The following is a 54,089-nucleotide window of genomic DNA, read 5'->3' as shown; positions in this document are numbered from 1 at the left end:
CTCGGCGAGCTTGGGAGGCCCTTGCTGTCAGTCACGACTAAAGCAAACACGTAGGAGCCGGCCGCTAGGCCACTGACCGTAGGGGAGGCCACGGTCTTGCTGCTAAAGGTGGCCGTGGTGGGTCCACTGGACTGACTCCAGCTGTAACCTGTAATAGTCGCCCCGCTGGCCGCCGTGCCCGAACCCGAGAGCGTAACACTGCTGGTGGGCAGCGTGATGGTCTGGTTGGCACCCGCACTGGCTACGGGCGGAGTGCTGGTGGAGGTTGCACTCAGCACTTCGATGGCTGACACCTTCGGGTTGTCCACCCCACCGGCGTTGAGCGAAGAGAAGGCCAGGTTCAGGGTGCCGTCGGTGACGCTCACCGAGAACGTCTCGGTGGTGGCCGTCAGCGCCCCCACTTTCTTGACGATGTCGTAGGCCGTGAGCACTTTCTGGCCCTCGGCACTCACATCAAACACGCGCTGCCCGGCGGCGGTCCAGTAAAGCTCGGCAAAGTGCAGCACCACGGTGTAGCTGCCGCTGGCCACCGGCAGCGCGTAGCTGAACGTGCCGGTGGTGCCGTAGCGCTCACTCTGGTAGAGGGCATCGTCGGTGGTAGCAGCGATGGGGGAGGTGACGGAGAAGGTGTTGCCCGGGCTGGGGCTGAAGCTCTGATCCGCCGAGAAGCTGCCCAGACTCGTGCTCAGCGCCGCTGTGCTGCCCGCGTTAAGTCGGTAGGCCACGCCCCCGCCACCCGTGGGCACCGGATTCACCGTGACGGTCACCGAACTAGGCGAACTGCTCAAGCCCTTGCTGTCAGTTACGACTAAAGCAAACACGTAGCTCCCGGCCGCTAGGCCACTGACGGTCGGGTTGGCCACCGTCTTAGTGGAGAAGGTGGCCGTGCTGGGTCCGCTGCTCTGACTCCAGCTGTAGCCCGTGATGGTGGCCCCACTAGCCGCCGTACCCGAGCCCGCCAAGGTCACCGTGCTGGTGGGCAGCGTAATCGTCTGATTGGCACCCGCACTGGCTACCGGTGGTGAACTGGTGGTAGAGGAGGAGAGCACCTCAATGGCCGAAACCTTCGGCGCATCCACTCCACCTGCATTTAAAACCGTGAATAGCAAGCTCAGCTGTCCATCCGTAACCGTGGTGGTGAACGTTTCGGTGGTGGCCGTAAAGCCGCCCACTTTCTTGAAGATGTCATAGGCCGTGAGCACCTTCGTGTTCTCGGCCAGCACGTCAAACACGCGCTGCCCGGTACCAGTCCAGTAGAGCTCGGCGAAGTGCAGCACCACGGTGTAAGTACCGTTGGCCAGGGGCAAGTCATAGCTGAACGCACCGTTGGTGCCGTAGCGCTCGGTTTGATAAAGCGCATCATCGGTGGTGCCGGCGATGGCCGTGGTCACGGAGAAGGCGTTGCCGGGGCTGGGGCTGAAGCCCTGGTCGGCCGAGAAGCTGCCCAGACTCGTGCTCAGCGCCGCCGTGCTGCCCGCGTTAATGCGATACATCGCTGTAGGTGTTGCCGGAGTAGTTGACACCGTAAGCACGAAGCTATCGGTGGCCTGCCCGCCTTTGCCATCCGAGGCAACTACCTTAATTGTGTAGTTGGGGAGGCTCGAAGTGGGTGGGGTGCCGTTAAAGGTGCGATTCGTACCAAGGAAGCTGAGCCAGGTAGGCAGAGCGGTGCCGTCTTGTAAGGTGGCAGTATACGTTAAGGGGTCGTTGTTGGCATCTGTAAATGTAGAGGCCGGGAAGGCATACGTAAAGGCTGCACCTATTGTAGCGGTTTGGTCCGGGATAGGAGTAGCAACGGTTGGAGCCGTATTAACCTGGTCCGTTGTTACATAGATGAAGTCCCAGGTGGCTGTAAAGGGGCTAGCACCCCGCGACGTGGCAATTAAGCCCACCGCATAGGCTTTGGTGCCCTGCAAAGCTGCCAGAAGCGCCCCGCTGACCTGTATCGGTGAGCCTAGGTTTGTGATGGTCCCAGCATTTGATGAATACTTTGGCTGTATAACGCCGGTTGTGGGATTGACAGCAAAAAAGAAATCGAGGGTAGACCCCGGAATTCCCCCTGGCAATGCATACTGGGTACTTACGGGCACGCCGCCATTCTCATACACCACCTCTAGGCCACCTTGTCCCCCGTTGGCCGTGAGCGCAATTTTCAGGTAATTATTTTGGTCACCGTTGCTGATGTAAATGCCCTGCGACTGAAAGTTCTGGGGCACTTGGTTGTTAAAGAAGGGGCCTAGCAGGCGGCCCTGTACAGTGAAGGGGGCCGTAGTGGTTTTCACCCCAAACTGGAAGGCATTTTCCTGCGTGTTCAGGCTCCCCAGCGCATCGCCTGGGGTAACATTGACCACCGAAAAGGCGCCCACGGCCCCGCCAGCGATTAAATTTTCCTCAAAATACAAGTCGGAATAAACGCTGTCACCATTGCTCATTACTCCCGTGAAGCCCAAGCCGAATAAGCCAGTGCCGGGGTAGTTATTGAACAGATCGTATTTTATCGGCAGCGCGGTGTTGATGCCATTGGAAGCATCCAGCGGGAAGTAATCGGTGGTGTCCGCAATACCGTCATTGTCGTCGTCGATGTCATTTAAATCTGATACAAAGTCGTGGTCCGCATCGGGTGGGAGGCTGGCGGCAGAGCACGGCTGCGTGGCGTTGTCGATTTCGTCTGCATTGGTGTAGCCATCCTGGTCATCATCGTTCGTATCGTATAAGCCACTGCACTTGAGAAAGTCCTGCGGCTCAAACACGGTAATGGCATTTGCGCCATAAGTAGCGGCCCATACGGTACCCGGGAAGACATCGTTATCGCCCTGAGCAACGATATCCAGCGGGGTAGAGCCGAACCCCGAGGCGAAAGGGAGGTCCTGGTTGAGCTTGGTGGCCGGGTCCATCGGGTTGGTCACGTTGGTGCCATCGGCTGTAAGCGTGATTTTTACCACATTCCCATCATACCCGCAGGCAAGCAATGTCCCTTGCAGAGCGCCCCCAAAGTTGGAGGCGGTGTACTCCGCTGTGCCGTTGGTAGAAGCCGTAAAGGTTAGCAGGGACTTGCTCTGGGCGCTGCCCGGCATTTGAAAATCTCCCTCAATAGGATTAGCCGTGGCTACCGGGGGCCAGTCGGCGGGCAGGGGCTTAGTGGCAGTTTTGCTGGTGCGAAAGGTACCGGTAGTTCCATCGTGCGTGTAAAGGCCCGCTCCGTTGGGGTTGGCCCGGGTGGGAGTGGGGTGCCCGCCATAATAGCTGCCCGCGGTGTACGAGCCCAGAGTGCCGATGTAGTGGAAGTTGTCCAGGTTGTTGACGGTGCCTTCCGTGGCAGAAGGGCTGGTGGAGCCGGGCTCGCCCGACACATAATTGTTGTTGACGTTGGTAGTCCCCTCGTTTTGCGGATAGCCGCCCCAGCCCTGGTTGGCGCCGTTATCGATGGTGTACATCTTGCGCCCTTTGGTCAGCACCAGATCATACGGGTTCCGGTAGCCCGGCGAGAAAATCTGTACCGGCCCCCCGGCAACAATCTTAGCCTGGTTTAAGCCATCATTGCCCCCGAATGGATCAAAGGGGTCCGTGCCATCCGCATTGTTTGCCCGGTCGGGGTCATCCAGGGTCGGCAAGTCATATTTATAGGCAGAGTTGCCAGTGCCCTTGGTGGTCAGGGCATTGATGGCCGTCAGGTTGACGGATAAAATGGCGGCGGAGAGCGAATACTCCGGGGTATAAGCAAAATTGGTAGAAGGAGCGCCCGCATTGGTGTGCCCGCCCTGCGCCACGTAAAGCGTGTTGGTCTGGTCATCCAACTGCATGCCGTTGGAGGAGTGGTTTTCCTCCGAGCGCGGCAGCCCCCGCACCAGGTCCATCTTGGTCCAGGCACTACCATCCCAGCTTAGCTGCGAGATAATGCCCGAATTGGTATCAAGATTTAAATCTCCGCTGGGGCCGCCAATGCGGCTGTCGCTGGAGGTAACATAAATGACAGGCCTAGACGCGGTGCCCTTCACCAGAATGCCCGTTACCTGCCGCGTCGTGACAGAGGTGTTCAGGCTGCCATTGTCGTTGTGGTTGGGTATCTGGTTGATGAGGCTAATGGTCTGCGTGGCCGTTACGCTGTAGCTGTTGGTCGAATTTCGGACGATGGTGAGAACCTTGATGAGTCCATCCTGCTGCGACACATACAACTTGCCATCTGGCCCAAACTGCAGCGAGGTAGGATTAGAGAGCGAAACACCCGTTAGGCCACTCTGAGCGAAGTTATACTGGGCATTTGCCAGCATAACGGTATTCAAATTTTCGGGTGGCAGCTTCGCCTTTTTCTTCTTCCTTGCCGCTACTTGCTTGGCAGACAGCTTTTGCGCAGCAGCGTTTTGTGGAGGAAGCTCGCCAAGTAAAAAACTGAATAGGGCTAACCAAATAAAAGCTTTCCCACTAAGGTAGTGCTGATGTTTCATGGTCAAATAATTGCTTAGGCGACAGACTACCTCCTTGATAAGGGGCAAAGGCCGTTTATCAAGTGTAGTGCTCGTTTTTGAATACTTGTCCACATCGCTAAATCGCTCCACGGAGGCGCAGCTATCCAAAAGGGCTGGGTGGTTAACCGGCTATAAGTCAGCCTGGTCTTACCAGACTGGCCTTGCATAACAACTGCCTGGGGAGCTTCACTCGTTTAGATGAAGGCAGCCGATAAAACCAGTATAGGAGTGATTTACTACCTGAGTCTATTTCCCTCATGTCAGGTAAATAGATCCCCCCAATCTGAAGTGCTTATAGCGCAAACTCTCCCCCCCTATAAAATGCTGAATATCAGCATGCATTGGGCTGTTTACATGCTAACAGCAAAATGGTGCGAGCCACGATACGGGCATCTAAAGCCAGGGACCAATTCTCTATGTACCATAGATCTGAACTCACCCGCTTTTCCATTGCGGACAGTTCTTTAGTTTCTCCACGAAACCCATTTATCTGGGCCCAACCGGTGATACCAGGGGGAATGGTGTGACGCAGCATAAAGTTGTGGATAGCTTGGGAGTAAACTTCAGTTTGTCTTATCATATGCGGCCTAGGGCCCACAATAGACATCTCCCCGTATAGCACATTAATGAATTGTGGAAGCTCATCTAGGCTATTGCGGCGTAGGAAGGCTCCGAAACGCGTAATTCGTTGATCACCTGGACTCGCTTGCAAAAAGTCTGATTCAGAGTTCAGACGCATACTGCGGAATTTCAGGCAATAAAAAGGCTGGCCTTTTCGTCCCGTTCTTAATTGTTTAAACAGAATGGGTCCTGGGGAGTCGACATAAATCAGTAAGGCCAATATTGGTCCCAACCAGCTTAAGACCAGCAAGACAACCAACGATGCTACTGTTAAGTCAAATATCCTTTTAACATCTGTATCCACCTTAACTCGAGAATAAGTGGCAATAGGTGAAGGTGTAGATGAAGGAACAGAGTGATTTATAAAGGTCCTGACCATAACCTTATCCTTAATAGGTTTATTAGGGTTGATGGAGTACATGCCGACAGATGCTTATCCAGTAACAGATAAGTTAGTTTTCTCATAGGCAATGAGTTTTACCAGATTTTGCGGTATGTCATCTCCACACGAAACCGAGCCCCCGAACAGGCAGCCTCCATCCCAGCTTGTATCCGTAGGCTTAAAATAGCTAGCCTACTGCCTTTTCCAGGTTGTATAAACCTAGGCAGGCAACTTTGCTCTTCCTGCACCGCGATCCTTTCACTTCGATGAAGATATAAAAGATTATCATTCAATCCGATACAAGTACTAGAATTTATTGAAATAATTCTAAGAACCAACCGAATTGGAGTAGTCTAGAGTGGTTTCCAACTCCAACTTGCAACGGATAGGCTGCGCCATAACCACGCTAATAGCTGGTACTGTCGGTACTGTAAGCCCTGCCGTATTTCCTTGCATGCTATATCCGAGGAGTTGGCGACATCTGCAGCCATAATCGATCAGCTTATCTTCTAAGGATAAAAATTATAATAACCGCCCTTCTACCGTGTTTTGGAGCTAATAGCCTTTCACATCAAGCGCTACTTTGCAGGAAATAATGTCAAGTTTTCAGGCAGGTAAATCCGAGGACTCCCGCAAGGCTTCCACGTAATTTATCATTGGTAATAGAAGTTATTCTGCCTGTCGACTAGCTATTGGCCTTTATTATATTTGTATTGCACTGGAAGTTACCAGAATCGTTTGGATGATATATTAGGCGCAACACGCTATTAAGAAGGCAATTATTCGGAGCCGAAGTTGGAAGTCCGAAACAGCTCTGAAATTTTTAGCGTGCTCATCGGTTCATGTCAATTAGTTGCACCCACCATGCACAGGCAGTGGCAAAAAGTTTCCCTACTGTAAGGCATCACATTGGAATACCTAACGGTGCATGAGGGCCTTGGCAAGGCCCTCGATCTATGAAGGTGTTATAAACTAGGGCATGTTCAAAAGCAGCTAGGAACATGCTTCCCAAAAAATCCAGACCTTAATAAAGCCTAAAAGCAAGCTTAATAAACATTGCCAAGGCAGCATAGATTATTATGAAATATTAAACATTTATATTATTATCATTTAATAAATTCTTTCTCTCCTTGTATTCTTTTTTTAACTTATTAATATCTGCTGCAACAGATTCCAGGTTGGCGAGGATATTTTCTGAAGATATAGTAAGCGGCTTAAGCTTAACCGTCCATGAAATAAACTGATTTATTTCTTTTTTGGTATAATTAATTAATAAAGAAGCATTTTCCAGAAATTCCTCTTCAGGTTCCATAAGCGGCGTTTACGTTGCTCTTAAGGTAGTGGTTTAATGCAAAAGAACTTGGGTTTTTAATAAATTACTTAAGAAAGCATCAGGCCCCATCATGGGACCCCGCGGGGTCTCTTGATGGGGCCTGATGGATAAGGCGCAAAGGGTTAGCCTTAACGCTGGAGCACAGCGACAGATGCTCACAGCTGGATAACTTGCGCCTGCAGTTGTCTTTCCTACTTCATAGGATTGGCCTCAAATAGGCTCCCTCCCGCTCGATCTTACTCTAGGCGTTAACCAGCTAACTGCCATACTGTATCAGGAAATTGCTTGGCAATAATCCTCACTCTGCGGTTGTAGTCGCCCCACCAGGGCCTCCAGCAGATGGTAGAAGAACTGAATTTCGCGATTCGATCGGCGTACGGCAAGTTTTTCAAACGCCGGGCCGAGGTATTTCCGCAGCACTTCAGAAAGCCGGTATTGCCACTTCAATCGCCCTCCCGGATCCTACCTACTCACCCCGTATAAACATACTCCCAATCGGTGGTGAGCTGTTCGAGTTCTGCCTCCACCTGCGCCATCGTCAATTGGCCCTGGGCGTATTGGTTGAGCAAGAACTGCTCGAAGGAGCCCGCAGTAGGCGCAGTGCCAGATAGGTTGCGCCGGGTGCGGGCGACGCGTTGGGGACGAGAAAACGAAGCACCGAGGGAAAGAACCTGAGGCATGGTAATCAAAGAAAAAATTCATGAAATCGCAGCTAACTACTAAATGCTCAAACCGTTAGCCACATTTTTATCTTTCTACCCCGAGAGGTAGTAGGGCACCTACTGGTTCGCCACGGTTCAGGTTTGTGTAGAATTTCTGCTTTCGTACTCCAGAGTTTAAATGAGTTGTTTGCGCGGAGCAGCAACCTCCCGTCCAGGCACAACTCCTTAACTTTCAGCACGAATCATAGCCTCCTAGGCGGCCCTTTAAAAGCAGTCCATTGCGAAAGAGATTGGCAAGCTATTGGGGCTCTAACGTACCGGGTGCAGTCAGCAGAAAGGGCGCACATGGGCGCAGGAACACTCACTACCCCAACTGAGGCCGTTGTTGAGTTTTACCCGTAAAGCACTGCAATTCACCAGCCCGGAGTATGTAATGGGCAGCGAGAAAATCCCGGCCCTGAATGCTTCTGCCTCCCGCAGCAAGAACGGTATGGTGTTCATCTCGCTGGTCAATTTGGATACCAAGAAGAGCCAGAAGCTGGAAACCGCCTTGGCCGGCGTGAGCTGGAAGTCGGTGTCGGGTCTCACCCTGACCTCTCCGAAATTCAACGCTTACAATAAGTTCGACAAACCCAACACCGTGAAGCTGGCCAGCTTCAGCGGCGCCAAAAAGCGCGGCGACAAGCTCGCGGTGGAACTGTCGCCCCAGTCCGTAGTCGTGCTGGAGCTTAAAGAGCAGGAATAATTATCCCTGTTTCATGAGCCCAGGGAAGCAGAAGCAGCGTCTTTTGTCAAACAAACTCGCCCACCAGTGTAGGGAATAAGGACGCCCTGGCCTTTCCTGCAGGGCGTGATGTGCATAAGTTGGATTTGTGCGGCAAACACTTTACTTGCAGGAGATTAAACCCCTGCCCTTATGGAAGTCGAAGTTCTCAAATACCCTGCGGTACGCAATTACATCGCCGGACAATTTGTAGCGGACGCCAGCTCGCGCACCCTGGATGTAATGAGCCCCGTCAATGGGGCGGTGATTTCGACCGTGCCCTTAAGCGGGCGGGAAGCGTTGGATCAGGCTGTCGAGGCTGCGCAGGCGGCTTTCCCGGCCTGGTCGGCTATACCGGTCAAGGAAAGGGTGCAGATTTTCTACCGCTACAAGGCCCTGTTGGAGAAGAATCTGGGGGAGCTAACAGCCCTGGTCCGGGAGGAGAATGGCAAGACCACCGACGAGGCGCGGGCAGAGGTTGAAAAGGCCATCGAGCTGACGGAATTCGCCTGCTCCCTGCCCCAGCTGGTGGCGGGGGAGCTGCTGGAGGTAAGCGTGGGGGTGGAGTGCCGCGTGGACCGCAAGCCCCTGGGCGTGGTGGCCTCTATTGCCCCCTTCAACTTCCCCAACATGGTCCCGCACTGGACCATTCCCAATGCCATTGCCCTGGGCAACTGTATGATTTTAAAGCCTTCGGAGCAGGTACCAATCAGCGCCGGCCGCATAGCGGAGCTGCTGAAGGAAGCCGGGCTGCCCGATGGGGTACTCAACATTGTGCACGGCGACAAGGAGATTGTAGAGGCCATCTGCGACCACCCCGATATCAAGGCGGTGTCGTTTGTGGGCTCGACCAAGATTGCCAAGGTGGTGTACCAGCGCGCCACGGCCAACCTGAAGCGCTGCGTGGCGCTGGGTGGGGCCAAGAACCACCTGCTCGTCCTGCCCGATGCGCACGTGGACATGACGGCCTCCAATGTGGCCGCTTCCATGTCGGGGTGCGCGGGGCAGCGCTGCATGGCGGGCTCCGCTATGGTGGCGGTGGGCGCCGTGGAGCCCATCATCGCCCGGCTGGTAGAAGAGGCCCGCAAGATTGTGCCGGGCCAGAACCTAGGTTCGGTTATCAGCCGCCAGGCCAAGGAGCGCATCGAGCGCTACATCACGGAAGCGGAAGCAGCCGGCGCGAAAGTGCTGCTCGATGGCCGAAATGCCGTAGTAATAGGGCAGGAGGAGGGCTACTACGTCGGCCCTACTGTCATCGACCACGTCACGCCCGATATGGCCATTGCCCGCGAAGAAGTGTTCGGCCCCGTGCTGGCCATCATCCGGGCCGAAACCCTCGACGAAGCTCTGGGCATTGAAAACAGCTCTAACTATGGCAACGCCGCCTCGGTGTTTACGCAGAGTGGTGGCCTGGCGCGCTACGTAATGGAGAATGCCTCGGCCGGCATGATTGGCGTCAACATCGGGGTACCCGTGCCGCGGGAGCCCTTCTCCTTCGGCGGCTGGAATGAGTCGAAATTTGGGGCCTGCGACATCACCGGCAAAAGCTCCATTGAGTTCTGGACCCAGCTCAAGAAAGTCACCACCAAGTGGAACCCCGAGTCGCGCATCAACTGGATGAGCTAAGCTCCAGTTTCTGCCTTTCTAATTCCTCCCAACTTCTCCTTTCTCGGCCATGGAAACGCTCACCTCCGATAAGCAGCAAATCCTGCAGGACAACCTCGATTACACGCTTTTCTCCTGGTCAAAGCAGGCGGGGCTGAACCCCATCAGTGCCGAGCGGGCGGAGGGGGTGTATGTGTACGACCGGGATGGGAAGCGCTACCTGGATTTCTCTTCTCAGCTGATGAACGTGAACATCGGGCACGGCAATCAGAAGGTGACGGAGGCGGTGGCCGCGCAGATGCAGGAGCTGAGCTACGTGTACCCCGGCATGATTACCAAGGCCCGCGGCGACTTAGGAAAAAAACTGGCCGAAATCACCTCGCCCAACCTCACCAAGGCCTTTTTCACGCTGGGCGGCGCCGAGTCGATTGAGAATGCCATTAAGCTGGCCCGCGTGTACACCGGCCGCCACAAAATAGTCTCCCTCTACCTTTCCTTTCACGGGGCTTCCTACGGCGCCATCAGTGCCGGGGGCGACCCGCGCAAGCTGGCCGTGGACAGCCAGGCCATGCCGGGCGTGGTGCACGTGGAGAACCCCTACTTCTACCGCTGCCCCTGGTACAGTACTACTCCCGAAGAATGCGCCGAGCGGGCCGCCGCCCACATGGAGCGCGTCATTCAGTACGAAGGCCCCGGCAACGTGGCCGCCATTCTGCTGGAAGGGGAGTCGGGCACTTCGGGCTGCATCAAGTACCCGCCCACCTACTGGCAGCGGGTGCGCGCCATCTGCGACAAATACGGCATCCTGCTCATTGCCGATGAGGTGATGAGCGGGTTCGGGCGCACGGGCAAATGGTTTGGCTCCGATCACCACGGCGTGAAAGTGGATATGATGGCCATGGCCAAGGGCATCACGGCGGGCTACCTGCCGCTGGGCGCCGTGATGGTGGATGAGCAGATTGCGCACTCCTTCGACGACAAGCCCCTGCCGCTGGGCCTCACTTACTCGGCCCACCCGGTTTCCTGCGCCGCCGCCGTAGCGGTGCTGGATATCTACGAAGAGGAAAACCTGATTGAAAACGCCGCCGAGATGGGGCGCTACATCGAGGCCCGCGTGGCGGAAATGGCCGCCCGCCACCCCTCCATCGGGGACTTCCGCAACACGGGCCTACTGGGCTGCCTGGAGCTGGTGAAAAACCGGGAAACCAAGGAGCCCATGGCCCCCTGGAATGCCGCCCCCCACCAGATGGACGTGATGAACCAGGTGGCCGCCAAAATCCGGGAGCTGGGCATGTACACGTTCGTGCGCTGGAATTACATCTTCATCGCGCCGCCCCTTACCATCACCAAAGAAGAAGTAGATGAAGGGCTGGACATCATCTCCCAGGCCATCCGCATCGCCGACGAGCACGTGCACTAAGTTCGGCTCCGCTAAGCCACTCTCTTTCCTGCTGTTTCCCCTGATTAGCTCCCGCTCCAGCGGGAGGCAAGGCGTTGTTTGTGCTAGGCAAAAAGCCGACAATGTCCTGGTTTTGAAATTGTAAGGAAAAACTCCTATATTTTTCTTCTCTAATCCCTTCTTCTTTTCTCTCCCTGCATGTCGTCTCTGCTGATTAAAAATGGCCGCGTCGTCACGGCTGATTCCGACGCGGTGTGCGACGTGCTGATCGACGGCGAAACCATCGTCGCCATTGGCCGGAATCTGCCCGTGCAAGCGGACCGGGTAATCGATGCCACTGGCAAGCTGGTGCTGCCCGGCGGCATCGATCCGCACGTGCACCTGGACATGCCCTTCATGGGCACCTTCAGCAGCGACACCCACGAAACCGGCACCCGCGCCGCCCTGCACGGCGGCACCACTACCGTGATTGACTTCGTGCTGCAGAAGCAGGGCCACTCCCTGCGCGAAGCTCTCACGGAGTGGCAGGGCCGCGCCACCGGCACCGCCGTCGGTGACTACTCCTTCCACATGGCTGTCACGGATTTCAATGAGCACAGCCAGGCGGAAATTGCGGACATGGTGGCCGAAGGCATTACCTCCTTCAAGGCGTTCATGGCCTACAAGGGCGCCCTCATGATTGACGATGCGCAGATGGTTGGCCTTATGCAGGAAGTCAAGAAGCACGGCGCCCTGGTAACCGTGCACGCCACCAACGGCGACATGATTGATACGCTGGTAGCCCAGCACCGCAGCCAGGGCAAGCTTTCCCCCCTCTACCACTATCTCTCTCAGCCCGAAGTGACCGAAGCCGAAGCCTCGGGCCGCTTCACCGACATTGCCAACTACACCGGCGTCAATGCCTACATCGTGCACCTGACCTGCGAGGGGGCGCTGAACCAGGTGCGCGAAGCCACCCGCCGCAACCAGCGGGTGTTCGTGGAAACCTGCATTCAGTACCTGCTGCTGGATGCTTCGCTGTATCAGGAGGAGTTTGAGGGGGCCAAGTGGGTGATGTCGCCGCCGCTGCGGGAGAAAAAGGACCAGGAAACGCTCTGGGCGGGCATCAACCAGGGCCTGGTGCAGGTGGTAGGCACCGATCATTGCCCCTTTATGTGGGAGCAGAAGCAGCTGGGCCGCCACGACTTCTCCAAGATTCCGAATGGGCACCCGGCCATTGAGCACCGTATGGAGCTGCTGTTTTCCGAAGGCGTGAGCAAGGGCCGCATCAGCCTCCAGAAGTTTGTAGAGGTGACAGCCACCAACGCCGCCAAAATCTTCGGCATGTTTCCCCGAAAAGGCACTATCAGTATTGGCGCCGATGCCGACCTGGTCATCCTCGACCCCAACCGCAAACATTCCATTTCCGCCGACACGCACCACATGAACGTCGACTACTCGGCCTACGAAGGCTGGGAACTCACCGGCAAGATTGAAACCGTGCTGCTACGGGGCCAGGTGGCCGTCCACGACGGACAGGCGCTGGTGGGTAAAGGCTACGGCCAGTTTATTAAGCGCGGCGTCACCGTTTTCTAACTACGCTAGGCCACTTCCCCCACTACAGCACTGGCCTAGGCCACTTTCCTATTTCCTCAACCCCTGAACCCTACGCTCATGCCCCGAATCGTCAAGTCCGGTCTTATCCAGATGAGTTTGCCCATGACCGAAGGCCAAGGCTCCATTGAGGAAATCAAGGAAGCCATGGTGCAGAAGCACCTTCCGCTGATTGAGGAAGCGGGGCGCCAGGGCGTGCAGATTTTGTGTCTGCAGGAGATTTTCAACACCCCTTACTTCTGCCCGGGCCAGGACAAGGCCTGGTACGCCTCGGCCGAATCGGTGCCGGGGCCCACGACGGAGCGCATGGCCGAGTACGCCAAAAAGTACCAGATGGTGATGATTGTGCCGGTGTACGAGCGGGAATCGGCGGGCATTCTCTACAACACCGCCGCCGTGATTGACGCCGATGGCACTTACCTGGGCAAGTACCGCAAAAATCACATTCCCCACACCTCCGGCTTCTGGGAGAAGTTCTTCTTTAAGCCCGGCAACCTGGGCTACCCGGTGTTCCAGACCAAGTACGCGAAGGTGGGCGTGTACATCTGCTACGACCGGCATTTTCCGGATGGGGCCCGGGTGCTGGGACTTAACGGGGCCGAAATCGTGTATAACCCGTCGGCAACGGTGGCGGGCCTTTCCCAGTACCTCTGGAAGCTGGAGCAGCCGGCACACGCCGCCGCCAATGGCTACTTCATGGGCTGCATCAATAGGGTGGGCGAGGAGAAGCCCTGGAACCTGGGCAAGTTCTACGGAACATCATATTTCGTGGACCCCCGTGGGCAGATCTTCGCGCAGGCCTCCGAGGATAAGGATGAATTGCTAGTAGCCGAGTTCGATCTGGACTTAATTGAGGAGGTGCGCGCCACCTGGCAGTTCTACCGCGACCGGCGCCCCGAAACCTACGAGAAGCTGGTGGAGCTGTAGGCGCCAGGCCACTCATCATCAGGTAGTGCATTCTAACCATTCGATTGTATGGCTGAGTTTCCCATTCCTGCTACTGAGCAGGACTTCCACGCCAATTTCGCTCAGCTCAAACCCCGGATGAACAACACCGAGGCGCTGTACGAAAGCTCGCGGTGCCTGTTCTGCTTTGATGCGCCCTGTATCAAGGCCTGTCCCACGGGCATTGATATTCCGCAGTTTATCCGGCAGATCAATTCCGGCAACGTGACGGGGGCGGCCAAAACCATCTACGAGGCCAACTACTTCGGCAATGCCTGCGGCAAGGTATGCCCCACGGAGGTGCTCTGCGAAGGAGCGTGCGTGTACAACCTGCAGGACGTGAAGCCCATCGAAATCGGACGCCTGCAAAGCTTTGCTACCCGCCAAGTAATGGATAGCAACCAGCATCTCTTCAAGCCAGGCAAGCCCAACGGCCGGAAGGTGGCCATCATCGGGGCCGGGCCGGCGGGCATTTCTTGCGCCTGTGAGCTGCGGGCCCTCGGCTTCGAGGCAGACGTGTTTGAGGCCAAAGCCCAGCCTTCGGGCCTGACCGTGTACGGCGTGGCGCCCTACAAAATCACAAACGAGGAGGTGCTGGCCGAAATGGACTATCTGCAGGCCCAGTTTGGCTACCGCGTGCACTACCATTCGCCCATCACCACCCGTCAGGAGCTGCAGGCCCTGGAGGAAGCCTACGACGCCATTTTCCTGGGCATCGGCCTGGGCGGCACCAACAGCCTGCACTTGCCGGGCGAGGACCGTCAGAACTGCGTGGGCGCGGTGGAGTTCATCGAGCAGCTCCGTCAGCACCACCACCGCGTAGCCGTGGGCCGCAAGGTGATTGTGCTGGGCGGCGGCAACACGGCCATGGATGCGGCTTCGGAATCGGCGCGGTTGGGCGCGGAGGACGTGCTCCTGGCCTACCGGCGCGGCAAAGACGAGATGGGAGCCTACGACTTTGAGTATGACTTGGCCAACAGCGTGGGCGTGAAAGGGCTGTTCAACGTGGCCCCAATTGAGATTGTGGGCAACGGCCGGGTGGAAGGCGTCAGGTTCGTGCGCACCCAGACCCTCGATGGGCAGGTGCAGGTGGTGGCAGGAACCGAATTCGTGGAATCCTGCGATATGGTCATTAAAGCCACCGGCCAGGCCAAGCAGGTTTCATTCTTGCGCCACATACCGGGCCTGGAGCTCGATAGAAACGGCCGCATAGTGGCTGATGCCTACTCCGGGCAAACCACCAACCCCCAATACTTTGCCTCCGGCGACGCGCGCAACGGTGGGGCCGAAGTGGTAAATGCTGCCGCCGAAGCCAAAGTAGCCGCCCGCGGCATCCACGCCTACCTGCTAGGCCAGTAGCCCGCTGCACCGCGGGCCCGATACAACACATGGAAGCGGACCTAGGCCGGTTCCCTCAATTGACTTTCTAATGCCAGACCTCTCGATAAACTTTGCTGGGATTAAGTCGCCGAACCCGTTCTGGCTGGCCTCCGCGCCGCCCACCAACTCCGGCTACCAGGTGATGAAGGCCTTTGATGCCGGTTGGGGCGGTGCCGTCTGGAAAACCCTGGGTGTGCCCGTCGTGAACGTATCGAGCCGCTACGGGGGCGTCAACTACCGCGACAAGCGCCTGATCGGCTTCAACAACATTGAGCTGATTTCTGACCGCCCCCTAATTGACAACCTGCGCGAGATTGAGGAAGTGAAAAAGCACTTTCCCCGCCACGCCGTCATTGCCTCCCTGATGGTGCAGAGCCGGGAGGAGTGGCACCAGATTGTGCGCGACGTCACAAATGCCGGCGCCGATGGCATCGAGCTCAACTTCGGCTGCCCCCACGGCATGTGCGAGCGGGGCATGGGCTCGGCCGTAGGCCAGGAGCCCGACGTGCTGCGCCTGATTGTGGAATGGGTGATGGAAGTAGCCCGGATTCCGGTAATCGTAAAGCTCACGCCCAACATCTCCGACATCACGGAACCCGCCCGGGCCGCCCGCCTGGGTGGGGCCGATGCCATTTCGCTCATCAACACCATCCAGAGCATCGTCGGCGTTGACCTGGATCTGTTTGCGCCCTACCCCATTGTGGATGGCCAGGGCACCAACGGCGGCTACTGCGGCCCGGCCGTGAAGCCCATTGCCCTGAACATGGTGAAAAACTGCGCCCAGGATCCGCACGTGGCACTACCCATCTCCGGGATTGGGGGCATTGAAAACTGGCGCGATGCCGTGGAGCACATCCTGCTGGGGGCCTCCTCGGTGCAGGTGTGCACGGCCGCCATGCACTTCGGCTTCGGCATCATCCGCGAAATGACGGCCGGCCTGGAGCAGTACATGACGGAAAAAGGCTTTGCCACTATCTACGACATGGTGGGCAAGGCCCTGCCCAATGTAAAGCACTGGGAGGATCTGAATCTGAAGTACAAGGTAACGGCCAAGATTCATGAGGAGAAGTGCATCGGGTGCCAGCTCTGCTACACGGCCTGCGAAGACGGGGCCCACCAGGCAATTGCCCTGCGTGAGGGCACCCGGGTACCTGAAATCATCGAGGAAAACTGCGTGGGCTGCAACCTCTGCTCCCTGGTCTGCCCCGTGGAGCAGTGCATCACGATGGAGCGCACCGACGATGGGACCGAGCACCTGACCTGGAAGGAGCGCACCCTGGCTGGCTCCGTCCCGACGACCTTCAACGATGAGCAGGCGGGTGGCCTACACCACTGGGTGCCCGAGCCCACGGCGGCCCTGGGCAAGGAAAAGCACAAGACCCTGCCCGGCAAGGCGCGACAGCTGGGCCCACCTTCCCCGGTTGGCACGGAACCGGCGAGCAAGGAGTAGCCTCATCTAACACTACATCCACACTACTATATCATTATCAATACCAGCTACTTGTGCATTCTTAACTTAAGCTGTACTTCCCATGGATTCGCCTCAGCCCTCCACCGCCCGCCCGCCCGAGGCCGGGCTGACCAGTGCAGATCTGGCCCCCGTCGCCATGGCGGACCGGACCTGGAACACCTGGAACTATGCCGCCCTCTGGATCAGCATGAGTTTGTGCATACCCACCTACATGCTGGCCAGCTCCCTTATTGAGGGCGGCATGAACTGGTGGCAGGCCATCCTGACCATTTTCCTGGGCAACAGCATTGTGCTGGTGCCCATGGTGCTGAACGGGCGGGCCGGCGCGAAGTATGGCATTCCGTTTCCGGTGCTGGCGCGGGCCAGCTTTGGGGTGCGCGGAGCCAATATTCCGGCCATGCTGCGCGCCATCATTGCCTGCGGCTGGTTCGGTATTCAAACCTGGATTGGCGGGCAGGCGCTCTACCAGCTGGTAAAGCTCTGGCTGCCCGCCATCGGTACGCTGCCCGCCGTGTTTCCGGCCTCCTGGGCGCTGCCTACGGGGCCGGCGGTGCTGTTTCTGCTGTTTTGGCTCCTGAACATGTACGTGGTGCATCTGGGCGTCGACAGCATCCGGAAGCTTTTGGTGTTCAAGGCATTTTTCCTGCCCATTGCGGCGCTAGGCCTCTTGTACTGGGCTATTTCGGCGGGGCATGGCCTGGGGCCCATCCTGGCACAGCCTGCCAAATTCACGACTTCGGCTGCCTTTTGGGCGTTCTTCTTTCCTTCCCTGACGGGCATGGTCGGCTTTTGGGCGACGCTGTCGCTGAACATTCCGGATTTCACTCGCTACGCCCAAAGCCAGCGAGCCCAGGTCGTGGGGCAGGCCCTGGGGCTGCCGCTGCCCATGACGCTGTTTGCGTTTGTCGGGGTGGTCGTGACCTCGGCCACCTTTATTATCTACGGCAAAACCATCTGGGACCCGGTGGAGCTGGCGGGCCGCTTCGATAGCAAGGTGCTGGTAACCGTGGCCATGCTGGCCGTGGCCCTCTCCACTCTGGCCACCAACATTGCGGCCAACATCGTGAGCCCGGCCAACGATTTCGCGAACCTAGCTCCCGAGAAAATAGACTTTAGAATTGGGGGCTACATCACGGGCGTGCTAGGCCTGCTCATCTGCCCCTGGAAACTGATAGCCGACCCCTCGGGCTATATCTTCACCTGGCTGGTGGGCTATTCGGCGCTGCTGGGGCCCATCGGGGGCATCATGATTGCCGATTACTACTTTATCCGCCGGCAGCAGCTGTCGCTGCCTGATCTGTACCAGTACGGGGGGAGCTACGCCTATAACCGGGGCTACAATACCAGGTCCCTGCTGGCTCTGGGGGTGGGCATCCTGCCCAACATTCCCGGCTTTTTGAGTACAATCGGGCTGCTGCCCCGGGAGCTTGTCTGGGGCTGGCTGCTCGACGTGTACAACTACGCCTGGTTTGTCGGCTTCTTTCTGTCCGCGGGCGCCTACTTGTGGGGGATGTCCCCAGTGAACAGCCGCCTGGCGTCAGCTGCAACCCACCACCGCGGCGGTATCCCGGTTTCACCCACCACGCCCGGCTAACCTAGGCCGGCACCAGGCTGGCCCCGGCCGGGGCGACGCTTTTCGGTGCGCGAGCGGAGCTCGCTGGCCCGGACAACGGCCGGGGCCGGCAACGGCAGCCGGCTAGGTTAGCAGCTGGGGCTTTTCCTGGTAAACCTTCCAGAGAAACTCGCCGAAGAGGGTGTTGGCCCAGGCAAACCAGCTGCGGGTAAACTGGGCGGCATCGTCCTTGTGAAAGGACTCGTGCATGTAGCCTGTGCCGGCGTGGGTGGCGCGCAGGCTCTGCACGCAGGCCCGGATTTCGGCCTCACTTGCGCTGGTGAGCCCGCGCATGGTGATGGCAATGGGCCAGATCATGTCCTGGCCCACGTGGGGGCCGCCGATGCCTTCCGCAGCCCGCCCTTTAAAGAAGAAGGGGTTGTTTTCGGACAGCACAAACCGCCGCGTGTTCTGGTAGATAGGGTCGGTGGCCGCTACGGCCCCCAGGTAAGGCAGGGCCAGCAGGCTGGGCACGTTGGCGTCGTCCATGAGCACCTGGCTGCCGAAGCCATCCACTTCGTAGGCGTATAGGCGGCCGTGCTGGGGGTGGTCGATGACCGCGTACCGGCGCAGGGCGGCTTCCACCTCGTCGGCCAGGGCGGAGAGCTCCCGGGCCGTGGCAGTGTCCTTGGCCAGCCGGGTCATCATCTCGCTGGCCTGGCGCAGGCTGACTACGGCGAAAAAGTTGCTGGGCACCAGAAAGGAGTAGAGCGTAGCGTCGTCGCTGGGCCGAAAGGCCGAGCAGATCAGGCCTACGGGCCGCACGGGGTAGCCGTAGCCGCTCATGGGCTGGGTGTCGGTGGCCGTGGCCGTTTCGCGCTGAAACTTGTAGGAGCCCCGGTCCGCCTTGCGCTGCTGCTCCCGGAAGGTCAGCAGTACTTTCCGAATGGACTGCTGCCAGGCCGCGTCAAAGGGCTGGGCGTCGTTGGTGCTTTTCCAGTAGTGGTAGGCCAGGCGGATGGGGTAGCAGAGCGAGTCAATTTCCCACTTGCGCTCGTGCACGCCGGGCTGCATGGCGGTCAGGTCCGACTTCCACTCCCCCACCTTGGCATCGTCGCCGTAGAAAGCATTGGCGTAGGGGTCCTTGAGAATGCAGCGCGTTTGGCGGTTGATAACGCCGGCTACGAGCTGGCGCAGCTCCGCATCCTTGGGGATAAACTGCAGGTAGGGCCAGACCTGGGCCGAGGAGTCGCGCAGCCACATGGCGTCAATGTCGCCGGTGATAATGTACGTATCGGGGCGCCCCTCCCGCAGGGTGTAGGTCACGGTGGTGTCCAGGGTGCTCGGGAAGCAGTTCTCAAACAGCCACCCCAGCTCCGCGTCGGGCACTTTCCGCTGAAACTCCTTGATGGCCGCCTCCACGGTGCGGCTGCGAAACCGCCGCTGGGATGCGGCTGGGCGCACCACCGGGAAGGCGGGCGCCCCGGCGGCCAGCAGGGAGGTGGGTTTCAGCAGCGCGCCCCCGGAAAGCAGCGAGAGGCCCTGAAGGAAGTGTCGACGGTTCATAGGTAAAGAGTTGGTAGTAAACAGTATAGGGAGTTTACCTGGCCTGGCAGCCTAGCTTACAGCACCGACCGGGGCCGGTCGGCGGGGGCCACCCCCCAGGTGGGGCTGGGCGTGGCCCCCATTGTAAATACCAGCCTGCCGCCCTGCAGCAGCTGCTGGTGGGTGATGTAGGATTTGGAGTAGGCCTTGCCGTTCAGGGTAACGGCCTGAATGTACCTGTTGGTCGCGCTGTTGTTTTGGGCTTCCAGGGTCAGCGTTTTGCCGGCGGCCAGCTGAATGGTGGCGTGCTGCACGGCCGGGCTGCCAAACACGTAGGCCCCGTTGGCCGGGTTGAGGGGGTAGAACCCCAGGGTGGAAAACACGTGCCACGCCGACATCTGGCCCACGTCTTCGTTGCCGATGATGCCGTCGGGCTTGGCCGTGTAGAAGTTATCGGTGATGAAGCGCACTTTGTCGGCCGTTTTCCAGGGCTGGCCAACGTAGTTGTAGAGGTAGGGAATGTGATGGCCGGGCTCGTTGCCGTGGGCGTACATGCCGATCAGGCCCGAAATATCGGGGGAGGCCTCTTCGCCCATATTGCCCTTCACCGTAAACAGCGAATCCAGCTTGCGGCTGAAGCGCTGCTCTCCGCCCAGCAGCCCAATCAGGCCTTCCACATCCTGGGGTACCAGCCAGGTGTACTGCCAGGCATTGCCCTCGGTGAAGTCGCTTTTCATGTGCACCGACTTGAACGGGTCAAAGGGCGTGCGCCACGCCTTGGTGGAGAGGCGCCCGCGCATAAAGCCGGCTTTTTTGTCGAAGTACTGCTGGTAGTTTTTGGCCCGCTGGCTGAAGTAGGCGTAGTCGGCGGTCTTGCCCATTTTGCGGGCCATCTGGGCAATGCACCAGTCGTCAATGGCGTACTCCAGCCCTTTGGACACACTTTCCACTTCACTGTCGGCCGGAATAAAGCCCTGCTCTTTCACCGCTTTGAGCCCGAACTCGTCGCGCAGGGCCGTGGCGCGCACGGCCTCGTAGGCCAGGTTGGCGTCGAAGCCCGTGAAGCCTTTCAGGTAGGCGTCGGCCACGACCGGCACGGCGCTGTATCCCACCATGCAGTTGGTTTCGTTGCCCATCAGATGCCATACGGGCAGCTTGCCCTGCTGCTGGTAGATGGCCAGCATGGAGCTGACCATGTCGTTGACGCGCTCGGGCTGCAGCAGGGTGAACAGCGGGTGCGCCGCCCGGTAGGTGTCCCAGAGGGAAAACGTGGTCAGGTTGGTGAAGCCCGGGTTTTGGTGCACCTGCTGGTCGGTGCCCCGGTAGTCGCCGTTGTGGTCGTTGAATACCGAGGGCGCAATCATGGTGTGGTAGAGGGCCGTGTAAAAGGTTTTCCGGCGGGTGTCCTCGGCCTGAATCCGCACTTTCTGCAGCTCCTTGTTCCAGGCCCCATCAGCCTGGGCTACCACCCTGGCGAAGTCCCAGTGGGGGATTTCCGCCCGGATGTTGGCCAGGGCCCCGGCAGTGCTTACCGGGGAGATGCCCACTTTCAGCTTCACCTTTTCGCCCGCCTGGGTCGGGAAGGAAAGCACGCCCTTGATGCGGTTGCCGGTGGCGGCGGGCGTGGTGTGGCCCAGCGTGTCGAGCACCTGCACACTGGTAAAACTGCGGATGGGCTTGGAAACGACGGCGGCAAAGTACAGGCGCTGATCCGCGGCCCAGCCCTTGGAGTTGCGGTACCCCACGAGGGTGCTGTCGTTGAGCTGCTCGATGTGGGTGTCCGTGGCCAGGTCCCAGCCAATGCCCTGCTGCAGGTCGAAAATCAGGTGGGAAGCTTCGGACTGGGGGAACGTGTACTGGTGGAAGCCCACCCGCTCGGTGGCGGTCAGCTCGGCCCTGATATCGTAGCGCTGCAGGCGCACGGCGTAGTAGCCGGGCCGGGCCTGCTCTTCCTGGTGGGAAAACAGCGAAACCAGGCCCCGCTCCGGGTTTTTTGGCCGTCCTTCGGTTACGCGCACCGCTCCCGTGGTGGGCATCACCGTCACGTCGCCCAGGTCGCCGATGCCGGTACCGCTCAGGTGGGTGTGGGCAAACCCCACGATGGTGGAGTCCGAGTAATGATACCCGGAGCACCAGTCCCAGCCCTCGGTGATGTTGACCGGCCCGAGCTGCACGGCTCCGAAGGGCACGTTGGCCCCCAGAAAAACGTGGCCGTGAAAGCCCGTGCCGATGAAGGGGTCGACGTACTGGGTAAGGCTGATCTGCCGGCTCGCCGTTGCCGGCCGGCGGCTGCCCGGCTGGGGGCGGCAGGCCACTACCGAAGCCAGGCAGGCCCAAAAGCCGGCGGACAGGAGAAGTTGACTGTAAGTACGCTGCATAGATTAGCGGGCTTGGCGGCAAAAGAAATCGGGCCTTGAGCGAATAAAAACAGGGGAGTGGCCGGGATAAGGAAGCAGCCGGCGGCCGGCGTCAGCCAGCAACCCGAACTGTCGGCTACTGCACCATCACTTCATCCACGAACAGCCAGGTATCGGGCGTGGCTGCCCCGGGCGGCTGGGCATTTGTGGCCGTAATGCGGACAAACCGGGCCTTGGTTTTCGGTAGCGCAGCCGGCACTTCGCGAATAGCCGGCTTGCCCGGGGAGAACCCGGAGACAGGGGCGGCATACACGGTCTGGTATTTGACGCCATCCTTTGACACGGCGATTGCCACGTTGGTCGGCAGCCGGATGCCCGAGCCGGCCGCCTGTAGAAAGCTGGCTTTCACGGTCCTAAGGGCGGTGACCTGCCCCAGGTCGAGGGTGGCTTCCAGGTCGGTACCGTAAAAGCCCAGCCACTGCCCGTCGGCGTGGTTGGTGGAGCCCCGTTGCCCATCCACCAAGGTTATGGCTCCGGCCCCCCGGTAGCTTCTGTTGGGCTCGGTGGTGAGCGTCACGGGGGCGGCAAAAGCCTGGTGCACCGTCAGCTCCCGGGTCGTGACTTCCCCCTGTAGCTGGTGGCCTTCAAAGGCCGCGGCTTTGATAACAGCCGAATGGGACACGGCAAACGGCTGGGTGTACTCCGCAGAGGCCGGGGTGGGCGCGGTGCCGTCGAGGGAGTAGCGGATCCGGGGGCCTGCAGCGTCCATCTGCAGGGCTACCAGGGTAGCATGTCGGGCGGAGTCGAAGGTCAGCCGCTGGCGCACGTTAAAGGCACTCCGGGAGTAGGAGGCGCCCCAGGACTCATAACGCCGGTACTGCTGCTGCATCCGCTGCTGAAAGCTGGGCCAGCTTTTCTGCCGGGTGGGAGTCCAGAGCACCTCAGCCAGTGCCGACAGGCGGGGCAGCAGCATATACTCGGCCTGCTGCTCGGTGGCAATGTACTCGGTCCAGAGGTTGGCCTGACCCCCTAGAACGTACTGCTGCTCGGCCGCCGTCAGCTCTGTGGGGGTGGGCTCGAAGGCGTACACCTTGGACAGGGGCAGGAAGCCGCCAAACGACAGGGGCTCCAGGCTGGCTTCGCCCTGGGCATGGTCGAAGTAGGCGTGGGAGCCGGGGGCCATCACCACCTGATGGTGCTGCCGGGCCGCCGTGGTGCCGCCCTCCATCCCGCGCCAGGACATGACGGCGGCGTTGGGCGCCAGGCCGCCTTCCAAAATCTCATCCCACCCGATCATGGTCTTGCCGCGGGAGTTCACAAACTTCTCCATGCGCTGCACGAAGTAGCTTTGCAGCTCGTGCTCGTCCTTTAGATTTTCCGCCTTCATCCGGGCCTGACACTTCGGGCAGGTGCGCCAGCGCGTTTTGGGCGCTTCATCCCCGCCCAGGTGCACCATGCGGCCCGGAAACAGCGGCATAACTTCGGTTAGCACGTCCTGCAGGAAAGAAAACGTCTGCTCGTTGCCGGCGCAGAAGATGTCGTCAAACACTCCCCAAAGCCGCTCCACCTTGAAAGGGCCGCCCGTGCAGGACAGCTCGGGGTAGGCCGCCAGGGCGGCGACGGCGTGGCCGGGCATCTCAATTTCCGGCACCACCGTAATGTAGCGGTCCTGGGCGTAGCGGACCACCTCCCGGATCTGCTCCTGGGTGTAGAAGCCCCCGTAGCGGAGGTTATCGAACTGGTGGGGCTGATCGGAGTAGTGCCCAATGAGGGTGCCCTCGCGCCAGCCGCCCACGGAAGTCAGCCGGGGATATTTTTTGATTTCTATGCGCCAGCCCTGGTCGTCGGTGAGGTGCCAGTGAAAGGTATTCAGCTTGTGCAGGGCCAGGTAGTCAATGTACTGCTTGACAAATGAAACCGGAAAGAAGTGGCGGCTCACATCCAGGTGCATGCCCCGCCAGGCGTACCGGGGCTGGTCCACCACCTCCACTGCCGGCAAGCTCACCGCCCCCCCGGCGGCGCGCTGCGGGGGTAGCAGCTGGCGGATGGTTTGCAGGCCCAGAAACACGCCGTGAGGGTCTCGGGCGGCCAGCACAACTTGACTTGGCTGTACACTTAGCGTGTAGCCCTCGGCGCCCAGGCTGTCCAGGGCCGGGCGCAAGGACAGGTATATATCTCCTGAACCGGGCTTACCCGGCCTGCTCTTTCCGACCACCACCACGGGAGGCTGCACGCCCGCGCTGGCCTGCAGATCCTGGCTTAGCACCTGCCCGATGCGGCGCAGCTCCTGGCTGTTTGCGTCGACGTAAATGCTGGTGGCCGCCGTGATGGCAAAGCTTCCACGGCCGGGGGTGAGGTGGGCCGGCATTGGAATAAGCGCAGTTGACGGGGAAGGGTCGGCCGCTTGCTGGGCGAAAGCCGGAGCAGCCCCAAACAGGCCTAGCAGAAAGGACAACGACAGCCAAGGATTCTTTCTCACGGGAAGACGCAGGATTAGGTAGTCCGATAGAGCGGGAGCGGGCCGGCAAGCCGGGGTTGCTCCGGGCTTGTTGGGAAGGCGCAAGCCCGTGCTCGGCAATATCAGGCATAAAAGGATAGTTCACAGGGGAGGGCCGCTAGCTTTCGCGGGTGCTCCGGCCCTAACTTAACAGGCCAGCCGGCGCAGGGCGACGACCAGCTGCTGCACGATTGCGGCATCGGTTTCCCAGCGCGGGCAATCAAACTCGGATGCTTTCGCGGGTGGCCCACCCGCTAGCTCCCGTTTCGCGCTGGCGTGAAACTCCCGGGCGCCGGTATGCCGGGCCACCTGCTGAATCGTGGTGGGCGTCAGCCCCGAGCCCGGCATAATGCTCAGGCGCCCTTCCGCCTGCTTGATCAGGGCGGCCAGCTGGGGCTGCCCCGCCACGGCGGTGGGCTGCCCCCCGGAAGTCAGCAGGCGCTGGCAGCCCAGGCGGATGATATCTTCCAGGGCCTGCCCTTGATCGGGGCACGCATCGAAGGCACGGTGAAACGTGACCGCCAGCGGCCCGGCCGCGTCCATCAGCCGCTCGCAGGCGGCCCGGTCTACGCGGCCGGCCTGGTCCAGGGCTCCGAGCACGACGCCGGCGCACCCCAGCGCCCGGCAGTGCCGGATGTCAGCGGCCATGACGGCCTGCTCCTGGGCATCGTAGCAGAAGGGCCCGGGCCGCGGCCGGATCAGCACGAACACGGGAATAGTCAGCTGGGAGAGCACCTGCTCGATGGTGCCCAGCGAGGGGGTAGTGCCGCCCTGCTCCAGCTGCTGGCACAGCTCAACCCGGTCGGCGCCCCCGGCCTGGGCCGCCAGGGCTGAGTGCACGGAGTTAGCGCAGATTTCCAGGGTGCGCGCCCTCATTTCAGCCAATAGTCGCTTTGGATAAGCTGCTGCTGGTTTTCGGCGGTGCACACGGCGTAGCTGAAGCCCTTCTGGAGGGCGTAGGCGCCGTGCTGGCCCTGGCTGCTGACGGCAATAAAGCACACCTGGATGTCGCGGGCCTTGTCGCCTTTGATTTTGGCCACCCGCTCAATGGCGGCCTTGCAGGCAGCCGTAGGGGAGAGGCCCTGGCGCATAAGCTCCACCACCGTGTGGGCGCCGGCCATACGAATCACGTCTTCGCCCTGGCCCGTGGCGGCGGCGGCTCCTACGGCATTGTCCACGAACAGCCCCGACCCGATCAGGGGAGAGTCGCCGAGGCGGCCCCGCATCTTAAAGCCCATGCCGCTGGTTGTGCAGCTGCCACTCAGGTTGCCCTTGGCATCCCGGGCCAGCATGGCAATGGTATCGTGGTTGTTGGCCCCGCCCACCGGGCCGGGGGGGCGGCGGCCCGAGTTTTCAATGTTCACCACGGGCTGGTAAAGGCTGGTTTTCAGCCATTCCCGGTAGGCCTTTTCGGCGTCGGGGCTGAGCTTCTGCGGCTCCAGGGGAAATCCCTGGGCCACGGCAAACTGCTGGGCTCCTTCGCCCACCAGCATCACGTGGGGGGTGCGCTCCATGATGCGGCGGGCCACACTGATGGGGTGCTTGATGCGCTCCAGGGCCGCCACGCTGCCGCAGTTAAATTGCTCGTCCATGATGCAGGCGTCCAGGGTCACGATGCCTTCCCGGTCGGGGTTGCCGCCCAGCCCGACGCAGCAGTTCTGCGAGGCTTCCGTCACCATCACGCCCGCTTCCACCGCATCCAGGGCGCGGCCGCCCTTGCTGAGCACTTTCCAGGCCCCCAGGTTGGCCGCCAGACCCGTGTCCCAGGTGGAGATAACCAGCGGCTTTCCTGCTGGCGCTGTTGGAGCCAGGCTGATGGCTTCGAGGGGGCGCCCCGCGGCCAGCAAAGCCAGGCCAGCGGAGGAGGTGAGAAACTTGCGGCGAGAAGGCATAGAATAGAAGGAGAAGTGGACTCCTCAAATAAACTGTTTTTCACGGGATGTTTCACCGGGCTCCGGCCGGGCCGGGCCGCCAGCCCGCGCGGGGGGTATCCAGCGTAGGCCTCACGGCGGGCCGGTGGGAGCGCAGCGGGCAGAGCAGAGATTCCGGCAGCTAAGGCAGTCGTTTTTATTGCTTCGGCCCCCGCTATCGATCAGCCCCTCTCGGTGGGTGGAGGCGTGAAAGATGAAGCGCGGGAAGGGGCGACAGCTGACGCCGGGCGGGCAGTAAGTTAACTTACCTTCCCCACGGCCGGGCTTTCCGTACTTTACGGCCGCTTGACCGCGCAGAGCCTCTCAGGAACCCTGGTGGAAATGCGCTGAAGGCCGGCCACATGATCCTCTATCGCCCTGGAAATCACCCTGTTAATCACCACCTCCTGCCGTTACCGTTCAGGTTCCCTTACCCGCCCGCGACACCCTTCGCTCCTGGACGATGATGGAAACGATTGTGTCCGTGGTGGGGCTGGCTGGGGTGCTGAAGCTGTTCGCCCCGTAGCTTCCCTCTGCCCGAGAGAAGAAAGCTACGGGGCTGTTTCAGTTCACTGCCTTGGAATTATTGATTGTATTCGAGTCAATCAGCAGATTACGAGGATCCACCCCCACTGTAGCGGGCCGGGCAGGCAGCGTGAACACAATTGTCTGCCGGCCGGATTTAAGCAGGTGCCTTTGGCGGTAAAGGGGCTGGCCTACCGCTTTCCCATCGGGAGCGGGGGCGAAGGCTCCGATTTCTACCCACTCTTTCATCGGCCGTTTAAACTCGGTGCCGGCGCTGTCCACTACCACCTTGCGAGCCTGCAGGGTGAGCGTCACCTGCCAGGCGCCTCCTAGAGGTTGGGCGGTGACGCTCTCAGTCGCCAGTTCCCAAAAGGTGTTGGCTTGAAACAGGTCGTGCAGCAGGGGCTGGAGTGAGTCCGGTGTTGCCGTCTGCAGCTCCCGGAAGAGGTCCAGCGACGTGGGCCGGGGCATGGTCCCGGGGCGGTGCCGGGCCAGCAGATTCCGGAGCGCCCCGTTCACCCGGTCCCGTCCCATGTATTGGCTTAGCGAGTACAAGGCCAGGGGCCCTTTGCGGTAGTTCTGGTAAAAGTCATCGGCTTGCAGCAGGGGCTTGGCGGCCCGGGTGCGCGGGAGCTCATTCTCCTCCCGCAGGAAACCCAGCAGGGCCTGCAGGTGCTCCGCCCCGTACTTATCTTCCAGTACGCCCATGGCCGAGTACCAGGCCAGGCTTTCAGAAATCAGGCCGGCACCCTCTACATAGGCTTGTTTAAGTTGGTTGCCCCACCACTGGTGCGCCACCTCGTGCGCCACCACGGCCGTCACCAGGTCAAAGCCCCGCTTGTCCTTGTTGGGGTTCAGCAAGAAAAAACCTTCCTCGGCCGTGATGTCGATGGGCGCGGCGTGGTTTCCGAAAGCGTAGCTGGGATGGGCCACAAAGCGCAGCTGCCGATGCGGGTAGGGCCCGAACTGCTGGGTGTAATAGTCCAGCGATGCCTGGGCGCTCCGGACCATGCGCGCCGGGTTCTGCGAAAGTCCCGGGGGATAGTAAACCTGGATGGCAACCTCCTGCGCCGAGCCAGCCGACGGGTTGCGCCACTTCCCTTCCTGCACGGCGTAGGCAGCCGAGAAAAAGGCGTATTCATTGCGAATAAGCGCATCGGTGGCAAAATGGAAGTAGCGGCGGCCCGCTTTAATCCAGGTTCGGCGTAAGGTGCCCGGCGCCACCACCGTTTGGCTGGCATCCGTGCCCACGATGGCCTCCAGGCGGATTTGCTCGGAAAAAGGGGCGTACCGGCGGGCCGCCGCGTCGTAGAGCGAGTAGGTGGCGGGTCGGGAAGCCAGGCCATACGCTTTTCGGGCGCCGGCCTCATCCAGCTCCCGGTAGGGCTGGTAGCCGATGACGGGAAGCCACTCCAGATTGCGGAAGCTGGTGCTGTTTTCCGTAACCTGCGCGTCGGCGCCGTTGTTGGTAAAGCCCCGCGCTTGATGCTTAACCTGAAAACGCAGGCGCAGGGAGTCGCCCGGGGCTAGGGGCTGGGCCAGGGCGTACCGGCGGTAGCCGTGCTCCTCGTCCACGAGCACAGCTTTGGCCGGCTGGTTGAAGTTAATCGCAGTTGTTTCAACGCCCGCACCCGCCGCCAGATGCACCGTGTCAATGGCCACCTGACTTTTATTCACCAGCAGGTAAGTGCCCCGGATCGCTACCGTCCGCTGCTGGGGATATATTTCCACCTGCAGGTTTACCCCGGACAGCACGGGCTGGGGAACGTTGAGGTACCGGCGGTAGCGCTGCTCATACCCAGCGCGCCGTGCCGCAATCTCCGCGGCGGCAGTGTACGCATGCAGCACGTTGGTGTTGTAGAAGATGAAGCCGCCAAACAAGAGGAGGCCGGCCACAGCCACTGCCGACACCAGGGCGCTGGAACGCGTGAAGCGCCGGCGCGCCAGCTGAAGCCGCGCAGCTGCACTGCTCTCCCGTCCCCGCACCCAGAACAGCCGCGCCACGACTGCCAGCAGCAGTCCCCAGGCCACCCAATATCCCTTAAACCACAGCCAGGGCGCCAGCGACGACCCAAACCCGGCCATATCGGTATAAGTCCACGGCGGACTGGCGCCAAAAATGAGCAGCTTGTGCTCGATACCCAGCGCAGGCGCAAACGACATGAACCCGTAGATCAGCAGCGCTACCAGATGGGCCACAAACTTTTGGTTTACCAGGACATGCACGGTGAGGGCCAGTAGGGCGAAAAGGAGGCAGTCGACTAGCTGCAGCCCGAACAGGGCCCGCACGTACAGGCCTATTGCAGGGGAAGCGCCACCTATGGCCGCCTGTGCCAGCACGCCTGCCGTCATTAGGAAGGCCAGCCACACGACCAACACCAGGGACAGCGCCAGAAACCGGCTCAGGAAAAGCACTCCCTCCGGCACCGGCGCCGCGTTGACCACCTCACTCACCCCGGTTTCCCGGTCCCGCCACACCAGCTGGCCGGCATAGAAAATAATGAGCAGCACCAGAAGAACCCAGAAAGCGGCCGGCCCCGCCAGGGGAGCGGTCAGGTACTCCACGACAAAGTCCGTTCGGGGCAGCAAGGGCACGCCCCGGCCTTTCAGGTTGCCGGGCACAGTAGCGCCTACCAGCAGGGCCAGCAAAGCCAACAGGGGCAGGCCAGCCTTGCTTTTGGCGAGCGGCAGAAAGGATTCCCAGGTGATACGGCGCAACTGGCTTAGCTGGGTGGCCCAGCCGTACGTTCCCCTGGCCGGCGGCAGCGCTTCCGCGGTTTCCCAGCGGAGCTTCTCCCAGGCCGTTACCGCTGGGAGTAGGGGTTTCCCTGCAAACTGCTTTGAGCCGGAGCCAGGCAACACAAACTGAAACCGGAAGTACGTAAAGGCTAGCAGGCCCAGTGAAAAGCCGAACCAGAGAAGGCGGTTAGCGAGAAAGGATCCTTCCAGCAGCAGAAAACGCGTGCTTTTCTCCTGAGGGCTCCAGTCAATGGACAGATGGCTCAGTACCGGGCCAAAACTCATCGGGTCAGCCAGGTTTCCCCATTCTCCCCCTTTTTCCAGCAGGGGCCATATTGTGTAGGACGCCGCGAACAGGGCCGCGCCGACCAGATAGCTTGCTAGGGCCCGCCGGCTGAGCGCCGCCGCCGAAAATTGCATAGCCGTCGCGAAAAAAGCGTTGGGCAGAGCGATAAAGAAAAAGGTAGTCAGGTAGGGTGCCACCCGGAACGGACCCAGAATCTCGGCCTCAACCCCGGCAAAGTGCATGGCCAGCAGCATACCCGCCGGGATGGCGAGCAGCTGGAGGGCACTCAGGGCAAAGGCGGCCAGGTAGCGCCCGCCCAGGTAGGCGGCTTTGCTGGCGGGGGCCGCGTACGTAAGCAAATGCATGCGGGTCTGCACATCGCGGGCAGCCGCTTCGCCTGCCACGGAGGCGCCTATCACCAGCCAGAACACGCAGCAGATCACCGTGACGGCAGCCAGGACGATGGGCGCGTTCAGGAGAAAGTATCCGTCCCGCGCGTCGGAGGCATAGTTGGCAATGACTACCAGAAAAGTGATAAGCAAGATCACCCCGAAGTAAAGCCAGGTAGCGGCCCGGCGAAGCTGGTAAGTGAATTCCAGCGCAAAAATCCTTTGGAACTTCATAGCGCTACCCCCTCCGCTTTCGGTTGCGGACTAACCGGGCTAAAGCAGCCCGTCATGGCGCTGAAGTAGACATCCTGCAGGTTCGGCTCCGCTGGCTCAAAGCCGATGCCCGGCCGGTCCGGGCTGTACACGTGCACCAGGGTGCGGCCACTCAGAAGTTTGGCCGAAATAACCCGGTGCTCCTGCTCCAGGGCCGGCAGGGCCCGTTTATCGGTCAGCTTGCGCCAGATGCGGCCCTGCAGGGAGGCCACGGCCTCCAGGGGCTGGGCCTCCAGCAGGATCTGCCCCTGGTTGATGATGGCCATGTTCGTGCACAGCTCCGCGACATCTTCCACGATGTGGGTGGAGAGAATCACCACGCTGTTTTCCCCCAGTTCGCTGAGCAGGTTCAGAAAGCGCACCCGCTCGGCCGGGTCGAGGCCCGCCGTGGGCTCGTCTACAATGAGCAGCCGCGGGTTGCCTAGTAAGGCCACCGCCACGCCAAAGCGCTGCTTCATGCCCCCCGAAAAGCTGCCCAGCTTCTGCTTGCGTTTATCCCAGAGGTTGGTTTGCCTGAGCAAGGCCGCGGTGGTTTCTTTGCGCACGGCCCGGTTGGTGATGCCTTTGAGCACCGCGAAGTAGTCGAGCAGTTCCTCCGCACTGGCTTTGGGGTAGACCCCAAACTCCTGGGGCAGGTAGCCCAGCGTCTGGCGCACCGCTTCCTTCTGGTTTACTACATCGAGGTCGCCCAGCAGCAGCTGCCCTTCGTCAGGCTCCTGCAGGGTGGCAAGCGTGCGCATGAGGGTTGATTTGCCGGCCCCGTTTGGTCCCAGGAGCCCGAACATGCCCGGGGCAATGTCCAAGGAAACATTATGTAGGGCCTGCACGCCATTCGCATACCTTTTTGAAACCTTGCGGATGGTGAGGCCGACGTGTTGATTTTCCATTTCTGCTGAGTTGCTTCGGTTTATTTTGGAAAAGAGAAGCCAAGCCTTGGCCACGGCGGCATTCTCTGGTTCGGGGCGAAGCAATCATGAGCGAGTCGAATCGCGAAACCTGATATGCTGTTGCGGGGAAGTACTCGACCAAGGAAGGCTTTGCTGCCGTGAAAGCACTGGCAGGCTTCTTTTCCCCACCCGTAGATTGGCGTGAGCAGCTGGTCGAGCAGGTAACCCGGGCCACCCCCGGAAATCCCACCTTTGTGGTATGGAGCGCGTCAAAAGAATCTTCTGGCTGATTCACCTGTCCGTCTGGGTGTTGTTCACCTCGTTGGTGATACTGCAACTCAAAAGTGAAACCGATGCCCACTGGCCTAGCACCACGGCGGGATTCATCGCCACCTGTCTGTATGTTTTTTACATGCATTTCTACCTGCTGACGCAGTATTCCGGCAGCAGAAAAGGTCGAGGCTACTGGCTTAGGCTGGGGGGAATCGCGCTGAGCGCGCCGCTGCCTTTTCTGCTTTTCCACCACAAACAGCTAGATTTCGGGGACTATTCGATGAACCTGGTCACGACTGTACCCATTTTTCTTTTCCTGAGCTGGCTGGCCCGGGTCACCGAAAATCTGGTACTCAATACGATCCGGAAAGAACAGCTGGAGAAGCAGGCCGTGGAGGCTGAACTCACCTACCTGAAGTCGCAGATCAACCCGCACTTCCTGTTCAATACCCTCAACAACATCCACACGCTGGTGTACAAGCAGGCCCCGGCCGCCCCGGAAGCCGTCATGCACCTGGCTTCGTTGATGCGCTACATGATTTATGAGTCCAATGCCGCCACGGTTCCCCTGGCCCGGGAGATGGCGTATGTGCGGGATTACATCAGCCTGCAGCAGCTCCGGTACAAAAACAGCCCCGTCGTCGACCTGCTGCTGGAAGGGGAGACCACTTCCTGCTACATTGCCCCCCTGCTGTTCGTGCACCTGCTGGAAAACGCCTATAAACACAGCCCCGCCCGGCTGGCACCCGGTGACCTGAAAGTCAGGGTAGGATTCCAGCAAGACACCCTGACCTTCAGCGTGCAGAACCCAATCGGCCCAGGTGCGGTGGCGGCGTTGGAGGAGCCCGGGGGCATCGGGCTGCCCAACGTCCAAAAAAGGCTGTCTCTGCTTTATCCGGGCCAGCATACGCTAAGCATTCAGAACACCGGCGAAACCTTTACCGTCCAGCTTACCATCCACGGTCTTCACCTCCAGGCACATGAAAGCAACGCTCACCTGCTACATCATTGAGGATGAGTACCTGGCCCAGGAAATCCTGGAAGAATACATCGGCAAGGTCTCGTTCCTGGAGTTGAAAGGGACTTTCGTCAGCCCCCTGGAGGCGGCGGCCCAGTTAAAGAAAGACCAGCCCGACCTGCTGTTTCTGGACATTAACATGCCGGACCTGGACGGGCTCAGCTTCATTCCGATGCTGAACCCCAAACCGATGATTATTTTAACCACGGCCTACGACCAGTATGCACTCAAGGCTTATGACCTGGAGGTGAGGGACTACCTGTTGAAGCCCTTTACGTTCGAGCGGTTTTACCAGGGCGTGCTCCGGCTCTATCAGCAGCAAAGCTTCCCGCAACCGCGGGAAAAGAACGAAGCCAAAGCAGAAGCCCGGAATGAGCCGGAGTATATTTTTCTCAAGGTGGGCCACCGCATCCAGAAAGTAGCAACCCGCGATATTCTCTTCGTGGAAGGCATGAAAGATTATCTGCGGATTCATACCACGGAAGACCGGATTATGACGCTGTTGAGCTTTGCCAAACTCGAAGAGCTGCTGCCTGCCCCGGACTTTGCCCGCGTGCACCGGTCCTTTCTGGTCGCTTTGGATAAAATTGACCATATCGAGAAAAACCGGATTCAGATCGCCGACCAGGTTATCCCCGTCAGTGACACCTACGCGGAGGCGTTTTATAAGATGCTGAAAGGCCTGTGAGTTCAGGCAGTCCGGGCTACAGCTAATCGGCCTGGCCTCCGGTAGGGCGGCCATGGCCAACCCGACGCCAACCCGCAAGCCTGCCTCCGCAGAGGTTGTACCGCCTACCCCCCTGAAGCCCGGCAGCGGGCAACGTAATTTTTACACTTGCTGAATGAGTGCTGCACCGTATCTTTCTACGGCTCATCTAGCCAGGCACCCGGCTGCCCAGGTGCTCAGCGCGTCCTACCTCCCGCTTTTTCACTTCCTGTCACCCATCGTACTGCATGAGAAGCATTTATCCCTCAGCGGCCGCTGTGCTGCTTAGCGCGCAAGCCTTTGCCCAGACCCCGCTCAAGACTCTGCCTTACCCGCAGACGAAAAAGGTGGATACCGTGACCACCTACTTCGGCACCAAGGTAGCCGACCCCTACCGCTGGCTCGAAAACGACCAGGCCGACGACACCAAGTCGTGGGTGCAGGAGGAAAACAAGGTGACCCAGCATTACCTGGCCCAGATCCCCTTCCGCGAAGCCATCCGCAAGCGCCTCGAAACGCTGTGGAACTACGAGAAATACGGCGCTCCTTTCAAAGAGGGTAAGTATACCTACTTCACGAAGAACACGGGTCTGCAAAGCCAGTCGGTCATGTACCGGCAGGTGGGTGCGGGCACGCCCGAGGTGTTCCTCGACCCCAACCTGTTTTCCAAGGACGGTACCACCTCCCTGGCCGGCATCAACTTCACCAAGGACGGCAGCCTGGCCGCCTACCAGATTTCGGAAGGCGGCTCCGACTGGCGTAAGGTGATTGTGATGAAGGCGTCGGATAAAGCCCTGGTCGGCGACACGCTCAAGGACGTGAAGTTCTCGGGCCTGGCCTGGAAGGGCAACGACGGCTTCTACTACAGCTCCTACGACAAGCCCAAGGCGGGCAGCCAGCTGGCCGGAAAAACCCAGATTCACAAGCTGTTCTACCACAAGCTGGGCACCCCCCAGAGCACCGACCAGCTGGTGTTCGGCGGGGAGAAGACGCCCCGCCGCTACATCGGGGCGTCCCTGACCGAGGATGAGCGCTTCCTGGTTATCACCGGCGCCAACACCACCTCCGGCAACGAGCTCTACATCCAGGACCTGAGCAAGCCGGGCAGCCCCATTGTGCAGGTCGTGGACAATGAGAAAAGCGAGGTGAGCGTGCTCGACAACGTGGGCAGCAAGCTCTACCTCGAAACCAACCTGAACGCGCCCAACGGCCGCGTGGTAACCGTGGATGCCGCCAACCCCAAGCCCGCCAACTGGAAAGATCTGATTCCGGAAAGCAAAAATGTATTGCGCGCCACCACCGGCGGCGGCAAGATCTTCGCCAACTACCTGAAGGACGCCACCTCCCTGATTGAGCAGTACGACATGAGCGGCAAAAAGGAGCGCAGCATCACGCTGCCCTCGGTGGGCTCGGCCGGCGGCTTTGGCACCAAGAAGGAGGAAAAGGAAACCTACTACACCTTCACCTCCTACATCTACCCGCCCACCATCTTCAAGTACGACATTGCCTCGGGCAAATCGACGGTGTACAAGAAGGCCGGCGTGCAGTTCGACCCCACCAAGTTTGAGTCCAAGCAGGTGTTCTACAACTCCAAGGACGGCACCAGAATCCCGATGATCATCACCTACAAAAAAGGCCTGGTGATGAACGGCAAAAACCCCACACTACTCTACGCTTACGGCGGCTTTAATTCCAGCGTAACGCCCAGCTTCGGTACCAGCACCATTGTTCTGCTCGAAAACGGCGGCGTCTATGCCGTGCCCAACATCCGGGGCGGGGGCGAGTACGGCGAGAAGTGGCACGTGGCCGGCACCAAGCTGCAGAAGCAGAACGTGTTCGACGACTACATTGCCGCCGCCGAGTACCTGACGAAAAACAACTACACCTCGAAAGACTACCTGGCAATTTCGGGCGCCTCCAACGGCGGACTGCTGGTGGGGGCCACCATGGCCCAGCGCCCCGAGCTGTTTAAAGTGGCCTTCCCGGCCGTGGGCGTGATGGACATGCTGCGCTACAACCAGTTCACGGCCGGCGCCGGCTGGGCCTACGACTACGGCACGGCCCAGGACAGCAAGGAGATGTTCGACTACCTCTACAAGTACTCGCCCTACCACGCCCTGAAGCCGGCGGCTTATCCCGCTACCATGGTGACCACCGCCGACCACGATGACCGGGTGGTACCGGCGCACTCTTTCAAGTTTGCCTCTAAGCTCCAGGAGTCGCAGAAAGGCAGTGCGCCCGTGCTGATCCGGGTGGAAACCAAGGCCGGTCACGGCTCGGGCCGCTCCACGGCTCAGGTGATCAGTGAGCAGGCCGATAAATGGTCATTCATGTTCCAGAACATGAACCTGACGCCCTATCAGAACAACTAGCCCACTTCGGGCTTAACATGGCAAACGCCTGCCGGCTCCTGGGAGCCGGCAGGCGTTTTTCTTTGGAGGCGATGAACTAGTGGCCTACGGAATGCCGCGCCGACTGGCCTAGGGCCTACTTTACCACGAGGCTGCCGCGCAGCATACCCATGCCGCAGGTGAAGGTAAACGTGCCCGCCTGCTGGGGCAGCAGCTCTACCAGGGTGGTTTTGAAAGCGGGCAGGTCGCGGCGGATGCTAAAGTCGGGCAGGAGCAGCTCCTCGGAGCAGGTGTTTTCCTCGTCGCGGTAGAAGCTCAGCTGCACGGGCTTGCCGCGCTCCACCTCAATCACGTCAGGCGAGTAGCCCCCCTTGACGGTGATATCGACCTGCTGCACCCCACTTGAGGAGGACACGGCGCTGGCAGTCTGCCGGGCCGAGAAAAAGAAGTACCAGATGACGAAGGCCGCCAGGCCCAGGCCCGTGAGGGTCACAATGATTTCGGCGGTATCCATGGCGTTAGGGTTTAGCGGGGGAGAAGGCGCGCAGGCGCAGCGAGTTGGTCAGCACCGACACCGAGCTCAGGGCCATGGCCCCCGCGGCCAGCATGGGGGAGAGGGTGATGCCCAGGAAAGGGTACAGCAGCCCGGCCGCCACGGGTATGCCCAGGGTGTTGTAGATAAAGGCGAAAAACAAATTCTGGCGGATGGTGCGGATGGTCTGACGGGAAAGCTCAATGGCCGTGACCACGCCGTGCAGGTCGGAGCGCATGAGCGTGATGCCGGCCGCTTCCATGGCTACGTCGGTGCCGCCGCCCATGGCCAGGCCAATGTCGGCCTGGGCCAGGGCGGGCGCGTCGTTGATGCCGTCGCCCACCATGGCCACGATGCGGCCCTCGGCCTGCAGCTCCTTCACCTTGCCGGCCTTACCGCTGGGCAGCACCTCGGCGAAGTAGCGCGTGATGCCGACCTGGCCCGCCACCTGGGCGGCCGTCTCGGGGTTGTCGCCGGTCATCATCACCACCTCCATGCCCATGGCCTGCAGCCGCTTGATGGCGGCGGCCGAAGTATCCCGCACGGTGTCGGCCACCCCGAGCAGGCCCGCCACCTGCCCTGCCACGGCAATGTAGAGCACGGTTTTGGCCTGGGCCAGCAGCTCATCGGCCTGCCGGCGCACGGCCGGGGAAAGGCTGATGCCGGCCTCCTCGAGCAGGCGGAAGTTGCCGATGAGCACAGCCTGCCCGTTCACGACTGCCTCCGCTCCCTTGCCCTCCAGGGCCCGAAAGCCGGTAGCGGAAAACGCGGCGGCGCCCTGGGCCTCGGCGTAGCGCACCACGGCTTCGGCCAGGGGGTGCTCCGATTGCCGCTCCACGGCAGCCACCAGCTGCAGGAGCGAGCCGGCGTCCTGGCCCGGGGCCGGCACAAAGTCCGTCACGGCGGGCTCCCCGCGGGTGATGGTACCGGTTTTGTCGAGCAGCACGGTATTCACCTGGCCCGCCTTTTCCAGGGCCTCGGCGTTGCGGATCAGCACGCCGTGCTCGGCGCCCTTGCCGGTGCTGACCATGATGGCCGTGGGCGTGGCCAGCCCCAGGGCGCAGGGGCAGGCGATGATGAGCACGGCCACGAAGTTGACCAACGCCAGCGGCAGGCGGCTTTCCACGGGGGCCAGGTCAAACCAGAGCACGAAGGTGAGCAGGGCAATGACCACCACCGTGGGCACAAAGATGGCACTGACCTTATCAGCGAGCCGCTGAATGGGGGCGCGGCTGCCCTGGGCGTCCTCCACCAGCTTGACAATCTGGGAGAGCATGGTATCAGCCCCCACCTTGGTCACGCGGAAGCGGAAGGAGCCGGTTTTATTCAGGGTGGCCCCAAAGACCGGGTCGCCGGCCTTCTTCTCGACCGGCAAACTTTCACCCGTGAGCATGGCCTCATCCACGGCCGAGTGGCCTTCCTCGATAACGCCATCCGTCGCCACCTTCTCGCCGGGGCGCACCACCACCACGTCGCCGAGCTGCACCTGCTCAATGGGCACGTCCACTTCCTGGCCGCCGGGGCGCACCACGCGGGCGGTTTTGGCCTGCAGGCCCATCAGGGCCTTGATGGCGGCGGAGGTCTGCGTTTTGGCGCGCAGCTCCAGCACCTTGCCCAGCAGAATCAGGGCGATGATGGTGGCCGTCGTGTCGTAGTAGACCTCCGGCATAATACCCTGGCGCATAAACCAGCCCGGTACCACTGTCGCGGCCACGCTGTAAAGAAACGCCGCCCCCGTGCCCACGGTAATAAGGGTGTCCATGTTGGCGGCCCGGTGCTTGAAGCCGTTCCAGGCCGAAGAGTAGAACTCCCGGCCGCTGTAGGCCACTACCGGCAGCGTGAGCACCAGCAGGCCGTAGTTCAGCCCCTGCATGTTGACGCGCTGCATCATCGCGGGCCAGAGCATGAGCATGCTCAGGGGCATAATGAGCGCGGCCAGCCCGGCCGCCACCCAGAAGCGGCGCTTGAGCTTGTCGTAGGCCCTGGCTTTCTGCTCGTCGATTTCCGCCTGCCGGTCCGCCGCACTCGTGTCGGGGGCCCGCTCCATGACGCCGTAGCCGGCGCCGATGACCGCCGCTTTGAGGCTGGCCGGGGAGGCCTGGGCGGGCTCGTACTCGATGGTAGCTTTTTCGGTGGCGAAATTGACCACGGCCCGCTGCACGCCCGGCGTGCGGGACAAGGACTTTTCGACGAAGGATGCGCACGATGCGCACGTCATGCCTTCAATGTCGAGGGTTTCGGTTTTAGTGGTTGGTTCCATAGCATAAGAGGGAGGTAATCGCGCGGCTAGGCCAGATGGGAGCCCCCAGACAGGCCTAGCATTTTCCCTATGCAAAGGAAACACCGAACCGGCCCCGACTTGGTACGAAATCCTTCCGAAATCATGCATGATTTACCCCTCAGCCCTCTGCTAGGCCTTGGTCTCTCGGCAGCATTTACTCTTCGGTTACTTTGGCGTAAGCCGTGCCTTTGTGCCTCTACAGGCCATAGGTCACCGTCAGATAATACAGACCGCCCACGCTTGGGCCGCCCAGGTAGGACACGTAGTACCGGTTGAGCACATTGCTGGCGCCCATCTTCAGGCGCACCTGGGCAGCGGGGATTTGGCAGCTTAGCTGGGCATCCAGCGTGCTGTAGGCCGGTACGTCGCCACTGACCAGAAAGGTCTGGGAGAAGTAGCTGACCTGGTGGCGGAAGTTCAGGCCGAAGCCGAAGTGGTGCCAGACATTCTCGTTGCCCAGGCTCAGGTTGTAGGCCCAGCGTGGGGTGTTGAAGCCGTCTTCCAGTCCGTCCCCATTCTCGGTGCGGTTCAGGCGCGTGTACGTTGCATTGATGCCGGCCTGGTAGTCGTGCCCCGCATCGTAGCGTAGGCCCGCGGAGCCGCCCAGGTTGGTTACCTGGCTCTGCGAATTGGTCCAGAGCCGGTAGCGGGCCTGCCCGGCACGCGCGTTGAGGGTTGTGGCCACGGTGTTCAGGTCCGTGCCGGCGGGTAGGGCGGCGCCATCCGTGGAGAGGGGCACGTAGGCCTCTACCTGGGCAATGAAGTCGCGGTAGGCGTTGTAGTAGAAATCAACGTCCATCAGCAGGCGGCCCGCCGTCCCGAGGGCCGATTTGTAGCCCACTTCCAGGGACTGAATATGCTCGGGCCGGAGGTAGGTATAGGGATTCCTGACGAGCTGACCTTGGTTGGCCCGAATAGCTGCCTGCCGCTTCTGCGCCGTGCTTTGGGTCGAAGTGTTGGCATTCACGCTGGCCGTAACGGCCGCGTTAAAGGCATCAATGCTGCTGCGCAGGTAGCTGTTTTCAAACACCCCGTCCGACATTACCCGCAGCCCGCCAATGCGCTTCACCTGCCCGCTGTTCACGTTAGAAAACCCCTCAAACAAGCTCGGGAAACGGTAGCCGCTTTGGTAGCTCAGGCGGAAGTTCTGGCGCGGGGTAGGCGAGTAAACTGCCGTGAAGCGGGGGTTGAGTTTGGCGCCGAAGTAGTCGTTCTTATCCACGCGCAGCGTGGCGGTCAGGCGTAGCTTTTCCTGCCATAAGCGCCCACCGGCCTGCACAAAGCCTCCCGTTTTGGAATAGGTAAGGTTGTCTTGCAGTGGGTCCTGACCCTGTGCGGGGTTGATGAAATAGTTGCCATCGGGCACCACGAGGTAGGTGCGGTGGTCGAGGCCGGTGAGCAGGCTGAGTCCCGCGGGCAGGGGGTGGCCGCCGCGCCGAAGCAGCTCGGCCAGGTTTACCTGCGCCTCCCCGTGCACCAGGCTGGCCCGCACGCGCAGAGCCGCGCCCTGGTCCCAGTTGTTGATGTCCTGCAGCTTGCTCAGCCGCTGGTTGTAGGCCTCGGTGCCGGGCACTAATCGGCCGGCATCGGCGGCCGTGCGGGCACTGGCCAAGGCCTGAGCAGGGTTTTGGCCGGCGGAAGCAGATGCGTTCCAGGCCGAGGTGAAGTCGGTGTACCACTGCGCATCGGGCTTAAAGCTCCGGTCCAGGTTTTCTCCCATCGAGCGCAGGTTGTAACTCTGGCCGGTGTTCTCGGCCGTGAGGTAGGCCCGCGCCTGCACCACGGGCGTGGTCAGGGTCAGGGCGTGCTGCTGCAGGCGGTAATTTTGCAGACGGAAGCGGTTGGAGCGCTGGTACACGTTGTCGAAGCCCGCCACGCGGTAGGTGTAAGCCAGTTCCACCCCCGGCCGGAAGCGGTAGTGCACGGCGGCATCGGCCTTGAGCAGGCGGATGGTGTAATCCACCAGGTCGCGCTCGTCATAGCCCGTGCGGGCCACGGCATACTGCTTGCCGCCTAGCGTAAGCGTGCTGCGGTTGGATGATTCGTTGCCGTAGCGGTTTACGGGGTCGGCGGCCGGATTCAGGGGGCCCACCAGGCCAGTCGTGCTATTGCCCCGGGGGTTGAGGTCAGTTTGGTCGTTGGCCACCCAATCGTAGGCCCGTAAATACGTACCGTTCACCTTGACGGCCAGCTTGTCAGCCACCAGCACTTTCGCGTAGCGCACACTGGTTTCCGAGTAAGGCTGCGCGGTTGGGGGCCCGCTCCTCCGGGGTTCGATGTTTGAGTCGTTGAGGTGGTTGACGCCCGTTTGCTGGCGCAGACTTACGCCCTCCGATAGAAATGGGCTGCGGGTGGTGAAATTCGCCAGGCCATTGATGGCGTTCAACCCGTAGAGTGCGGCCGCGGTGCCGGGCACAATTTCTACGCCGGCAATATCCAGGTCGCTTGGGCCCAGCACATTGCCGATGGGCCCGCCGATGTGGGGGGCCTGGTTGTCGACCCCATCCACGAGCTGGGCAAACCGGACGTTGGTGGTATTCGTGAATCCGCGGGCATTAATCACCCGAAAGCCCAGGCTCGGCGAAATCACCTGCACGCCCTTGACGTGCTCAATGGCGTCAAAAAACGATGGGGCAGGAGTCAGGCGAATGGCGCGGGCGTTGAGCTTCTCCACCGTTACCGGCGACTGCAGAAAGCTTTCCTCCACCCGCGAGGCCGAAACCACTACCTCCGTCAGGCCCGAGCGCAACGTGTCGGCGGGGGGCTGCTGTCGCCGGCCCGTGCCGGTTTGCGCCAGGGCCGGGCCCGCCAGGCCGACGACAGCCGTGGCACTCATTGCCACAGCCCGGAAGGCGCGGGGTGTTTTCTTCATCGGGAAACGGTTTCGGTCCGGGAGGCCCGGAGCTGAAAGGGTAGTTGTATACGTAGGCGCTGCAGGGTTATATTTTGCCAAACATAACGATTGGCACAGGCAAATGTTTTTATCGTTTGGCTATTGCTAGGAATGAAGCCGCGCGGTTTCGTCGGCCATAAACTGCGCGAACCGGTCTTGCACGGCCTGAAATTCGGCCAGAGCCTGCTGGCCTGCCGGGGTAAGAATGGCGCCTCCCCCGTGGGAGCCCCCGGTCTGGGTGCTTACCAGCGGGTTGCGGGCTTGAGCATTCATGGAGCTGACCAGGTCCCAGGCTCTTTTGTAGGACATGTTCATGGCCTGCGCTGCTTTGGAAATGGAGCCCAGGGCCGCAATGTGCCCCAACAGCTCCAGCCGCCCGATGCCCATAAACCGGTCTTGGGGCCCTTGCAGCCAGAGGCGCCCCTCGAAGTGAAATGGAATACCGGGGGGCAGCAGGTCTTTCATAAGCAAGGCAGGCAATGGCCGAAGGGCTTGGGTTCAACCTGTAAAATAACGGATTCTACTGGTCCCTCTGCTACCCGGGACGCATGGAGAAGCGTTTGCGACTCCCTCGCATATGAATCGGAATAAGACTGGTTCGGCAGCAAAAACAAGTCAAGGAAGCATCCTTGCCCGGGCAAGTATTTTGACTGAACGGCAACGGACTACCTTTACCCCGATGACTTTTCCGCTTCGCCTCGCCCTGGTTTTACTTCTGCTCTCTCTGGGCATGGCCTACAGTGCGCGGGCCGGCAAGCTTACCACTGCCGGAGTCTCGACCGGTGGCCTACTGGGCCTGCTTATCTTCCTGGGAAGCGGCTTTATGGGGGTAGGCCTATTGGCTTTGTTTTTTGGACTGGGCTCGGCGGCCTCCGCCTGGAAAGTACGGGACAAGCGGCGCCTCGGGCTGGCGGAAGCCAACAAGGGGCGCCGTACGGCCGGGCAGGTGCTGGCCAATGCGGGCGTGGCCGGAGCGCTGGGATTTATAGGCTGGCAGTGGCCCGCGTATGCCCCGCTGGCCCAGCTGATGCTGGCCGGCAGCTTTGCCGCCGCCACCGCCGACACCTTATCCTCGGAATTGGGCAACATTTACGGCCGCCGGTACTACAACATTCTTACCGGGCGCCCCGATGAGCGGGGCCTGAACGGAGTCGTTAGTCTGGAGGGCACCCTGCTAGGCCTGGCGGGCAGCGCTGTAGTGGCGGGCGCCTACTGTACTGCCGCAGGCTGGAGCCCGGCCTTCTGGTGGCTATTGGTGGGCGGCACGGCGGGTAACCTGGCCGATTCGCTGCTCGGAGCCACGCTGGAGCGGCGGCATGTACTCTCCAATAATGCTGTCAATTTCCTGAACACGCTTGTCGGGGCCGGTACGGCGGCGGGCCTGGCGGCTTTGGCTGAGTTAGTGTAGGGTTATATCCGGCCGCGTACGTTGGCTGCGTTTTCCTAGGCCACTTCTAGAGCTACTCAGAGCAGGCCTACCAGAACCGGTTGGTGCACACCACCTGAGCTTTTTTCTTCAGGCGCAGACCCAGCAGCACCTCGTGGCTGCCCCCATGGTAGCCAGCTAGCTCGGAAAGGCCCGCATCGTAGGAATAGCCCAGCGTGAACTGCTCGTAGCTGAGGCCTACCATCGTGACGAAGGAATCGAAGGCGCGCCAGGACACGCCGACCCACAGCAGGTCCTGGTACTTGAGCTTGGCATTGAGGTCGACGGAAAGCGGCGCCGGCTTCACGGCTTTCACCAGCACCGACGGCACCAGCGACCAGTCATCACTGAGCGGCACCCGCACCCCGGCGGTAGCGAAGTAGTGGCGCCGCAGGTAGTTGCCGGCGCCCGCGCCCAGGGAGGTGGGCCCGTAGGAGAAATCGAGCTTGTTGCCCAGCAGCTGCGCCCCCGACACCCCCACGTAGAAATCCGAGCTGTACACCCACAGCCCTACGGAAGCATCCGGCACCAGAGAGGCATCACTGGCCGCCACGGTAGTGGGATCAAAAAACTGCAGCTTATTACCATCCACGGCAAACTGCTGCATACCCGCCGACACCCCCAGGGCTGCTCTTAAGTTGGGCCTCAGCACCAGGTTGTACGCGTAGGATACGTAAGCCGCGGTGCGGCTGGTGGGGCCGGTTTCGTCCTTGTACATGAGGGCCCCCAACGCGTGAAACGGCCGGCGCCGGTCGCGCAGGGTGCGCTTGCTGGTGGTGCGCCACTTGCCCAAGGAGGAGCTGATGCTGGCGTAGTAGGTTTTGGGCGCCCCCTCCAGGCCAGTCCATTGGGTGCGGTAGCTGAGCTTGGCGTCGATGTAATCCTCCACGCCCGTGGTGCCCGGGTTCAGGATGTAGTTATTGTTCATGTACTGGCTGTACTGCGCCTGCTGCTGGGCCCGAAGGGGCGCGGCGGCTAGCAGCAGCGGGAGCAACAGCAACGTTAAAGCTCTTTTCATAGCAGTAGCTGGCCTTAAGGATTGTCGAAGAAGGTGGCCTAGAGGCCTGGTTGAAGCACTCTAGGTCACTGCCTGGTTAATACAGAATCGTAATCGACCCGCTGTAGGACTTGCCCAGCGGCCCCTTCGTGACGACGACGTAGTAGTAGGTGCCCACCGGCGCGGGCTGCCCGTTGATGTCGCCGCGCCACTCATTAGCCCGGCTGTAGTTGTTGGCGGAGAAGATGCGGTTGCCCCAGCGGTTGAACACGCTCACGGTGTTGTCGGGAAACTGCTCAATGAACTCAATCTGCCAGGTGTCGTCGCGGCCGTCGCCGTTGGGCGTGAAGGCGTTAGGAATGCGAATGGGGGGGCGCACCGTCACGGTCACCTGGTCGGAGTCGGCGCAGCCGCCATCCCCGGCCGAAAGCGTGTAGGTTGTCGTCACCGTGGGTGAGGCCACGGGCCGCAGCGGATTGCCGGGGAATGCCAGGCCCACGGTTGGGCTCCACGTCACGGGGTAAGTGCCGTCGGCGCGGCCTTCCAGGGTCACGGAAGTGCCGGCCAGAATCTCCTTGTCGGGGCCGGCATCCACGTCAACCGGCGGCTGAATGCGCACCGGGATGCCATTGGAAACCACCGAAAGGGCCTGCCCGCAACTGTTGGTGGTGCGCAGGCGCAGCGTCACGGTCTGGCCTTCCCGCAGCGTTGTGCTGGTGAAGACCGGGCCCGTAGCCCCGGGCACGTCGCTGCCATTCACCTGCCATTGATACGCAGGCGTGGGGCCAGGCTCGGTTACGCTGGCGATGCTGAAGGTCAGGGGTGCGCCCAGGCAGACGGGCCCGCCCGGCTGCACGGCAATGGCCAGCGTAGGCAGGGGAGTAGGGGTGCGCGTCACCGTGACCGTGGCCACGGCCGGCCCCGTGCTGCACAGGCCCGTCGTGGGCGTCACTTCCACCCGAACCTGATCGCCGGAGACCAGCGTGCTGCTGGTGAATGTGGGTCCGCTGGCCACCGCCACGTTATTCACGAACCACTGGACCGTAGGCGCCGGGCCCGCGTTGGCCACCACGGCCGTGAAGGTCAGCGGTGTGCCGGGGCACTGCACGGGCGGGGTAGCCAAACTCACGCTGGGCGTCACGACGGGCCGTACCTGCACCGCCACCACGTTGGAAACGCCCGTGGAGCAGGTGCCGGTGCCCGACGTCACGCGCCGCCGGAAATAGGTGGTGGCCGTCAGGGGGCCGGGGGCAAGCGTAGCGCTGTTGGCACCCCCTATGGGGTTCCAGGTCAGGTTATCCGGCGACGATTCCCACTGGTAGGCAAACGTGCCCGTACCGCCGCTGGCATCGCCGGTGCTGGTAAGTGAGGCGGGCGTGGTGCCGGCGCAGATATTCTGGTCGGCCGCAATGCTGCCCACGTTAAGGGTCGGCAGCACCGTCAGGGTAACTACCGGCGAATACACTGGTCCACAAGGCCCCGAACTTACGCGGCGCCGGAAATAGGTAGTAGCCGTGAGCGGACCCGGGGTGAAGTCAGCACTGGTAGCGCCGCTGATTGCCGTCCAGCTGTTGTTGTCCGGCGAGGATTCCCACTGATAGGCAAAGGAGCCCGTGCCGCCACTGGCTGCTGCAGTGCTGGTAAGGGGTGCAGGAGTAGCGCCGGGGCACACGGTCTGACTGGTACCGATGGTGCCGGCTGTCAGCGCCGGGGTCACAGTGATGGTCACTACGTTGGAGAAAACCGGGGAACAAGCCGTGCCCGCGCTGGCCTGGCGCCGGAAGTAAGTGGTCGTCGTAAGGGGGCCGGGTGTGTAGTCGGCGCCAGTGGCACCCCCTATAGCCGCCCAGGCAGCATTATCCGGGGAAGATTCCCATTGATAAGCAATACTGCCCCCACCTCCCGCAGCGGGGGCGGTGCTGGTAAGGGGCACCACCGGGCTGCCCGCACACAGCGCCTGGCTGGCGGCAATGCTGCCGGCCGTGAGGGCGGGAACCACCGTTATGGTCACGACATTGGACGGCGTGGCGGCACAGGCACCGGAGCTTACCCGGCGCCGGAAAAGCGTGGTAGCGGTGAGTGGTCCGGGCGAGAAGGTCTCGCCCGTTGCGCCGCCGATTGCCGTCCAGGTCGTATTGTCGGCCGAGAACTCCCATTGATAGGCGAAGGAGCCCGTCCCGCCCGTAGCGGGAGCCGTGCTCGTCAGGGGCGCGGCCGCATTTCCCACGCACAGCGTCTGATCGGCGGCAATGGTGCCCGCCACAAGCGCCGGGGTTACGGTGATGGTCACCACGTTGGAGAAGACCGGCGAGCAGGCCGTGCCCGAGCTGGCCCGGCGGCGGTAGGAAGTAGTGGCGGTAAGCGGACCCGGTGCAAACGTAGGCCCGTTGGCTCCGCTGATTGGCAACCAGGTGTTATTATCCGCTGAAGACTCCCATTGGTAGTTGATAGCGCCCGGGCCGCCCGTGGCCGGCGATTCGCTGGTGAGAGGGGCGGGGGTGCTGCGGGCGCAGAGCGCTTGGCTGGCGGCAATGCTGCCGGGTAGCACGGCCGGCTCCACTCTGATAATAACCGTATTCGATGGGGTGGAAGTGCACGGCCCGGAAGCTACCTGACGACGGAAGTAGGTGGTGACCTGCAGAGAGCCGGGCGCGAAGGTTTCGCCCGTCGCGCCACCGATAGCCGTCCAGGTCACATTATCCAGGGAAGACTCCCACTGATAGGCAAACGCGCCGGACCCACCCGTGGCCGGGGCAGTACTCGTCAGGGGGGCTACTGGGCTGCCGGCGCACACGGCCTGGTCGGCGGCAATGGTGCCGGGCGTGAGGGCAGGCAGCACCGTAATGGCGACCGAGGCGGTCGTGCGGGATTCGCAGTAAGGACCAGTACGATCCGGCAGCAGCAGCTGAACGCGGCGGCGGAAATAAGTCGTACCAACCGGCAGCGAACTTGGTGGCGTGTAGGTGGGACCGTTAGCTCCCCCAATAGTTGTGAAGGTGGTGTTATCCGTCGAGGATTCCCACTGGTAAACAATCGGCAAGCCAGCGTCGCTGGTAGCGCTAGCACTGCTGGTCAGCGTGGCTGGCGCAGTACCCGCGCACACCGTCTGAGGCGCCGCAATGCTGCCCGGTACCGGCAAGTCCGGCACCTGGATACGGCCCGAGCTTTCGCGGCAAAAGCAGTCGGTATCAATGCGCAGCGTCACGGTGTAGTTGCCGGGCGTAGCGTACACATGAACCGGATTCTCCTCGGTTGAAGTAGCGCCGTCGCCAAACGTCCAGAGATACTTCTTGTTATCAAAGTCAATGGGCGGGGCCCTGAAGGAAATTTGCCGGCACCCCGTGATCTGCGCACTAGGCCCCACGCGCAACAAGGAGCTTTGGTTGAAGTTGACCAGGCCTAGGCCACTTAGGCGGCCGCCCAATTGCAGGCTATCATCGGCGTAGCCGATCTTGGGTCCCAGCGAGTCGGGGTAGGGGATGAAGCCCAAGGCGGGCTGGTTGTCGCGGGCCACGTAAATCTTGCCATCGGGCGCAGCCTGCATGGAGCCCAGGTCGGCGGGAGTTTTCTGCTTAAGCGGAATGTCCTGCTTGGTGACCGGCCCGTTTCCGCTGATATCAAACTGCAGCAGCTTGGCCGGGTTGCGCACGGTGGCGTAGAGGTAGCTGCCGGGCGAAAAACTCACCCCGTAGTATTTCCCCGCGCCCTTGTCTACAACGTACGGTACCTGCGGGTTGACGCTCACCTGGCCCGTGCCGGTGTCAAACCCAAACAGCTCCACGGTGCTGCTGCTGTCGCCCACCGCTTCGCTGTAGCGGGCCAGGGCCAGCCGCTGCCCATCAGGCGTTACCTTCATCTGGCCTTTGTAGCCCAGGGCCGCTACGCTCGGCGCGTGCAGGCTGCCGACGGTTGAAAGAATGGGCGCGTCGATGAGGACCGGCCCGGTATAGCCGGCGGATTGCCGCACGCGGTAAGCCAGGAAGGCGTCGCCCCGGTTGTCATTGCCCGCTTTTTCATCGCCCCAGCCGTGCGCGATAATCCAGATGTCGCAGCCGTTTTTATGAAATACGCCCGTGAGCTTCTCAGCCGTGCCGCGGGCCAGAGGCGTGTTTTTGGTGGCGGCAATGACGGTGCCCGGCCCCCCACCCGCCGGAATTTCTATCTCCGAGTAGCTCAGGCCTACGGTGCTATTCAGGGTAAAGAGCAGGTAGCGCGTAGCTTGGCCCGGCGTAGGTTTGCCCGGCAGTTTGATGGGCAGGGGGCCGTCGGTGGTGAAGCGGTTGCCGGCCAGCCCCGTGCCGTTGGTCATCACGGAGCCGTCGCCATTCCACACGGTTTCGCCGTTGCTGTAAAAGAGAATCTTACCGTCCTTATCCGACATCACCCCCGAGCCGGCGGGGGCATCCATGGCTCCATCGGTGAGCACCTTCGGCAGGGAGTCGGCCGAGGCCTGATTGAAGTCCAGCCCCGCTTTGAAGCCAAAATACCAGGTGTTGGCAAACTTCTCATCGGCCGCGCACTCTGGGGAGGTCGCCTGCGCAAGAGCCGGAGAAGCCGCCCCGCTCAACAAGACCACAAACAACGTCAGAAGCCAACCTACGGCCATACGTGCCCACCTAGCCGTACATCGGTGGCTGATGCCAGTAAGTTGGATGGAAGTAGGAATTGGCAGATAGGGAATACGGGTAGACTGCGTTAGCTCTGCGCGCATGGTAGGGCAGGTAAGTGGGCGGACAGGTAAGCGAGTGCAGGAAAAAACCACTACTCGCTCATCTGCAGGAAGCAACCTGAAGATCAGTTCTTTCCAAAGAAAGCATAATCAACCGGTTTCCTTAAAGCTACACAATGCCAAGCATGTTTATGCAATGCAATGTCAGAATAGTTATAACAACCCTGCTAACCGTTTATTTACGGCCAGACTGGTCTCAATAGCGCCTAATTGGGCTTTCTATACTACCTTCTTACAGCAAGTTATATCTGATTAACGCCTATATTCTTTCAAGCTATCTGCCGAGCTTGCCCCTCTTTAACTTATAATTTGCTAGCAATGTCAAATTGCGCGAATGTCCAGTCAATAAATTGTATAATAAGAATAATACTAACCTTATAGAACAGGTCACCTGCTAGCGTAACCCGAGAAAAAACACACAATAACGATGTATTATGCACTTTTACAGAGCCGCAAAAAATATTAATTTTATTTTATAAATAATATAATTAATCCTGTATCTCGGATTACCACATATAGCACAGTAAGGAGAAGCACTCACCCAGCGGAGTTATTATTCAGCAATACCCCAACTGTAATGAAAGTAAAACTTGCATTGCAGCTGCTGCGGAAGGAATACCTCCTTGCCAGAAGTCGCAAGCTGGGTGTGAAAAACGGCCGCCGCCAGCGCTTCAGGCGTAGTAGTGGTGACGAAGTAGATTTGCCCGGTCTAGGCCACATTCGGTGTCCACTCGGCAATTACTCATTCTCTGAAATTGTCTTAGAGGCCGCTTACCAGGCGGGTATCGTTTAGGACGCAGGAAAAACGGTTGGCAGCAATCCCTCCGTAAAGGGTAGGTTTCCCTGCTGAATAGGGCAGGTCCCTGCATTTGGACGGCGCTTAGGCTAACAGGAGCTTAGTTGGCAGGAAGAGGGCTGGTAGCCCAGGCCCGGGCCTGCTGGACCTCCGGGAACGTACGTGTTTCAAATGGCAGAGCGGGCGTAGTGTCCTCATAGAGGTGCGCGATGAGCATTCTATTCAGGGTTTGCTCTGCTTCCAGCCGGCAGAAGCGAACAATGCCCAGCTCGACCATGGCGGGCAGCACTTCCTCTCCGATCCAGGTTAAGTCGGTGGGCCGCACGGCGCCCAGGAGGCGGTCGTTGGCTATCCAGGCCGTTACTCCGTGCTGCCGGGCCAGGTCCAGTGCCTCCGTAATGTGGAGGCGAAAGTCGGTGCTGCTGGCGTAGCCCAGCCATTCGGTTTCCAACGCAGTGCAGGAACCCAGATGCAGGTGCAGCACCAAGACGGGATAGGAGACAAGAATGGGCATCAGAAGCGGGTTGGATGGCTTCAACGCGGGAAGCTGAGCAGGGTTGCGCCGGGCGCGCCTTGCTAGGCCACCTGACGCAGCCACACCGCGGCTGCCTGCGCATCATTGAAGATCCGGTAAACCAGGGCGCCTTCCCGGGCCTCGTGCATGAGAGAGTTCATGCCCAGACGGGCAAACACGTCGTCGGGGAGCAGCACGGCGGCCACCATCTCGCGCTGCAGCGCGTGGCTGACGGTAAGCCATTGACCGCGAATCCAGAGGCCTTCTTCCTCGGTGAAGGGAGCCATCAGCCGCTGGTTGGCCAGCATCTTGTTCCAGCCCCGCCGTTTCAGCAGGTTTTCCAGGTGCTGCAGGAAAGCCGTATAGTCAGTTTTCAGGCGGCTGCCGGCGTTGTAATCCACGATGACATAGCCCCCCGGATCCTCATACAAGCGCCCTATGGAATTCTGGTAATAGATTGGTAATCCGGACAGCTGGAGCATGTGAAAAATGTGAGATAGGAGACTCTGGTAAGCAAAGGGCCACAAAGCTAAGAAGCCATTCGGAGGATGCCCAAAAAAGCAGGGACCCTGTGGTCCCGCAGGAAATGTAGTAACCTAGCTCCTAGCGCATACCGGCAGCAGAGCGGAGATAAGCCGGTCCCAGATCCAAGAAGTCTGTTTCTTCTTTCGAAGTTAAAGGGAGGCTAGGCCAGTGAGGAGGATGGAGGGGCCTGCAGGGCGGCCAGCGCATCTGCCGTATGCTGCTCTAGCAGCCAGATAACCAGATCGGCTTCCTCATCGATAGAGCGCCGGGTTCGGTACAGGGACGGCGAATTAGGCAGGCCTTCTTGCCGGCGGGCCAGCTGGCTCAGGGTGCCGATGCGGGTAAGCAAATCATTCAGCTCGCTGTAAGGCGGCGGGGCTGGCGGTCAATTACGGAGAGCGCTCCAAGGGCGTGGCCGGCATAAAACCGCAGCTGCCGCGACTCCGCCACCTGGTGGTCGGTCAGGTGGCGGAGTCGCTGCCTTCTTACGGGAGGACGCCAGCCGAAGGTGGCCTACAGAGCCGGTCCGGCCAAGAATAGCTGATGTAAGCACCGGGCATACTCCGCGCAGACTGGGTTTCTGCCCGGTCTAATTTTCCGGCCGGGAAAACCTATCTGCTTACCGGCAGGCCTCCTTTTCGGGCCTGAGCCACGCCGGCCGGCGCACTAAGTAAAACACCATCCAGGTTGGCTATTTCCTCCAGAAAGGAAAGCGCCTGCTCAGTTTCCAGGTGCAGCTTCTGCAGGTTGCTGCCCGGAAAGGACGGTGGCACCTGCAATGCCCCCAGGCAGGTGCGGAACTGCGTGCACAGCGCTAGCGGCAGCGTGGAGAGCAAAGGGGCCGGCACCCGCCGCAGGAAGCGCACGAGCTCCCGCCGCAGGGAGTAAAGCACCGACAGCCCGGTGTTGGAGGTCATGCTCATGTCCAGTTCATCCCGGAGCTGTTGAAGGCGATGTAGTAAAACAGTATCCATAGGGCTGCGGAGAGGAAGCAAATAGCGCCGTTCCGGCGCTTCATCGCCTCTATACCGAGAGGGAAGCTGAAAGGATGTGCTTGCTAGAGGATGCTACCCGGTCGCAACTCTCTGTCGCTGAGAGCTTCAGTTTTTTATCCGGCGAATCAGACAGTTCATCTGTCATATGGGCGAGCTTACCGTGGAAACACAGCTATTGCCAATGGATAATTTTTTTTGCTTTAGCCATGAAAGTTGTGCGCAAGCATCTCGCGTGCGGATGTTGCCGGAGGTAGAGGCGCCATAATTTAGGTCAGGTCGTCAGCTCCGGTGGCTTTCGTTTGCTGAGGATGTTTACCAGGCTTCGTTCTAGGCCAGTTGTTCTACCGACAATGCTCCCCCTGTTGCGTCTCTACAAATAGGCAACGATTCAGGTGAGAGGCTTCAGCCAGTCCAGCATAACATTCTTATTGACAGAAGAAAACTCACTCTTCACCCTGGCCTAGGAAGGACAGCTCTGGCTTAGAGCCCCGCGGCGGTCCACCCAGCCGGGTGAGGGCCGTGCAGGTCAGCTTCATTCGCTTGGGCCTTTTCTTTCCGTACCTTTCCGTATTCCCGTTTTCCAGTAATTGCTCTTATGTCCCAAGCTCCAACACCCGTCGCCGGGGCTCCTTCTCAGGCAGAAACCGACGCCCTGCGCGATGAAGTCCGCCAGCTCCGCGAGCAGCTCGCGACCAAAGCGGCGGGCTCGGTGCAGAAAGACCGTTATGAGCAGAGCCAGGCGCGCTTCCGCACCGTGTTCGAAAATGCTCCCCTCGGCCAGAAGATCATCACGCCCGACCTCACAATCCGGCAGGTAAACCAGGCAGTGGTAGCCATGCTAGGCTTCAACAGCCCCGAGGACTTACTTGGGCGCAAAATTATTGAGTTTGCGCACCCCGACCACCGGGCCGACTGGCAGGAGCTGCAGCAGCGGCTCTGGGAACACAAGCTGCCGGCCTTCACCCTGGAAACGTGCCTGGTGCGTGCCGATGGCTCCTCGTTCTGGTGCCAGGTCCACTCGGTGCTCTTTCCCGACGAAGGGGCCGAGCTCGGCTACACGATTCTGGAAGATATTTCTGAGCGCAAGCACCTCGAAGCCACCCTCAAACGCGTGTACGACGCTCAGGAAACCATTCTGCAGCTGGCCACCCACGATCTGAAGGGGCCCATCGCCCACATCGAGCTGCTCACGGACCTGCTGCAGCGCGAAGTGGCCAGCCGCAGCGGCCAGGCCCCCCCGCCGCCGGAGATGGTGAACTACCTGTCCCTGATTCAGCAGGCCTGCGCCCACGCCCACAGCCTGCTCGAAGACGTGCTCTACATTGGCGACCTGGATCAGAATGGGCTGCAGAAAAGGCCCACCGACCTGAGCACCTACGTAAGCGCGCAGCTCGATCAGCACCGCCTGGAGGCCCAGGAAAAGGGCCTGAAGCTGGTCCTGGATCTGCCGCCGGAGCCCCTGCAGACTCCCCTCCACCCGGAGAAGTTTGGCCGGGTGCTGACCAACCTGCTCAGCAACGCGCTCAAGTTCACGCCGGCCGGGGGCACCATCACCGTTGGCTTGCGCAAAGAGGCCGGCAAGACCCTGCTTACGGTGCAGGACACGGGCATCGGCATTCCGGCCAAGCTGCACGGCAGCCTGTTTGAGAAGTTCAACCCCACCCGCCGCGCCGGCCTGCAGGGCGAAACAACTACGGGCCTGGGCCTGTTCATCGCCAAGCAAATCGTGGAGCTCCATGGCGGGCACATCTGGCTGGAAAGCCGGGAACGGCAAGGCACTACCTTTTTCATTGAGCTTGCGTAGCGGCCTCCCGACCCTAACTTTACCCCACAATTTTTCAAGCAATGTGCTGGTTACGGCCAGCTTTTTCCGGTACCCCAGTGCCCTGCTCTGCGATGATAAAGCTTTCGAGCGTGCTGCTGGTCGACGACGATCCGCTTACCAACGACCTCAACGAGCGCCTGCTGCGGCAGCTCAGCGTGGCCGACCAGTACCTTTCCGCCAATGATGGCCGGGAGGCCCTCACGGCCCTGGAGCACCTGGCCGCCGACGCCCATCCGACCAGTCCGGTGCTGGTTTTACTCGACGTGAAGATGCCGGGCATGAATGGCATGGACTTCGTGGAAGCCTACCAGCAACTGCCCGAGGATCAGCAGCAGGCGGTCGTCATCGTTATGCACACGGCCTCCATGAGCTCCGTCGACCTGGGCCGTATTGAGTCCCTGCCCATTGCCGGGCTGGTCAGCAAGCCCCTGACCAAAGAAAAGCTCGACACCATCCTGCAGCTGCACTTCCAGCGCCGGTTCTCGGCAGAATAGACGCCCGGCTTTCCGGTGGCCCGCCCTGAGCTCATGCGCCGCATCGGGCTAATACCCGGCGGGGGCAGCGGCTCTCACGCTCTGCGTGAGCAGGTTGCGCCTCGTTCTGATCTACTTATTTACTTGCGCCTGGCCTAGGGCCTGTGATAAAGCCAGG

Annotated in this window: 36 protein-coding genes (1 of these 36 only partly in view); 14 read left to right on the top strand and 22 right to left on the bottom strand. The window is 60.6% G+C overall.

The window, feature by feature from the left end:
- The 4 genes from CFT68_RS21305 to CFT68_RS21290 form a co-directional block, all read right to left on the bottom strand.
- A partial coding sequence (locus tag CFT68_RS21305) for a malectin domain-containing carbohydrate-binding protein (protein WP_170934891.1) occupies positions 1 to 4,280 on the bottom strand: 4,280 nt, incomplete at its 3' end.
- A gap of 514 nt (positions 4,281 to 4,794) precedes the next feature.
- Positions 4,795 to 5,505, bottom strand: coding sequence for a sugar transferase (locus tag CFT68_RS21300; protein ID WP_088845705.1), 711 nt, complete (start codon positions 5,503 to 5,505; stop codon positions 4,795 to 4,797).
- 1,048 nt (positions 5,506 to 6,553) lie between these two features.
- A complete protein-coding gene (locus CFT68_RS21295) occupies positions 6,554 to 6,778 on the bottom strand; it encodes a hypothetical protein (protein ID WP_088845704.1) in 225 nt (74 codons plus the stop codon).
- Between the two features lie 491 nt (positions 6,779 to 7,269).
- Positions 7,270 to 7,479 (bottom strand): hypothetical protein, encoded by a 210-nt coding sequence (locus CFT68_RS21290; protein ID WP_088845703.1) that lies wholly within the window; start codon positions 7,477 to 7,479, stop codon positions 7,270 to 7,272.
- Between the two features lie 367 nt (positions 7,480 to 7,846).
- Here CFT68_RS21290 and CFT68_RS21285 point away from each other — a divergent pair, with 367 nt between their 5' ends.
- The 8 genes from CFT68_RS21285 (at position 7,847) to CFT68_RS21250 (ending at position 18,211) form a co-directional block, all read left to right on the top strand.
- Positions 7,847 to 8,206: an alpha-L-arabinofuranosidase C-terminal domain-containing protein gene (locus tag CFT68_RS21285; RefSeq protein ID WP_088845702.1), complete on the top strand. Its 360-nt coding sequence runs from the start codon at positions 7,847 to 7,849 to the stop codon at positions 8,204 to 8,206.
- A gap of 171 nt (positions 8,207 to 8,377) precedes the next feature.
- Positions 8,378 to 9,850 carry a CoA-acylating methylmalonate-semialdehyde dehydrogenase gene (locus CFT68_RS21280; RefSeq protein WP_088845701.1) on the top strand — a complete coding sequence of 491 codons (1,473 nt, stop codon included), beginning with the start codon at positions 8,378 to 8,380 and terminating at the stop codon, positions 9,848 to 9,850.
- Positions 9,851 to 9,899: 49 nt separating this feature from the next.
- Positions 9,900 to 11,249, top strand: coding sequence for an aminotransferase class III-fold pyridoxal phosphate-dependent enzyme (locus CFT68_RS21275; protein WP_088845700.1), 1,350 nt, complete (start codon positions 9,900 to 9,902; stop codon positions 11,247 to 11,249).
- A gap of 177 nt (positions 11,250 to 11,426) precedes the next feature.
- A complete protein-coding gene (hydA, locus tag CFT68_RS21270) occupies positions 11,427 to 12,803 on the top strand; it encodes a dihydropyrimidinase (protein ID WP_088845699.1) in 1,377 nt (458 codons plus the stop codon).
- Positions 12,804 to 12,881: 78 nt separating this feature from the next.
- Complete coding sequence (locus tag CFT68_RS21265) at positions 12,882 to 13,748, top strand: nitrilase-related carbon-nitrogen hydrolase (RefSeq protein ID WP_170934890.1); 867 nt, start codon at positions 12,882 to 12,884, stop codon at positions 13,746 to 13,748.
- A gap of 48 nt (positions 13,749 to 13,796) precedes the next feature.
- Positions 13,797 to 15,125 carry an FAD-dependent oxidoreductase gene (locus tag CFT68_RS21260; protein WP_088845697.1) on the top strand — a complete coding sequence of 443 codons (1,329 nt, stop codon included), beginning with the start codon at positions 13,797 to 13,799 and terminating at the stop codon, positions 15,123 to 15,125.
- Positions 15,126 to 15,195: 70 nt separating this feature from the next.
- A complete protein-coding gene (gene preA, locus CFT68_RS21255) occupies positions 15,196 to 16,596 on the top strand; it encodes an NAD-dependent dihydropyrimidine dehydrogenase subunit PreA (RefSeq protein ID WP_088845696.1) in 1,401 nt (466 codons plus the stop codon).
- Positions 16,597 to 16,678: 82 nt separating this feature from the next.
- Positions 16,679 to 18,211 carry an NCS1 family nucleobase:cation symporter-1 gene (locus tag CFT68_RS21250; protein WP_088845695.1) on the top strand — a complete coding sequence of 511 codons (1,533 nt, stop codon included), beginning with the start codon at positions 16,679 to 16,681 and terminating at the stop codon, positions 18,209 to 18,211.
- Between the two features lie 102 nt (positions 18,212 to 18,313).
- On the opposite strand, the gene CFT68_RS21245 is transcribed toward CFT68_RS21250, so the two are convergent.
- From CFT68_RS21245 to CFT68_RS21215, 7 genes are all read right to left on the bottom strand, one after another.
- Entirely contained in the window at positions 18,314 to 19,735 is a 1,422-nt protein-coding gene (locus CFT68_RS21245) for a glycoside hydrolase family 125 protein (protein ID WP_088845694.1), read from the bottom strand.
- A 56-nt stretch (positions 19,736 to 19,791) separates the two neighbouring features.
- A complete protein-coding gene (locus CFT68_RS21240) occupies positions 19,792 to 22,092 on the bottom strand; it encodes a GH92 family glycosyl hydrolase (protein ID WP_088845693.1) in 2,301 nt (766 codons plus the stop codon).
- A gap of 115 nt (positions 22,093 to 22,207) precedes the next feature.
- Entirely contained in the window at positions 22,208 to 24,550 is a 2,343-nt protein-coding gene (locus tag CFT68_RS21235) for a glycoside hydrolase family 20 protein (RefSeq protein ID WP_170934889.1), read from the bottom strand.
- A 165-nt stretch (positions 24,551 to 24,715) separates the two neighbouring features.
- Complete coding sequence (locus CFT68_RS21230; protein WP_088845692.1) at positions 24,716 to 25,444, bottom strand: copper homeostasis protein CutC; 729 nt, start codon at positions 25,442 to 25,444, stop codon at positions 24,716 to 24,718.
- Positions 25,441 to 26,460 (bottom strand): N(4)-(beta-N-acetylglucosaminyl)-L-asparaginase, encoded by a 1,020-nt coding sequence (locus CFT68_RS21225; protein WP_088845691.1) that lies wholly within the window; start codon positions 26,458 to 26,460, stop codon positions 25,441 to 25,443. Before CFT68_RS21225 ends, CFT68_RS21230 begins: the two co-directional genes overlap by 4 nt.
- A gap of 582 nt (positions 26,461 to 27,042) precedes the next feature.
- A complete protein-coding gene (locus tag CFT68_RS21220; protein WP_245815474.1) occupies positions 27,043 to 30,576 on the bottom strand; it encodes an ABC transporter permease/M1 family aminopeptidase in 3,534 nt (1,177 codons plus the stop codon).
- Between the two features lie 71 nt (positions 30,577 to 30,647).
- The gene (locus CFT68_RS21215; RefSeq protein WP_088845689.1) at positions 30,648 to 31,577 is read right to left on the bottom strand and encodes an ABC transporter ATP-binding protein; all 930 of its coding nucleotides are present in this window, start codon (positions 31,575 to 31,577) and stop codon (positions 30,648 to 30,650) included.
- A gap of 259 nt (positions 31,578 to 31,836) precedes the next feature.
- On the opposite strand from CFT68_RS21215, the gene CFT68_RS21210 reads away from it, so the two are divergent.
- The 3 genes from CFT68_RS21210 to CFT68_RS21200 all read left to right on the top strand — a co-directional run bounded on the left by CFT68_RS21210 (position 31,837) and on the right by CFT68_RS21200 (position 35,946).
- The gene (locus tag CFT68_RS21210) at positions 31,837 to 32,862 is read left to right on the top strand and encodes a sensor histidine kinase (protein WP_088845688.1); all 1,026 of its coding nucleotides are present in this window, start codon (positions 31,837 to 31,839) and stop codon (positions 32,860 to 32,862) included.
- Positions 32,831 to 33,556, top strand: a complete 726-nt coding sequence (locus CFT68_RS21205; RefSeq protein ID WP_088845687.1) for a LytR/AlgR family response regulator transcription factor — start codon at positions 32,831 to 32,833, stop codon at positions 33,554 to 33,556. Before CFT68_RS21210 ends, CFT68_RS21205 begins: the two co-directional genes overlap by 32 nt.
- 266 nt (positions 33,557 to 33,822) lie before the next feature.
- Positions 33,823 to 35,946 carry a prolyl oligopeptidase family serine peptidase gene (locus CFT68_RS21200; RefSeq protein WP_088845686.1) on the top strand — a complete coding sequence of 708 codons (2,124 nt, stop codon included), beginning with the start codon at positions 33,823 to 33,825 and terminating at the stop codon, positions 35,944 to 35,946.
- Between the two features lie 115 nt (positions 35,947 to 36,061).
- On the opposite strand, the gene CFT68_RS21195 is transcribed toward CFT68_RS21200, so the two are convergent.
- From CFT68_RS21195 to CFT68_RS21180, 4 genes are all read right to left on the bottom strand, one after another.
- Positions 36,062 to 36,439 (bottom strand): cupredoxin domain-containing protein, encoded by a 378-nt coding sequence (locus CFT68_RS21195; protein ID WP_088845685.1) that lies wholly within the window; start codon positions 36,437 to 36,439, stop codon positions 36,062 to 36,064.
- Positions 36,440 to 36,443: 4 nt separating this feature from the next.
- Positions 36,444 to 38,717 (bottom strand): heavy metal translocating P-type ATPase, encoded by a 2,274-nt coding sequence (locus tag CFT68_RS21190; protein WP_088845684.1) that lies wholly within the window; start codon positions 38,715 to 38,717, stop codon positions 36,444 to 36,446.
- 217 nt (positions 38,718 to 38,934) lie between these two features.
- On the bottom strand, positions 38,935 to 41,610 hold the full coding sequence (locus CFT68_RS21185) for a TonB-dependent receptor plug domain-containing protein (RefSeq protein WP_212590455.1): 2,676 nt from the start codon (positions 41,608 to 41,610) through the stop codon (positions 38,935 to 38,937).
- A gap of 126 nt (positions 41,611 to 41,736) precedes the next feature.
- Entirely contained in the window at positions 41,737 to 42,096 is a 360-nt protein-coding gene (locus CFT68_RS21180) for a winged helix-turn-helix domain-containing protein (RefSeq protein WP_088845683.1), read from the bottom strand.
- A gap of 214 nt (positions 42,097 to 42,310) precedes the next feature.
- Between CFT68_RS21180 and CFT68_RS21175 the strand changes: the two genes are divergently transcribed.
- The gene (locus CFT68_RS21175) at positions 42,311 to 43,039 is read left to right on the top strand and encodes a DUF92 domain-containing protein (RefSeq protein WP_088845682.1); all 729 of its coding nucleotides are present in this window, start codon (positions 42,311 to 42,313) and stop codon (positions 43,037 to 43,039) included.
- Between the two features lie 67 nt (positions 43,040 to 43,106).
- Here the strand turns inward: CFT68_RS21175 and CFT68_RS21170 are convergent, their stop codons facing one another.
- The 6 genes from CFT68_RS21170 to CFT68_RS21140 all read right to left on the bottom strand — a co-directional run bounded on the left by CFT68_RS21170 (position 43,107) and on the right by CFT68_RS21140 (position 51,592).
- On the bottom strand, positions 43,107 to 44,075 hold the full coding sequence (locus CFT68_RS21170) for a PorP/SprF family type IX secretion system membrane protein (RefSeq protein WP_088845681.1): 969 nt from the start codon (positions 44,073 to 44,075) through the stop codon (positions 43,107 to 43,109).
- Positions 44,076 to 44,151: 76 nt separating this feature from the next.
- Positions 44,152 to 48,660, bottom strand: a complete 4,509-nt coding sequence (locus tag CFT68_RS22355; RefSeq protein ID WP_317044131.1) for a T9SS type B sorting domain-containing protein — start codon at positions 48,658 to 48,660, stop codon at positions 44,152 to 44,154.
- Positions 48,661 to 49,679: 1,019 nt separating this feature from the next.
- Positions 49,680 to 50,093 (bottom strand): hypothetical protein, encoded by a 414-nt coding sequence (locus CFT68_RS21155; protein WP_088845678.1) that lies wholly within the window; start codon positions 50,091 to 50,093, stop codon positions 49,680 to 49,682.
- Positions 50,094 to 50,155: 62 nt separating this feature from the next.
- On the bottom strand, positions 50,156 to 50,575 hold the full coding sequence (locus tag CFT68_RS21150; protein ID WP_088845677.1) for a hypothetical protein: 420 nt from the start codon (positions 50,573 to 50,575) through the stop codon (positions 50,156 to 50,158).
- A gap of 203 nt (positions 50,576 to 50,778) precedes the next feature.
- On the bottom strand, positions 50,779 to 50,967 hold the full coding sequence (locus CFT68_RS21145) for a hypothetical protein (RefSeq protein WP_088845676.1): 189 nt from the start codon (positions 50,965 to 50,967) through the stop codon (positions 50,779 to 50,781).
- A gap of 262 nt (positions 50,968 to 51,229) precedes the next feature.
- Positions 51,230 to 51,592 carry a hypothetical protein gene (locus CFT68_RS21140; protein WP_141106669.1) on the bottom strand — a complete coding sequence of 121 codons (363 nt, stop codon included), beginning with the start codon at positions 51,590 to 51,592 and terminating at the stop codon, positions 51,230 to 51,232.
- A gap of 616 nt (positions 51,593 to 52,208) precedes the next feature.
- On the opposite strand from CFT68_RS21140, the gene CFT68_RS21135 reads away from it, so the two are divergent.
- Together CFT68_RS21135 and CFT68_RS21130 are read left to right on the top strand one after the other, a co-directional pair.
- Positions 52,209 to 53,417: a PAS domain-containing sensor histidine kinase gene (locus CFT68_RS21135; protein WP_088845674.1), complete on the top strand. Its 1,209-nt coding sequence runs from the start codon at positions 52,209 to 52,211 to the stop codon at positions 53,415 to 53,417.
- A 92-nt stretch (positions 53,418 to 53,509) separates the two neighbouring features.
- Complete coding sequence (locus CFT68_RS21130) at positions 53,510 to 53,932, top strand: response regulator (protein ID WP_088845673.1); 423 nt, start codon at positions 53,510 to 53,512, stop codon at positions 53,930 to 53,932.
- Positions 53,933 to 54,043: 111 nt separating this feature from the next.
- On the opposite strand, the gene CFT68_RS21125 is transcribed toward CFT68_RS21130, so the two are convergent.
- On the bottom strand, positions 54,044 to 54,089 hold the 3' portion of the coding sequence (locus CFT68_RS21125; protein WP_088845672.1) for a PAS domain S-box protein. 2,906 nt of this gene lie beyond the right edge of the window; only the last 46 of its 2,952 coding nucleotides appear in the window; its start codon lies off the right edge, out of view; it ends in the stop codon at positions 54,044 to 54,046.

Origin of the sequence: Hymenobacter gelipurpurascens (genome assembly GCF_900187375.1) — a bacterium.
Taxonomy (GTDB): Bacteria; Bacteroidota; Bacteroidia; order Cytophagales; family Hymenobacteraceae; genus Hymenobacter; species Hymenobacter gelipurpurascens.
Note: the sequence above shows the minus strand (reverse complement) of the source record. Positions and strands in the feature narration are given on the sequence as shown.

Coding starts and splice junctions, on each gene's coding strand:
- CFT68_RS21185 (WP_212590455.1), bottom strand. CDS start 41,610: ATGAAGAAAACACCCCGCGCCTTCCGGGCTGTGGCAATGAGTGCCACG.
- CFT68_RS21190 (WP_088845684.1), bottom strand. CDS start 38,717: ATGGAACCAACCACTAAAACCGAAACCCTCGACATTGAAGGCATGACG.
- CFT68_RS22355 (WP_317044131.1), bottom strand. CDS start 48,660: ATGGCCGTAGGTTGGCTTCTGACGTTGTTTGTGGTCTTGTTGAGCGGG.
- CFT68_RS21280 (WP_088845701.1), top strand. CDS start 8,378: ATGGAAGTCGAAGTTCTCAAATACCCTGCGGTACGCAATTACATCGCC.
- CFT68_RS21240 (WP_088845693.1), bottom strand. CDS start 22,092: ATGCAGCGTACTTACAGTCAACTTCTCCTGTCCGCCGGCTTTTGGGCC.
- CFT68_RS21205 (WP_088845687.1), top strand. CDS start 32,831: ATGAAAGCAACGCTCACCTGCTACATCATTGAGGATGAGTACCTGGCC.
- CFT68_RS21140 (WP_141106669.1), bottom strand. CDS start 51,592: ATGGATACTGTTTTACTACATCGCCTTCAACAGCTCCGGGATGAACTG.
- CFT68_RS21260 (WP_088845697.1), top strand. CDS start 13,797: ATGGCTGAGTTTCCCATTCCTGCTACTGAGCAGGACTTCCACGCCAAT.
- CFT68_RS21215 (WP_088845689.1), bottom strand. CDS start 31,577: ATGGAAAATCAACACGTCGGCCTCACCATCCGCAAGGTTTCAAAAAGG.
- CFT68_RS21290 (WP_088845703.1), bottom strand. CDS start 7,479: ATGCCTCAGGTTCTTTCCCTCGGTGCTTCGTTTTCTCGTCCCCAACGC.
- CFT68_RS21200 (WP_088845686.1), top strand. CDS start 33,823: ATGAGAAGCATTTATCCCTCAGCGGCCGCTGTGCTGCTTAGCGCGCAA.
- CFT68_RS21230 (WP_088845692.1), bottom strand. CDS start 25,444: ATGAGGGCGCGCACCCTGGAAATCTGCGCTAACTCCGTGCACTCAGCC.
- CFT68_RS21295 (WP_088845704.1), bottom strand. CDS start 6,778: ATGGAACCTGAAGAGGAATTTCTGGAAAATGCTTCTTTATTAATTAAT.
- CFT68_RS21275 (WP_088845700.1), top strand. CDS start 9,900: ATGGAAACGCTCACCTCCGATAAGCAGCAAATCCTGCAGGACAACCTC.
- CFT68_RS21170 (WP_088845681.1), bottom strand. CDS start 44,075: ATGAAAAGAGCTTTAACGTTGCTGTTGCTCCCGCTGCTGCTAGCCGCC.
- CFT68_RS21180 (WP_088845683.1), bottom strand. CDS start 42,096: ATGAAAGACCTGCTGCCCCCCGGTATTCCATTTCACTTCGAGGGGCGC.
- CFT68_RS21135 (WP_088845674.1), top strand. CDS start 52,209: ATGTCCCAAGCTCCAACACCCGTCGCCGGGGCTCCTTCTCAGGCAGAA.
- CFT68_RS21225 (WP_088845691.1), bottom strand. CDS start 26,460: ATGCCTTCTCGCCGCAAGTTTCTCACCTCCTCCGCTGGCCTGGCTTTG.
- preA (WP_088845696.1), top strand. CDS start 15,196: ATGCCAGACCTCTCGATAAACTTTGCTGGGATTAAGTCGCCGAACCCG.
- CFT68_RS21155 (WP_088845678.1), bottom strand. CDS start 50,093: ATGCCCATTCTTGTCTCCTATCCCGTCTTGGTGCTGCACCTGCATCTG.
- hydA (WP_088845699.1), top strand. CDS start 11,427: ATGTCGTCTCTGCTGATTAAAAATGGCCGCGTCGTCACGGCTGATTCC.
- CFT68_RS21245 (WP_088845694.1), bottom strand. CDS start 19,735: ATGAACCGTCGACACTTCCTTCAGGGCCTCTCGCTGCTTTCCGGGGGC.
- CFT68_RS21210 (WP_088845688.1), top strand. CDS start 31,837: ATGGAGCGCGTCAAAAGAATCTTCTGGCTGATTCACCTGTCCGTCTGG.
- CFT68_RS21150 (WP_088845677.1), bottom strand. CDS start 50,575: ATGCTCCAGCTGTCCGGATTACCAATCTATTACCAGAATTCCATAGGG.
- CFT68_RS21175 (WP_088845682.1), top strand. CDS start 42,311: ATGACTTTTCCGCTTCGCCTCGCCCTGGTTTTACTTCTGCTCTCTCTG.
- CFT68_RS21130 (WP_088845673.1), top strand. CDS start 53,510: ATGATAAAGCTTTCGAGCGTGCTGCTGGTCGACGACGATCCGCTTACC.
- CFT68_RS21300 (WP_088845705.1), bottom strand. CDS start 5,505: ATGTACTCCATCAACCCTAATAAACCTATTAAGGATAAGGTTATGGTC.
- CFT68_RS21265 (WP_170934890.1), top strand. CDS start 12,882: ATGCCCCGAATCGTCAAGTCCGGTCTTATCCAGATGAGTTTGCCCATG.
- CFT68_RS21250 (WP_088845695.1), top strand. CDS start 16,679: ATGGATTCGCCTCAGCCCTCCACCGCCCGCCCGCCCGAGGCCGGGCTG.
- CFT68_RS21195 (WP_088845685.1), bottom strand. CDS start 36,439: ATGGATACCGCCGAAATCATTGTGACCCTCACGGGCCTGGGCCTGGCG.